Origin of the sequence: Chryseobacterium sp. ON_d1 (assembly GCF_006829085.1) — a bacterium.
In the GTDB taxonomy this organism is placed as follows: Bacteria; Bacteroidota; Bacteroidia; order Flavobacteriales; family Weeksellaceae; genus Chryseobacterium.
This window is the reverse complement of sequence record NZ_BJTC01000015.1, coordinates 1-57,671: the sequence shown is the minus strand read 5'-3', so window position 1 is coordinate 57,671 and position 57,671 is coordinate 1. Positions and strand designations below refer to the sequence as shown.

41 protein-coding genes (1 of these 41 running past the window's edge) are annotated in these 57,671 nt (G+C 37.8%); 27 read left to right on the top strand and 14 right to left on the bottom strand.

Translation table 11 applies throughout. The features are described 5' to 3' along the window. A protein-coding gene (locus CRS_RS20805; protein WP_142725870.1) for a glycosyltransferase family 2 protein crosses the window boundary here: on the top strand, positions 1 to 587 show its 3' portion. Its footprint begins 418 nt before the window's first position; the window shows 587 of its 1,005 coding nt (coding positions 419-1,005); its start codon lies beyond the left edge, outside the window; it ends in the stop codon at positions 585 to 587. A 190-nt stretch (positions 588 to 777) separates the two neighbouring features. On the opposite strand, the gene CRS_RS20800 is transcribed toward CRS_RS20805, so the two are convergent. Beyond that, complete coding sequence (locus CRS_RS20800) at positions 778 to 2,007, bottom strand: aminotransferase class I/II-fold pyridoxal phosphate-dependent enzyme (protein WP_142725869.1); 1,230 nt, start codon at positions 2,005 to 2,007, stop codon at positions 778 to 780. A gap of 157 nt (positions 2,008 to 2,164) precedes the next feature. On the opposite strand from CRS_RS20800, the gene CRS_RS20795 reads away from it, so the two are divergent. Further along, positions 2,165 to 2,623 (top strand): Lrp/AsnC family transcriptional regulator, encoded by a 459-nt coding sequence (locus CRS_RS20795; RefSeq protein WP_047432467.1) that lies wholly within the window; start codon positions 2,165 to 2,167, stop codon positions 2,621 to 2,623. Positions 2,624 to 2,652: 29 nt separating this feature from the next. Here the strand turns inward: CRS_RS20795 and CRS_RS20790 are convergent, their stop codons facing one another. The 4 genes from CRS_RS20790 to CRS_RS20775 form a co-directional block, all read right to left on the bottom strand. Further along, entirely contained in the window at positions 2,653 to 3,738 is a 1,086-nt protein-coding gene (locus tag CRS_RS20790) for a serine hydrolase (RefSeq protein ID WP_142725868.1), read from the bottom strand. A gap of 210 nt (positions 3,739 to 3,948) precedes the next feature. Then, positions 3,949 to 4,980: a bestrophin family protein gene (locus CRS_RS20785; RefSeq protein WP_142725867.1), complete on the bottom strand. Its 1,032-nt coding sequence runs from the start codon at positions 4,978 to 4,980 to the stop codon at positions 3,949 to 3,951. Positions 4,981 to 5,096: 116 nt separating this feature from the next. After that, positions 5,097 to 7,169, bottom strand: a complete 2,073-nt coding sequence (locus tag CRS_RS20780; RefSeq protein WP_142725866.1) for a thiamine pyrophosphate-dependent enzyme — start codon at positions 7,167 to 7,169, stop codon at positions 5,097 to 5,099. 75 nt (positions 7,170 to 7,244) lie between these two features. Further along, complete coding sequence (locus CRS_RS20775; protein WP_142725865.1) at positions 7,245 to 9,368, bottom strand: S8 family peptidase; 2,124 nt, start codon at positions 9,366 to 9,368, stop codon at positions 7,245 to 7,247. 262 nt (positions 9,369 to 9,630) lie between these two features. Between CRS_RS20775 and dnaE the strand changes: the two genes are divergently transcribed. From dnaE to CRS_RS20760, 3 genes are all read left to right on the top strand, one after another. After that, positions 9,631 to 14,298 carry a DNA polymerase III subunit alpha gene (gene dnaE, locus CRS_RS20770; protein ID WP_142725864.1) on the top strand — a complete coding sequence of 1,556 codons (4,668 nt, stop codon included), beginning with the start codon at positions 9,631 to 9,633 and terminating at the stop codon, positions 14,296 to 14,298. 348 nt (positions 14,299 to 14,646) lie between these two features. After that, positions 14,647 to 18,180 (top strand): T9SS type A sorting domain-containing protein, encoded by a 3,534-nt coding sequence (locus tag CRS_RS20765; protein ID WP_142725863.1) that lies wholly within the window; start codon positions 14,647 to 14,649, stop codon positions 18,178 to 18,180. A gap of 169 nt (positions 18,181 to 18,349) precedes the next feature. Beyond that, positions 18,350 to 20,674: a GEVED domain-containing protein gene (locus tag CRS_RS20760; protein WP_172617127.1), complete on the top strand. Its 2,325-nt coding sequence runs from the start codon at positions 18,350 to 18,352 to the stop codon at positions 20,672 to 20,674. A gap of 137 nt (positions 20,675 to 20,811) precedes the next feature. Here the strand turns inward: CRS_RS20760 and CRS_RS24530 are convergent, their stop codons facing one another. Both CRS_RS24530 and CRS_RS20755 read right to left on the bottom strand, forming a co-directional pair. After that, a complete protein-coding gene (locus CRS_RS24530) occupies positions 20,812 to 20,970 on the bottom strand; it encodes a hypothetical protein (RefSeq protein WP_172617126.1) in 159 nt (52 codons plus the stop codon). Positions 20,971 to 21,013: 43 nt separating this feature from the next. Then, entirely contained in the window at positions 21,014 to 21,841 is an 828-nt protein-coding gene (locus tag CRS_RS20755; RefSeq protein ID WP_142725861.1) for an ion transporter, read from the bottom strand. 250 nt (positions 21,842 to 22,091) lie between these two features. Here CRS_RS20755 and CRS_RS20750 point away from each other — a divergent pair, with 250 nt between their 5' ends. The 3 genes from CRS_RS20750 to CRS_RS20740 all read left to right on the top strand — a co-directional run bounded on the left by CRS_RS20750 (position 22,092) and on the right by CRS_RS20740 (position 24,943). Beyond that, a complete protein-coding gene (locus CRS_RS20750; RefSeq protein WP_228451314.1) occupies positions 22,092 to 22,940 on the top strand; it encodes a hypothetical protein in 849 nt (282 codons plus the stop codon). 126 nt (positions 22,941 to 23,066) lie between these two features. Next, positions 23,067 to 24,164, top strand: a complete 1,098-nt coding sequence (locus tag CRS_RS20745; protein ID WP_142725859.1) for a Nif3-like dinuclear metal center hexameric protein — start codon at positions 23,067 to 23,069, stop codon at positions 24,162 to 24,164. 2 nt (positions 24,165 to 24,166) lie between these two features. Further along, complete coding sequence (locus tag CRS_RS20740; protein WP_142725858.1) at positions 24,167 to 24,943, top strand: zinc ribbon domain-containing protein; 777 nt, start codon at positions 24,167 to 24,169, stop codon at positions 24,941 to 24,943. Positions 24,944 to 25,178: 235 nt separating this feature from the next. On the opposite strand, the gene CRS_RS20735 is transcribed toward CRS_RS20740, so the two are convergent. Beyond that, positions 25,179 to 26,957: a long-chain fatty acid--CoA ligase gene (locus CRS_RS20735; RefSeq protein ID WP_142725857.1), complete on the bottom strand. Its 1,779-nt coding sequence runs from the start codon at positions 26,955 to 26,957 to the stop codon at positions 25,179 to 25,181. Between the two features lie 367 nt (positions 26,958 to 27,324). On the opposite strand from CRS_RS20735, the gene CRS_RS20730 reads away from it, so the two are divergent. Further along, complete coding sequence (locus tag CRS_RS20730; protein WP_142725856.1) at positions 27,325 to 28,464, top strand: acyl-CoA dehydrogenase; 1,140 nt, start codon at positions 27,325 to 27,327, stop codon at positions 28,462 to 28,464. Positions 28,465 to 28,487: 23 nt separating this feature from the next. Further along, positions 28,488 to 28,853, top strand: a complete 366-nt coding sequence (locus tag CRS_RS20725; RefSeq protein ID WP_002980711.1) for a hypothetical protein — start codon at positions 28,488 to 28,490, stop codon at positions 28,851 to 28,853. A gap of 211 nt (positions 28,854 to 29,064) precedes the next feature. Here the strand turns inward: CRS_RS20725 and CRS_RS20720 are convergent, their stop codons facing one another. From CRS_RS20720 to CRS_RS20705, 4 genes are all read right to left on the bottom strand, one after another. Then, entirely contained in the window at positions 29,065 to 30,009 is a 945-nt protein-coding gene (locus CRS_RS20720) for a DUF4349 domain-containing protein (protein WP_142725855.1), read from the bottom strand. 455 nt (positions 30,010 to 30,464) lie between these two features. After that, positions 30,465 to 32,060, bottom strand: coding sequence for a peptide chain release factor 3 (locus tag CRS_RS20715; RefSeq protein WP_142725854.1), 1,596 nt, complete (start codon positions 32,058 to 32,060; stop codon positions 30,465 to 30,467). A 160-nt stretch (positions 32,061 to 32,220) separates the two neighbouring features. Further along, complete coding sequence (locus tag CRS_RS20710) at positions 32,221 to 32,931, bottom strand: hypothetical protein (protein ID WP_142725853.1); 711 nt, start codon at positions 32,929 to 32,931, stop codon at positions 32,221 to 32,223. Position 32,932: 1 nt separating this feature from the next. After that, positions 32,933 to 33,637 carry a hypothetical protein gene (locus tag CRS_RS20705; RefSeq protein WP_142725852.1) on the bottom strand — a complete coding sequence of 235 codons (705 nt, stop codon included), beginning with the start codon at positions 33,635 to 33,637 and terminating at the stop codon, positions 32,933 to 32,935. A gap of 108 nt (positions 33,638 to 33,745) precedes the next feature. Here CRS_RS20705 and CRS_RS20700 point away from each other — a divergent pair, with 108 nt between their 5' ends. From CRS_RS20700 to CRS_RS20665, 8 genes are all read left to right on the top strand, one after another. Next, positions 33,746 to 34,576, top strand: coding sequence for a CPBP family intramembrane glutamic endopeptidase (locus CRS_RS20700; protein ID WP_142725851.1), 831 nt, complete (start codon positions 33,746 to 33,748; stop codon positions 34,574 to 34,576). Between the two features lie 40 nt (positions 34,577 to 34,616). Next, positions 34,617 to 35,192: an RdgB/HAM1 family non-canonical purine NTP pyrophosphatase gene (rdgB, locus tag CRS_RS20695; protein WP_373995771.1), complete on the top strand. Its 576-nt coding sequence runs from the start codon at positions 34,617 to 34,619 to the stop codon at positions 35,190 to 35,192. Between the two features lie 68 nt (positions 35,193 to 35,260). Then, the gene (locus tag CRS_RS20690; RefSeq protein WP_142725850.1) at positions 35,261 to 36,175 is read left to right on the top strand and encodes a ribonuclease Z; all 915 of its coding nucleotides are present in this window, start codon (positions 35,261 to 35,263) and stop codon (positions 36,173 to 36,175) included. A 7-nt stretch (positions 36,176 to 36,182) separates the two neighbouring features. After that, the gene (locus tag CRS_RS20685) at positions 36,183 to 36,953 is read left to right on the top strand and encodes a TIGR02757 family protein (RefSeq protein ID WP_373995770.1); all 771 of its coding nucleotides are present in this window, start codon (positions 36,183 to 36,185) and stop codon (positions 36,951 to 36,953) included. A gap of 12 nt (positions 36,954 to 36,965) precedes the next feature. Further along, complete coding sequence (locus CRS_RS20680) at positions 36,966 to 37,523, top strand: DUF1003 domain-containing protein (protein WP_142725849.1); 558 nt, start codon at positions 36,966 to 36,968, stop codon at positions 37,521 to 37,523. A gap of 202 nt (positions 37,524 to 37,725) precedes the next feature. Next, entirely contained in the window at positions 37,726 to 40,086 is a 2,361-nt protein-coding gene (locus CRS_RS20675) for a choice-of-anchor L domain-containing protein (protein WP_142725848.1), read from the top strand. A gap of 167 nt (positions 40,087 to 40,253) precedes the next feature. Further along, on the top strand, positions 40,254 to 43,838 hold the full coding sequence (locus tag CRS_RS20670) for a choice-of-anchor L domain-containing protein (RefSeq protein ID WP_142725847.1): 3,585 nt from the start codon (positions 40,254 to 40,256) through the stop codon (positions 43,836 to 43,838). Between the two features lie 286 nt (positions 43,839 to 44,124). Next, on the top strand, positions 44,125 to 46,485 hold the full coding sequence (locus CRS_RS20665) for a choice-of-anchor L domain-containing protein (RefSeq protein ID WP_142725846.1): 2,361 nt from the start codon (positions 44,125 to 44,127) through the stop codon (positions 46,483 to 46,485). 127 nt (positions 46,486 to 46,612) lie between these two features. Here CRS_RS20665 and rsmA read toward each other — a convergent pair whose 3' ends face one another. Next, the gene (gene rsmA / locus CRS_RS20660; RefSeq protein ID WP_142725845.1) at positions 46,613 to 47,383 is read right to left on the bottom strand and encodes a 16S rRNA (adenine(1518)-N(6)/adenine(1519)-N(6))-dimethyltransferase RsmA; all 771 of its coding nucleotides are present in this window, start codon (positions 47,381 to 47,383) and stop codon (positions 46,613 to 46,615) included. 91 nt (positions 47,384 to 47,474) lie between these two features. On the opposite strand from rsmA, the gene CRS_RS20655 reads away from it, so the two are divergent. The 7 genes from CRS_RS20655 (at position 47,475) to CRS_RS20625 (ending at position 53,000) form a co-directional block, all read left to right on the top strand. After that, entirely contained in the window at positions 47,475 to 48,374 is a 900-nt protein-coding gene (locus CRS_RS20655; RefSeq protein WP_142725844.1) for an ABC transporter permease, read from the top strand. A gap of 2 nt (positions 48,375 to 48,376) precedes the next feature. Next, positions 48,377 to 48,673: a DUF3098 domain-containing protein gene (locus CRS_RS20650; RefSeq protein WP_172617125.1), complete on the top strand. Its 297-nt coding sequence runs from the start codon at positions 48,377 to 48,379 to the stop codon at positions 48,671 to 48,673. Positions 48,674 to 48,784: 111 nt separating this feature from the next. Next, entirely contained in the window at positions 48,785 to 49,603 is an 819-nt protein-coding gene (locus CRS_RS20645; protein ID WP_142725843.1) for an undecaprenyl-diphosphate phosphatase, read from the top strand. Between the two features lie 20 nt (positions 49,604 to 49,623). Next, positions 49,624 to 50,322 carry a tRNA pseudouridine(55) synthase TruB gene (gene truB, locus CRS_RS20640; protein WP_142725842.1) on the top strand — a complete coding sequence of 233 codons (699 nt, stop codon included), beginning with the start codon at positions 49,624 to 49,626 and terminating at the stop codon, positions 50,320 to 50,322. Next, on the top strand, positions 50,319 to 50,897 hold the full coding sequence (locus CRS_RS20635; RefSeq protein WP_142725841.1) for a hypothetical protein: 579 nt from the start codon (positions 50,319 to 50,321) through the stop codon (positions 50,895 to 50,897). The genes truB and CRS_RS20635 overlap by 4 nt, the downstream gene beginning before the upstream one ends. Then, on the top strand, positions 50,897 to 51,619 hold the full coding sequence (gene rluF, locus CRS_RS20630; RefSeq protein WP_142725840.1) for a 23S rRNA pseudouridine(2604) synthase RluF: 723 nt from the start codon (positions 50,897 to 50,899) through the stop codon (positions 51,617 to 51,619). Before CRS_RS20635 ends, rluF begins: the two co-directional genes overlap by 1 nt. A gap of 157 nt (positions 51,620 to 51,776) precedes the next feature. Continuing rightward, positions 51,777 to 53,000, top strand: coding sequence for a YncE family protein (locus CRS_RS20625; protein WP_142725839.1), 1,224 nt, complete (start codon positions 51,777 to 51,779; stop codon positions 52,998 to 53,000). Positions 53,001 to 53,076: 76 nt separating this feature from the next. Here CRS_RS20625 and CRS_RS20620 read toward each other — a convergent pair whose 3' ends face one another. Continuing rightward, the gene (locus CRS_RS20620; RefSeq protein WP_142725943.1) at positions 53,077 to 54,336 is read right to left on the bottom strand and encodes a helix-hairpin-helix domain-containing protein; all 1,260 of its coding nucleotides are present in this window, start codon (positions 54,334 to 54,336) and stop codon (positions 53,077 to 53,079) included. Positions 54,337 to 54,900: 564 nt separating this feature from the next. On the opposite strand from CRS_RS20620, the gene CRS_RS20615 reads away from it, so the two are divergent. Next, positions 54,901 to 56,511, top strand: a complete 1,611-nt coding sequence (locus CRS_RS20615) for a T9SS type A sorting domain-containing protein (RefSeq protein ID WP_142725838.1) — start codon at positions 54,901 to 54,903, stop codon at positions 56,509 to 56,511. 8 nt (positions 56,512 to 56,519) lie between these two features. Next, on the top strand, positions 56,520 to 57,671 hold a 1,152-nt coding region (locus CRS_RS20610; RefSeq protein ID WP_142725837.1), incomplete at its 3' end, for a hypothetical protein.

Sequence of the window (57,671 nt, the reverse complement as noted above, 5' to 3'; positions counted from 1 at the left end):
CAACAGGAGGAATCAGAGGCAGCAAGAAAGCGGTTTCAAAATTTCAGCCCCGAAGCTTTAATATGGGAGTGAAAAAAGCGGTTTTTGAAAAGGTGGGCGGATTTTCCGAAATGAGAATAGGTGAGGACCCGGATCTTTCGATGACACTTTGGGAAAATGGCTTTACCACTGCTTTTTTTGATGATATTGCTGTATATCATAAGCGTAGGGTTGATTTTGGAAAATTCTCCAAACAGGTTTACCAGTTTGGCTGTGCAAGGCCAATTCTTAATCAGAGACACCCGAACTATGTGAAAATTTCCTTTGCGTTTCCTACTTTATTTTTGTTAGGATATGTGATGGGTTTTCTGGAGTATTTTATTATGCATAGAGGGATTATTCTGGCTTTCTACGGTTTGTATACTTTCTTGGTGTTGTTTCACGCTTTAATATTGACTAAAAATATAAGTATAGCCGGCATGGCGGTCATTTCCACTTATATTCAGATGTTTTCTTATGGATATGGATTCCTGAAATCCTGGATACTGCTGAATGTTTTCAGAATGAAGCCTGAGGATGCTTTTCCGCATCATTATTATAAGAAATAACATAATTGTCTGCAAAAAATATCAATAGGAATGGGCTTTAGCCCATTTATCAAATAAATAAAATCTTCCAACGGCTTTAGCCAAAACCTATAAGAGATTATACTTAACGTTTGTTATTCCAAATCTAACAGGTGGATTGATAAATAAGAAAAAAGGCTGTTTCAATTGAAACAGCCTTTTTACAATAAATTTAGGATATGGAAATGTTTTCATGGTGATTGAGAACTCCTACTTTCAGCATACACTCCTTCATCTTTTGGTAAGTTCTTTTGATATCGTGGTCGAGACCGATTGAGAACCTGATCAATCCATCAGAAATACCTATGGAAGCTCTTTCTTCTTCAGGTATTTCAGATGAGGTAGATTTTCCTGAGCATGAGAATAAGGTTTTATAGAACCCTAAGCTTACGGCAAGATAACCCAGATTTTCTGTCTGCATCAGTTCCATCAGTTCATTGGCTTTTTCTGTAGTTCCGGCATCCAGAGTCAATAAACCTCCGTATCCGTATTCTTCATGAATCATGCTTTTCATTAATTCATGGTTTTTATGGGATGGCAGTCCTGGATAAGATATCTTTAAACCGTCTTTTTCGAATCTTTCAGCAAGATACATAGCATTGTGGCTATGCTGTTTGATTCTGATGTGTAATGTTCTCAGGTTTTTTAAGATGCTTGAGGATCTTAAGCTGTCCATAGTTGGCCCAAGAAGCATACATGCTCCGGAATTCACATTTTTTGTATCATCAATAAATGCCTGACTGGCACAGTATACACCACCTACCGTATCACTGCTTCCGTTGATAAACTTCGTTAAACTGTGAATCACAATATCAGCTCCGAATAAAGTCGGAGAGATGGAAAGGGGAGAGAAGGTATTGTCTACAATCAGTTTCAGATTATATTTTTTACAGATTTCCGAAAGTTTCCTAAGATCTGCCACTTCAAGAAGCGGATTGCTCACACTTTCACAATAGATAACTTTCGTATTGGGCGTAATTGCTTTTTCTATAGATTCAAAATTATTGATATCAACAAAAGTCGTTGAAACATTGAACTGGGGAAAGAAGTTTTTAAGAAAGGCATAAGTACCTCCGTAGATGGTTCTGCTTGAAATAATATGGTCTCCACTTTTACATACCTGCATCAGCACTGAAGTAATAGCTCCCATTCCGGATGCGGTAACGTTGGCAGATTCTGTGTTTTCCATCTTGGCAAGAGCCTGAGCCAGGTAAAGGTTCATTGGTGATGAATGTCTGGAATACAGATAGCATCCTTCAGCATTCCCCTCGAAAGTATCAAACATGGTCTTTGCAGAAAGGAATGTATAGGTAGAGCTGTCAGAAATAGAAGGATTGACTCCTCCGAATTCTCCAAAATACTGAAGATCCTGTATTTCATTAGCTGCGTTAAAGTTTTCCATAAATACTGTTTTTATTTTATGGTTCCAATTTGCATTAATTTCTTAATTATTACAATATAAATTTGAATTTGTAGAATATAAAACTGTAAAATATTGTTTATTTAGAAAAAATATTTAGTATCTTCGGAATTATTAAATTTTTACCAAAAAAACATCTATGGAACTTGACGAAACTGACAAGAAACTCCTGTTTTTTCTGCAGGAAGACTGTAAACAAACTACCAAAGAACTGTCCGGTAAGCTTGGATTGTCTGTTACAGCAATTTATGAGCGTGTAAAAAAGCTTGAAAATGCAGGCGTTATTTCAAAATATGTGGCCTTGCTGGACAAAAGTAAAGTTAAGAAAAATTTTATTGTGCTGTGCCATGTAAAATTAAGTCAGCATAAAAAAGAATTTGTATTACAGTTCGAAAAAGAGGTAATGGACCTTCAGGAAGTTACAGAATGCTTTCACGTAAGCGGAGATTACGATTATATTCTTAAAATAGGAGTGAAAGATATTGAAGACTACCGCAGCTTTATGCTGACGAAACTTACAACGCTTCAACATATCGCAAGTACACACAGTTCATTTATGATTTCCGAGGTTAAAAATACTACGGCAATCGTATTATAGATTAGTTACCTGTATTATCTGCAATAGTTTTATAAATCAGCTTTCGTTATTTTATCAATGAAGTAATGAAGTCTTTTAATATCAGTTCTTCCTTTGTTTTGATCGTTCAAAAAGCAGGTGGTCACAATAACCATTTTTAAATCGGGAATGATGCAGATGAGCTGTCCGCCATAACCTGTTGCCACGAAAGCCTGATGTCCGTTGGTTTTTCTTCGCCACCAGTAATAACCGTATCCATTGGCATCCGGCATGACATCCCATGAATCCAATTTTACCTGTTCAGCTGTAGATTCCTGAATCCATTTCTGGGAAACAACCTGTCTGCCACCAAGTTTTCCGTTGTTCAGAATCATCAGGCCAAACTTCATCATATCTTCCGGTTTCATAAACATTTCCGAACCTCCGATATTCCTGTTCATGGAATCGGTATCCCATCGGGGAATATTGATCTTTAGTGGCCTGAAAAGATTTTCTGCAGCGAATTGTTTCAGGTTGGTTTTTACAATTTTTGCCAGAGCAACTCCAAAAAGATGGGTTTCGCCACTATTATAATTGAATACAGTTCCGGGATATTCTTCAAAAGGAAGATCCAGCACAAACTTTACAGGATCACCGGAAAAAGACATCGCTGTTGAGATTTTTGAGTTTTCAACCCAGTCAAAGCCTCCCTGCATCGTCATGAGATTTTTTAATGTTAATGTATTTCTTATTGAATCGTGAAGTACTTTTCCTTCAATATTGGAAATATTTTTAAAATTACTTCTTGAAATATTGTATTCAGGAAGGATTTTTAATACCGGAGTGTTGAGGTTGGGAAGCAGGTTTTTGTCTTTTGCAATTCCCGCAAGAATGGAGACAATACTTTTGGTAACAGATTTTATACTGAAAATGGTTTCTTTATGGGCTGTATGAAAATACTTCTCATAAACAACCTTATCATTTTGGGAAACAATGAAAGATCCAAGAGAAGGAATGCTGTCGTTGATTTCTTTGGTGAATTGGTCTGTGAATTCTTTTGGTAATTCTTTATTGAAGGCTGCCTGTGACTTCATGTCACAACAGAACAGGGTAAGACACAGCGTTGTCAAAATCTGCAGTACGTGCTTGGATCTCATTATTTACAAAAAAGAAGGAATACATTGTTAGTGGATGAAAAAGGAAAAGTTAAAATCTGTCTGAAACCGAACATAAGCTCAATTTTGGACAGATTTTAGCTGATGTTTTCAATTCCCTAAATTATGAAATAACAATGAAATTTGAAATATATTTTAACGTTTTTTTGTCGATTTTCGATTCTGTAATTTTTTCAAGAAAGAAAGGAAAAATTAAACTAAAACTCCGTTTTTGGAAGAAATAGGATCGGGAAGTTCTGTTTCGCCGCCCATCTGAAGAAGGTCTATCTCAATCGTTCTGCAGATGGAAAGCATAGGGACGTCAAACATTAGTCCTGCAAAAGGATTCTCAGAATAATCTCCTACCAGCTCCATAATGATATAAATCCATCCGATGATGATACAAAAAGGGATGGAGGTCCAAATTCCCCAATCACCCAATTTTGCAAACTCGTTCACTAATCCGAGTGGAAGAAGCATGATAAACAGGATATTAAAAACAAAAGCTGTACTGGCAAACTGTCTTGGAGAAGGAAATTTTTTGATTCTTTCTGCCTGTCCCTGGAAATTATAAAATTCATTCAAACTGTTTTGTAACTGAGTCTGGTTGAAATCTGTGATGGCATTCATGTTTTTCAGTTCATTGATATCTTTTGCCTGTTGGGCGATGAGATAGGTCGCAAAATTTTTATAATCATTTTTCAGATCATATTCTTCCTCCGAAAGATACTTATGCAGGAAAATAGGAGCTCTTCCATAATCGGGAAAGCCAGCTTTAATCAGTCTGTTTCGTCTCAGGTTGATATTCCCGAATTTATTGTTTTCTGTGCTGATATGCTCCCATTCCGTAGGAACCAGAAGCTGTTCACGGAAAGTATATAACCATGCAATATGGCGGTAAACAATTTTTCTTTTACGGTCTTCAAGATCAAAAACACCAATTTCTTCATTTTTGGTATCGAAAGCATACACCATAGAGGCAAAGGAACGGCTGGAATTCACAATTCCGCCCCAGATTTTTCTGGCTTCCCAAAGTCTGTCATAGGCCTGGTTGTTTTTGAAACCGACAAGAAATGCTTCAGCAGTACCAATCAGGGCTACAGGTACCCAGGGAATTGTCATCCATTCCCAGTTGAAGAAATAGAAAAGAACAGCGATTAAGGTACACCAGATCGAAATAAGAATAAGATGGAACCCTGATAAATTGAGAACCTGTTTATAATTGACGTATTTGGTTGTGATCATAAAGATGTATGAAATTATTGGTGTGCATATAAACAAAATGGATACCAAAATAAGGGATCTATTCTGTTTATTAAAATTAATAAAAAAACCTCTGATTTTTCAGAGGTTTCAATTATTTAATATTTCAGCATTTCTTCAATTTTGAGACTCAGCTTTTCGGCGTTCGGAAGCATTTCTTTTTCCAGTACAAGATTGATAGGTACCGCAGGAACATCCAGAGAACCCATTGTTTCTACAGGAGCATCAAGATACTTGAAGCAGTTTTTAGAAATACGGTGTGCAAATGCTTCTGCAAAAGAGTTGTTAAGTTGCTCTTCCGTGAGAACGATACATTTTCCGTGAGCTTTTACTCTTTCAAAAACAAGTTCTTCATCAAGAGGGATTAATGTTCTTAAGTCGATTACTTCCACTCTTCCGTTAAAATTCTTAGCAGCTTCTTTAGCCCAGTAAACTCCCATACCATAAGTTACTACTAATAAAGTTCTGCCTTTTTCAGTTTCATCTTTATCAGCTTCAATGATGATTTTACCTTTTCCGAACGGAAGAACATAGTCTTCAGCCGGTTCTATTGTTTTAGCATCTTCAGTTCCAGGAACTTTGCTCCAGTATAATCCTTTGTGCTCAAGCATTACTACAGGGTTGGGATCATAGTAAGCAGCTTTTAATAAACCTTTAAAATCAGCAGCATTACTTGGATAGGCTATTTTGATTCCTTTGATATTGGAAAGGATACTTTCAACACTTCCACTGTGGTAAGGTCCACCTCCTCCATAGGCTCCGATAGGAACACGGATGATATTGCTTACGGGAAATTTTCCGCCACTTAAATAGCTGGATTTTGAGATCTCGGTGATTAATTGGTTGATCCCCGGATAAATATAGTCTGCAAACTGAACCTCAACGATTGGTTTCAATCCAACAGCGCTCATACCAGCAGTAGATCCAATGATATAAGCTTCCTGGATGGCTGTATTGAATACTCGCTTGCTTCCAAATTTTTTACCTAATGTAACAGTTTCACGGAAAACTCCACCGATTCTTTCTCCTACATCCTGTCCGTAAAGAAGAGCTTCAGGGTGTTTCCACATCAGTTCCTGTATGGCGTGAATGGCAGCATCTACCATTACAATTTTTTCTCCGTTGGCAGGTTCACGAGTACCTGTTTCCTCTGTGATAGGAGTAGGAGTAAAAACATGCTGCATTACAGTTTCCGGCTTCGGGTCTTCAGCATTTTTAGCTCTTTCAAAAGCTTCTTCAGCTTCAAGACGTGCCTTTTTAGTGATTTGTTTTAAAAGATCTTCGTCAACCCCGGTTTCCAGTAAATGTTTTCTAAGGATTTCTCCCGGATCTTTGGCTCTGTGTTTTGTTAAATCTTCTTCGTCTCTATAGAATTCTCTTCTTACACCTGAAGTATGGTGTCCTATCAGTACTGTTTTTGCACAGACCACCAAAGGTTTTCTTTCTGTTCTTACAAAGTCGACAGCTTTTTTCATAGCTTCGAAACTTTCCACGAAATCAGTTCCGTCTACCCTCATTCTGCTTAGTCCTGTAAATCCTGCTACAAAATCATAGGCATCACAGGTTCTTGCTTCATCTTTCGTTACTGAAATTCCCCATTCGTTATCCTGAACCAGAAAAATAATGGGAAGCTGATGTAATGCTGCAAACTGTAAAGCTTCACTCACTTCACCTTCTGTAACAGAATTGTCTCCAAGGCTGCATATTACAACAGGATTATTCTCAAAATTCTGAAGATTGAAATCCTGGATATACTTAATTCCCTGTGCTACCCCTGTAGTAGGAATGGTCTGCATTCCGGTAGCGGAACTCTGATGAATGATCTTGGGTTTGTTTTCATCTCTGCTTGACGGATGAGAGTAATAAGATCTTCCTCCCGAAAAAGGATCATCAGCTTTAGCCAATAATTGAAGCATTAATTGGTAAGGTTCAAAACCAATTCCTAAAAGAATGCTTTCGTCTCTGTAATAAGGAGAAACCCAGTCTTCTTTTTTGAGCTGATAAGCGGTTGCAAGCTGGATGGCTTCATGCCCTCTTGAGGTGCTATGAACGTATTTACAGACATTTCTGTTTTCTTCGTAAATATCGGCCATTGCTTTGGCCAGCATCATATGATTATATGCTTTAAGTAATATATCCTGAGAAACTTTTTCGTGAAGTGCATTTTCCATAGGAAGCAAATATACATAAAAAAACAAAATACTAACAACTGTTAGTATTTTGTATAAAATCTTTGTAGATATAGGTTATTCCTTGATCACTTTTTTAGAAATAACATCTTTGCCTGTTTTTATTTCAATGATGTAAATTCCTTTTGTGTAAGCTGATAAATCTATAGGTTCTTTATCATTGTTAATGATTCCGCTTTGTAATTTTTTGCCGGTAAGATCATACACATTGAAAGTAGACTTTTTAGGCGCTTTCAATACATTGGTGATGTCTTTTACAACCGTTGGAGCTATTGATATTCCATCTGATGACAGTCCGGCTTCTTTAGTGCCCAGTAATTCTGTAAATCCGGTTACAATAACAGAATAGTTTTGAGGAGAGGTAACACTTGGGGAAGCATTATTTTTTAATGTTCCTTTATGGGAAATTTCAATTTTATAGACAGCTCCCGGTGTAGGATTATCAACAATTACCTGTTCTACATTATCTACAGTATTGTCTCCTTTTGTGGCGGGTAGCATAGGGTTATTTGCATCCAGCTTCCATGGGAGATAAACTGTATTGTTTGCTGTATTAGTAATCTTTACATCTAAATCATTGATTAATCTTGAAATTCTGTTATTATATAGATTATCCCATTGGTTGGTAATATTTGTATATTCCGGATCAATCCAAGAAATAGTCACTTTTAAAGGTTCTGATCCTGATGCTTTAACTGTTTTAGTATTGATGGCACCATTATTTAATGTTTCATTATTGAATATTACTGTATTGTTAGATTTTCCTACAAGAAGCTCAGCTCCTTTTTTTGCATTGATGTATCCCCATCCATACCATGGATCTGGTCCTATTTCTCCAGCTTCAAGAGCTGAATGTACCATAAGGGTTTTTGAAGCAGCAGCATTGAGTTCTGCATTGTTGAATAAAGATTTGTAGATCTGCATCCAAAGTCCAATAATTCCGGCTACCTGAGGAGCAGCCATTGAAGTTCCACTGTTAATCTGCCATGTGATACTTCCCGTTGTGTTTTCTGCAGTTGATGCCATCCATACATTAGTTCCCGGAGCAGAAATGTCTGGTTTAATGCCTCCGTCATCTCTTGGTCCTGCACTACTGTAGTCTGATTTTAGAACATCAGTTGCATTTGTATATCTTTGATTATTTGTTGTAATTGGATCTGTTGCTCCAACTACAATAATATTTTTTGCTAATGAACCGTAACCAATACAGTCGAAACCTTGTGCGCAGTTAGCAGGTGGCTCAGTGCCTAATGTATAGGTTGAATATCCTGATCCGTTATAATAATATGCTGTTGTTGTACTGCCTGCGTACCCAGGCCCAAATCCGAAATAGTTTCCGGCAGATTTTACAATGGTATAAGTGGGATTATTATATACAATAGCATCGTAAGATTGATCATTTGTGTAATAAGTTCCCATCATGTCGTAATTAGTCCCGGAAATATAATTTCCTCCCCAATACCATCCGTTAGCAGGATATCCATTAGCTGTAGTTTTATAATCCCAGGCAGCATTTATACCATAAGAGTGATTTGAAATTTTGGGTTGAGCAAGTAATATTTTATTAAATACAGTGCTTGTGGTTGAGTTACCAGGAAGTGTTGTTGTTGCAAATCTATAAGAATCCATAGTTGAATTCAAAGCTATACCCATTGCATTTCCAGTTATTGTTACTCCATTACTTGTAGATGATAGTGGAGATGATTTAGCACCAATAATACTTGCGACACCTGTTGAGTGAGCGCTGTAAGCATTGGTAGCCGCTTCTTTGTTAGAAATTCTACCAGTTGCATTATTGAAAGCGGTATGATTTTCATAAATTCTGCCTCCGTCAAAAATAGTATAAACAATTCCTTCTCCTTTAAACGATCCTGAAAGTCCATTTACACCTCCTGCCGTTGTTAAAGCGTCTACGTTATTATTTAAAATTTGACTTTGGTCTTCTGTCTGGTAAAAGTTTGGGACATTTCCACTAAATCCAGCTAAATTTTCTCTCATTTCCTGAATCATTTTTTGTGTTTCAGGACTTTTATCATTACCAAATCTTTTAGAAACATAAGAGTCGAACTTTTCATTGTTCTCTTTGTTTTGTCTTTCAAATTCTCTCTTTAAAGCATCATTGTTTTGAGCACTTACTAACACTATAGCTAATGTGCTAATAAGAAGTAAATGTTTCTTCATTTTAGTTGTTGAAATATTAAAATTATAATTCTTCAAATATAGGGTAAATAGTTAATAATTAGTTTGTTTTTATAGATAATTCTAATTTTTTAATTGTATTTTAATATTTTATTTTATGATAGTTTGAAGTTGTTTGATTTTTTTATAAAATATTATTGTTGTATTGTTTTGAATTTTTGTTTTGGCGAGTTGATGGAAATTATATTTGGAAAAAATGGAGTAACTTTACATTCTCTTTTTTATAAAAAAGTTAGAAAATTATATGTATTTAATTTTTGACACAGAAACAACCGGTTTACCAAAAAATTTCAATGCTCCGCTTTCAGATTCTGATAACTGGCCGAGAATGGTCCAGATTGCATGGCAGCTGCATGATGATGATGGGAATTTAATTGAAAATCAGGATTATATAATAAAGCCTGAAGGGTATGATATTCCCTTCAATGCAGCAAGAATTCACGGAATTACAACAAAGATTGCCAATGAAGAAGGTCGTGATCTTCAGGAGATTTTAGAAGAATTTTCTAAAGTTCTGGAAAGAGTAAGGGTTGTTTCAGGACATAATGTGGAATTCGACTACAATATTGTAGGAGCGGAATTTTACAGGAAGAACCTTAAAGATAATCTGCAGGAGAAACCGAAAGCAGATACCATGATATTGGGAACCGACTTCTGTCAGCTTGGTGGAGGTCGCGGAGGAAGATTTAAACCCCCGAAACTTGAAGAGCTTTATGAAAAGCTTTACGGGAACAAATTTGATGAAGCCCACAATGCTGCTGCCGACGTAAATGCAACAGCGCGTGCTTTCTTTGAAATGGTGAGAATTGGGGTAGTTCCCGCAGAAACCTTAAAGATCTCTGAGGATCAGCTTGCTTATTTCAAAAGTCTTTATCCGGATCCGATCAAACCTTTTAATATTGTTATCAGAAGGCAGGTTGCTGATTTTCATAATAAGAAAAAGCAACAGGATTTTGGAAGCATTGACGAAATTGATTTAGGTAAATATTTCAATTTTGATAACCACAGTGTTTTTTCCACTCTAACGGCTACTTCCAGTATCAATGATCTGATTAGAAAAGCTTCTGATGAAAATTTTCCTGCCGTAGGAATGGTGGATCTTGGAAATATGATGGGGGCTTTTAAGTTTGTTTCAGCGGTAGAAGGAGCTAACGGTGACAGAGCTAAAAAACATAAAGAATACCTGGCTAAAAAACTGGAGGCAGAAGAAAACGGAACAGAATTTAATGAAGAGGAACCTGCTTCTGAACCGCTTATTCCTGTAGTGGGCTGTGAATTTTATATTTCAGACCGTTATGAACAAAAGCAGTTTACCAAGGATGATCCCGACAGGAGAACACAGGTAGTCCTTTTGGCAAAAGACTTTAACGGGTATAAAAACCTGGCAAAGCTTTCCAGTATTGGTTTCCTTAAAGGTTTCTATTTTGGAGTTCCAAGGGTGAGCCGTGAGCTGATTGCCCAATATAAAGAAGGGGTGATTGCTCTGACTTCGGGGATTATGGGAGATATTCCTGATGCAATCTTAAATACCGGTGAACAGAAAGGAGAGGAGCTTTTTAAATGGTGGAAAGACACTTTTGAAGATGATTTTTATGTACAGATTCAGAATCACAAACTGCCTGAAGAAGAGCATTTGAATGAGGTACTGTTATATCTGGCAGATAAATATAATGTTAAAATCTTAGCGCAGAACGAGACTTTTTATACCAATAAAGATGACGCTAATATTCAGGATATCGTCAGCTGTATCAAAGATGGAGAAAAGCTGACAACACCTATAGGGAAGGGATTTGGTAAAAGAAGAGGTCTTGCGACAGGTGAGTATTACATTAAAAATTCTGATGAAATAAAAGAGGCTTTTTTAGCATATCCTGATGCTTTTGATGCCTATGAGGAGTTTACAGCGAAATTTAAACCCTATACCTTAAAAAGAGACGTACTCCTTCCTAAATTTGATATTCCCGAAGAATTTATCCATGCAGAAGATGAGGTAGATGGAGGGAAAAGAGGGGAGATGGCTTATTTGACCCATCTTACCTATGAAGGAGCAAAAAACAGATATGGAGCAGATGGGATTACCGATGAAATTAAAGAACGTCTTGACTTTGAGCTTGAAGTAATTGCCAATACCGGTTATCCAGGATACTTCCTTATTGTACAGGATTTCTGTAACGAAGCCCGTAAAATGGGCGTCTGGGTGGGACCCGGAAGAGGTTCTGCTGCAGGATCTGCTGTGGCTTACTGTATTGGAATTACCAATGTAGACCCTATTAAATATGATCTCCTTTTTGAGAGATTCCTGAATCCGGAAAGGGTATCCATGCCCGATATTGATATTGACTTTGATGATGAAGGAAGGGACAGGGTTATCAAATGGGTAATAGAAAAATACGGACAAAGTCAGGTAGCACAGATTATTACTTATTCTGTACTCGGAGGGAAGTCTGCCATTAAAGATGCCGGTAGGGTATTGGATGTTCCAATTCCCGATACTAATAATATTGCCAAGCTGATTCCTTCCACACCAGGGATGAACATAGCAAAAGCTCTGGCGAAATATGATAAATTAAAACCGGAAGAACAGATGCTTGTTGATGAAATGAGATACGTTCTGGACAGTCCGGATGATTCAAGACACGGGGTTTTGGCCAGTGCTAAAAAGATGGAAGGCTGTATCAGGAATACAGGAATTCATGCCTGTGGAGTAATCATTACACCGGAAGATGTAAGTAATCTGGTTCCGGTGACCATTGCCGCAAAAGATGCTGACATCCTCGTATCTCAGTTTGATAACTCAGTGGCAGAAAGTGCAGGTCTTCTGAAGATGGACTTTTTGGGACTAAGGACACTGACCATCATCAAAGATGCTTTAAAACTGGTGAAGGCAAGGCATGGGGTCGATATTGATCCGGATCTTATTCCTCTTGACGATACCAAAACATATCAGCTATTTAAAGAAGGAAGAACAGTCGGGATTTTCCAGTATGAAAGTCCGGGGATGCAAAAATATATGAGGGAACTTAAACCAACGGTTTTTGCTGACCTTATTGCCATGAATGCCTTATACCGCCCAGGACCAATTAAATATATTCCAAACTTTATCAACAGAAAGCATGGAATCGAAGAAATCGTTTATGACTTACCGGAAACAGAAGAATATTTAAAAGAAACATACGGGATTACTGTTTATCAGGAGCAGGTAATGCTTTTGTCACAGAAGTTGGCCAATTTTACCAAAGGTGAAGCCGATACGCTTAGAAAGGCAATGGGTAAAAAGCAGATCGATGTTCTTAATAAAATGTACCCGAAATTCATTGAAGGAGGTCGGAAAAACAATCTGAATGAAGAGAGGCTGGAGAAGATCTGGAACGACTGGAAAGCTTTTGCCGAATATGCCTTCAACAAATCTCACTCAACATGTTATGCCTTTATTGCATACCAGACTGCATTTTTAAAAGCAAATTATCCTGCAGAATATATGGCGAGTGTAATGAGTAATAACATTAACAATACAGATTCAATTACCATGTTCATGGAGGATTGTAAAAGTATGGGTGTGGATGTATTAGGTCCTGATGTGAATGAATCTCAATATAAATTCTCAGTAAACGAAAAAGGACAGATCCGCTTTGGGCTGGGAGCGATTAAGGGAATCGGGGAAGGACCGAGTGAAGCGATTACAAGGGAAAGAGAAAACGGAAGGTTTAAGAATATCTATGATTTCTTTGAGAGAATATTACCTTCCCAGATGAATAAAAGGGTAGCGGAGAGTTTGGTACTAGCCGGTGCTTTTGATGAATTGGATTCTTTCCACAGAGGTCAGTATTTTGATATTGATATGGCCGGAAAGACAAACCTTGAAAGACTGATCAGGTATGGACAGAGTTTCCAGGAAAGTAAAAACGAGATGGAACACTCTTTATTTGCAGACTTTGCAGAAGAAGTTCAGATTGAGCAGCCTAAACTTGCACCATGTCCGGAATGGCCAAACATGCATAAGCTCAATAAAGAAAAAGAGATTATCGGTTTCTATCTTTCTGCACATCCGCTGGATGAATTTAAATATCAGTTTCAGTTTATGCAGGGGCAGCTTTCGAAGAAAGCAGTTCTGGAGAAAGATGTGGAAGAGAAGATCGTGACAGATGAAGCTCCGGTTCTTGAGCAGGACTCACAGGATGAAACTGTTGATTTAAGTGAGATTGTTTCTGATGATATGTCAGTGGGAGAGGAGGAAGTCATTGAAGAAGTGACCAAAAAAGCAGAACCAAAAGGAAACTTTCTGTTCCTGAATCTCGATGAGGTAGATGCTTACAAAGAGCAGGCTTTTGCCAACAAACAGGAGGAATTGTTTGAGGAAAAAAAGAAAGACTGGAAAACCCTGCAGAAAGAAAGAGAAAACGGAGGTGGAGGAAAAGAATATACAGTGGCTGGCCTGATTACAGAATACAGGGTTCAGGATGGTTTCAGAAGTGGCGAAAAAGTAGCTTTTGTTACGCTTGAAGATTATTCCGGATCATATTCATTCAGGTTGGGAGACCGGGATTATATGAGGTTGAAGGAAAAGCTTGAGGTTCAGAGATTTGTTATTTTTAAGATAAAATTTGCTCAGGTAAAGGACGGAAGAGTATTTGTCAATGTTGTTGACGTTATAGAGCTCCAGGAGGCATTTGAGAGATTTGCAAAAAGCATATCGCTTGTTATGGATGTTATGGATGTAAGACCGGAAGATCTTGATTTTTTCAGAACAGTTCTGGATCGGAATAAAGGAAATCAAAAGCTGAAGTTCTTTATTAAAAACCTTGAAGATGATTCTCACATTGAAGTACAGTCTATGAAACATTCGGTAGATCTGAATGGAGATCTGATTAAAGAAATTCAGTTATTAAATAAATATGAGTTCTATTTGAATTAGAATATAAAAATACTGATTAAAAAAGAGTGGCTTAGGTCGCTCTTTTTTTTGTTTACATATTAAGAATATTGATGAAAAATTTTAAATATGTTTTTATGTTAAATAGAAAAATTTTCTGAAGTCTATTTTAATTATATACTATATTAAATATCTGATTATCATTATTTTAATATTTTTCAATAGATTGCGAATTATCTGTTAATTTTAAATAAACGTTTGATTTTATCTCATTTTTAGTTTGTTTTTATTTGTTTTTATTTAATATTTTATGATAATTTTTAATATTATGGTTAAACTATCAATTAATATTTATACATTTACCGCCCTAACTTTTATTATTTACTATTTATGAAGAAAATTTTACTCACGTGCCTGACAGCATTCTACTACTGCGTGTCTGCACAGGTTGGTCCGCCTCAGCTCACCACTCCCAATACGAATAACGGATATGGCTTTACCCAGTCTACCGGAACGTATACACCATTGTCTGCAAACAGAACAATATGGCAGTCCGGAGCTACAATAGGAACTGATCTGGTATCGGGAGCTATTCCCTTGCCAGGCCCTTTTACTTACAATAATCAGAAGTATACTTCTGTTTATATCAGTAATAATGGTTTTATTACATTTGGAATTCCTGCATCCAGCACAACTTACACGGGATTATCCTCCGATATTTCACCGACTACTTATGATGGTGCTTTTGCAGGTTTTGCAGCCAATCTTCGCCATGCTAATACCGCTACATCTGAAATTGCCTATGAAACAGTCGGTTCAAAATTTATTGTACAGTTTACAGATGTACAAGGTAATTCGGCTTCTTCAGCACAGCTTCTTAATTTCCAGATTCAATTAGATCTTAATGCCAAAACAATTGCTATTGTTTATGGAAACTGTGTTTCAGGAACTTCAACCCTTACTGGACAGGTAGGGATCAGAGGATCAGAGAGTTCTGATGTAAATAACTTAACAGGAACAAACTGGACTTCTCTTGCGGTAGGAAGTTCAAACAGCTCTACAGCGACTTTAGGAACTACAAACGGAACAACGGTTCCTGCCTCCGGATTGACATTTACTTATACTCCGGGAACATGGCAGACGCCGCCTGCAACCTATGCAGCATTACCTTTCATGGAAAGTTTCAGTACGTGGGCAGACGGTAACTCCACTTTAGACCTGCCGAATGCCAGTTATTGGAGAACATGGCCGGCGAGAGGAGACAATTCCTGGAGACAAAGTGATATTGCGACAACAGGATTTACTTCTGCTTCAGGTTGGTCTGGTTCCAGTGGATCTTCTACTGTTTCTGCCCCTGCAGTAACTCCTGCAGCCCGTTTCCACTCTTACAACTGTCAGTATGCTTCCGGATATATGGACTTGTATGTCAATCTATCTTCGGGTTCAGGTACCAGATATTTAAGTTTTGATTATATCAACCCTTCAGGAACTGATGTCTTGAAAATTCAGCTTTCCACTGACGGCGGAAATACATTTGTAGATGTAGGTTCTGCATTAGGCGTTGCTGCATCATGGACATCTAATTTTATAGACTTAGGGTCATCCAGTCCGACTGCAATCGTAAGATTCTTAGCCAAAGGGGATAACGGAAGTGATGATATCTATGTGGATAATGTTAAAATCTCAGCCATTACAATTCCTGAGTGTACGGTAATTACTACACCTGCCAATGCGGCTACAGGAGTTGCTGTAACACCAAATATCAAATGGAATCCTACAGCTGGAGCAACTTCTTATAAGTTAAGTCTGGGAACTACTCCGGGAGGAACAAATGTGATGAACGCAGTAGATGTAGGAAATGTGGTTACTTACACGCTTCCGGCTGCAAATCAATTATTATATAATACTACCTATTATGCAACTGTACAGCCTTCCAACAGTAACGGAACTGCCAGCGCATGTAACCCGGTATCATTTACCACTAAAAATATTGGCTGTCCTTCCGTTACTGCACCTGCATCAGCGGCATCAGGAGTTTCTGTAACTCCTACAATCACTTGGGGAGCTGTAACAGATGCAACCGGGTATAAACTGTCTATCGGTACTACGACTGGCGGAACTGATATCATGAATAATGTTGATCTAGGAAACGTGACAATCTATACACTTTCTAACCCATTAGCCTATTCAACAAAATACTATTATACAGTTAACGCTTATACACCAACAAGTAATTCTGCTTCTTGTACAGAGCGCAATTTTACAACAGTTTGTACTTCAGAAAATGCGCCGACGGCATTGCAAGGCTTTACTGCATTCACTCCAATGTGCTGGTCAGTGGCTAAAGGAGATGTTACCGCATCATCTACTCTGACTTATGGGTCGAGCAAATGGGCTGCCGAGGCAGGATTTGCAAATGCAGGATCTAATGCGGCTGTAAGAATCAATCTGTATGGAACCAATACCGGAGACTGGTTGATTTCTCAGCCCATTAACCTTGGTTCTACTCCAGGAATGTTTAGAATGAAATATAAAATGGCTGTTACCAGTTATTTAGGAACTGCTTCTCAAACAACTCTGGGAACCCATCAGGTGAGAATTATTGTCTCTACAGATGGTGGTACTACATGGAGTAATACGAATGTAATAAAAACATATACAGGAGCAGGAACATATTCTAATACGAGTCAAACAGAAGTAATCAACCTTACAGGATATTCAGGAAATGTTAAAATTGCTTTTGTTGCAACTACAAGTTCCAATACCCCGGACATTGATTTCCACGTTGATGACTTTGTGGTAGAGGCTATACCAACATGTCAGGAACCCGCTTCTCCTGTTGTAGCCAATCCTACAGTTTCCACTGCAGATCTATCCTGGACGGCACCATCTACTACACCGGCCAACGGATACGAATATTATTACAGTACAAGCAGTACACCACCTGCTGTTAATGCCCAGGCTAGTGGATCAAGCAGCACAACTTCAGCTCCTTTATCAGGACTGGCTTCAAGCAGTACATATTATGTTTGGGTAAGATCAGTTTGTAGTGTAGGAGATAAGAGTCCTTGGGTAGGGCCAGCTGTTTTCAATACAGTTTGTGGTACTGTATCAGCTCCGTTCTCTCAAAACTTTGATGCAGGGATTTCTCCTAATTGCTGGAGTAATGTAAATCCTACGGCAACGACAACGGATGCCAATCTTTTCTGGAAGTTCACAGGATCAGCAGACTATGGGGCAAATACCGCTAACAATGGAAAAGCAGCGGGTACTTATGCTTGGGTAGATGCAAGTTCACCATACAGTGGAGCAGGTGTCAATACGGTACAGTTAGTTACTCCTTCTATCAATCTGACAGGGTTGACAGCTCCTTTCGTTTCTTTTGACTGGTTTAAAAATCATTCTACTTCTACTAGTACTACAGTTTCTCCGTCTACTTATGACAACAATAAACTTACTGTAGAAGTGAATAATGGAAATGGATGGGTAACTATCTTTAGTGATAATTCGAACTTAAACCAATGGAGAACTGTTGGTGTTCCTTTGGCAGCTTCTTATATCGGCGCCACTATTCAGGTTAGATTTACTGTTGATAAAAATGTGAGTGGTAACGGATATTTCTATGATGATGTCCTTTTAGATAATGTGGAAGTAAAACAGAACCCTAATCTGGCAACTTCTGAAACTTCTGTAAAAGATAATACAATCAAGGTATACCCGAATCCGTTTACTGATTCTTTAACAATCTCTGATATATCTAAAGTACAGTCTGTTTCTGTTGTTGATGTTGCAGGAAGACTTGTGAAAACTATAGAAGCTCCTGCTTCAGTACTTCAGTTAAGAGATCTGAAAGAAGGGATATATCTTGTGGTTCTGAATATGAAAGATGGATCTAAACAAACCGTTAAAGCCATTAAAAGATAAATAATTTCTAAATAAAATATCATAAGGAGACTGCTCAGTGGAGCAGTCTCTTTTTATATTCCTTATTTTTTATTTTTTAAGATAAAGTTTGATTCGTTATGATATAATTAAAAAAATATTTTTTTTATTGTTGATTTTCACTAGATTTGAATAACTAATAATGTGTTTTATGAAAAATATTTTACTCGTTGGTTTTTTAATGACCGGCCTTTTATCCTCCGCGCAAACTTACTGTACGCCTGCGTTTGCGAGTGGATGTAATGGAGGTGATATGATCGACACCTTTATGATTCCGACAGCCGGATTTGGACATCAGAATACAGGCTGTTCTGCTAATGCATATGGAGATTATACATCTATGACCATTAACATGAGCGCAGGACTGAGCTATGACTTTAGTGTAAAGCATGACTACAGCAATCAGAATGTGCGTATCTGGATAGATTTTAATAATGATGGTACTTTTGATGATGCGGCTCCTGAGCTGGTGGCTTCTGCAAGTAGCGCCTCTGTAGGAGGTGTCAGTATGACTTCCGGACAGATAATCATTCCATCAACAGTAACTCCGGGTACTTACAGAATGAGAGTGGGAGACAGGTATTCCAGTCAACCTGTTCCCTGCAATACAGATGGCTATGGCGAAGCTCATGATTATACCGTGGTCATTGGATCGGCTCCAACCTGTTTGGCTCCTTCTGCTTTAACGGTATCTGCTGTTACAGCTAATTCAGCGCAGATAGCATGGACAGCACCATCTTCAGCACCAGGAGTTGGCTATGAATATTATTATTCAATTTCCAGTACCTATCCTACTGCTGCTACAGTCGCTTCAGGGTCAAGTACTGGATTAAGTACCAACTTGCCTTCACTTACACCGGCAACTACGTATTATGTATGGGTACGCTCTGTATGTAGTGCATCTGATAAGAGTGCATGGTCTCAGATGGCTACATTTATGACATCCTGTGTTGCTGTAGGAGTACCATATACATTGGATTTTGAAAGCATTACGGCACCTGACCTTCCTAATTGTACCTCAGTAGTCAATGATGGGGCAGGAAATATGTGGGAGACCGGGAATCTTGATGCTCAGGGATTTACAGGGAATGTTCTTGAATATTCTTATAATTATGCCAATAACGCCGATACCTGGTTTTTCACCAATGGTATTAATCTTACTGCCGGGGTTACGTACAGAATCAAATATAAATATGCCAATGCAGAAGGATTTGTATATGCTGAAAAGCTAAAAGTGGCCTACGGAACCTCTGCTACAGGAGCAGGTATGACCAATACATTAGCGGATCATCCGAATGTTGTCATCAGCTCGGCAACCAGTAATTTTGTGAATTTTACACCAACTGCCACAGGCGTATATTATTTTGGGTTCCAGGCATACTCTGATGCTAATATGAACAAACTTTATGTAGATGATATTAATATCGATGTAGCACCTTCTTGTAGTGAACCTACTGCGGTAACAGCTTCGAACGTTGCAGCAAATGGAGCTACGGTTTCCTGGACTGCGGCGACTCCTGTGCCGGCAAATGGTTATGATATTTATTACAGTACAGCCAATACAGCACCTACAGCAACAACTACCCCTAACGTTACGGGAATTACAGCAACTACCTATAATATTCCTAGTTTAACTCCTGCTACTGTATATTACGTATGGGTAAGATCTGCTTGTAGTGCTGCCAGTAAAAGTGCATGGAGTACTATGGCAACATTTACCACTCTTTGTACAAGCATTGGATTACCTTATACTCTTGATTTTGAAAATGTTTCTGTTCCGGCTCTTCCTGGCTGTACAGCAGCAGTAAATGCAGGATCAGGGAATAATTGGGAAACAGTGGATCCTCCAACAGATAGTCAGGGATTCACAACCAATGTATTAAGATATCATTATAATTCTGCAAATCCTGCTAATGCATGGTTCTTTACTCAGGGATTGAATTTAACAGCAGGAGTACAGTATACAATTACTTATAAGTATGGTAACAATTCATCAACTTATGTGGAAAAATTAAAAGTAGCATATGGAACTTCCCCTACTGTAGCAGCTATGACGGGGTCTATCGCTGATTATCCTTCGATCAATGATGAAACAGCTCATACAGAATCTGTAACATTTACTGTTCCTGCAACTGGTGTATACTTCTTTGGATTTAATGCATATTCAGATGCTGACCAGTATAATCTGTATGTAGATGATATAAGTGTTACAAATGCAAACCTGGCAACAGCTGAAGTGGCAGTAAATAAAAATGGAATTAAAGTATATCCAAATCCGTTTACGGATGTATTGAATATCTCAGATGTTAAAAATGTGAAAACAGTATCTGTGACAGATGCAACAGGAAGACTGGTGAAAACTATTTCCAATCCTGAATCTGTAATCCATTTAAGAGATTTGATGCAGGGGGTTTATTTGGTAACTCTTGAAATGAAGGATGGAACTAAACAGACCATTAAGGCTATTAAAAAGTAATTTATCATTTAAATAAAAAGAGAAAGACGGTTCAGTGATGATCCGTCTTTTTTAATACAGCTATTGATTTCAAAATAAATACAATAAAAAAGATGGGGAAAAATATGTACTCATCTTTTTATTGTATCCTACGATTATCATTTATTGGGTACCGGCTGTATATCGCCTTTGTTCATAAGATCAAAAACAGTAGGGAAGAACATGACTAATATAAAGTAGATGATGATCATCAGTGCTACGAGGGCAAAAAGGATAATCACTAAACTATTCGGTTTGTTTTTCTTTTTAGGTTCCATGATTTTGTGGTATTTGGTGAATAAATTTTACTTATATCAAGTATTAAGCTAATTTCTTGCCACATTTCTTGCAATACCTTGCATCATCATCAATGTCGTCATTACCACAGCGTTCACATACCAGTTCCAGGTTTTGTCTTTTGTTCCTCATTTCTGCTGTCACAATACCGGTGGGAACAGCAATAATGGAATAACCGGCCAGCATCAGAACAACCGCAAAAAACTTTCCTAAAGGGGTGATAGGAGAGACGTCACCATATCCTACAGTGGTTACAGTAACAACTGCCCAGTAGATAGATTGGGGGATCGTTTCAAACCCTTGTCTGCCTCCTTCTACCATAAACATAAGCGAGCCTACAATGACAGAGAAAATAATCAGGAACAAAAGGAATATGTAGATTTTTCTTGAACTGTTTTTTAAAGCTCTTACAATCAGGTAACCATCATTCATAAAATCCAGCAGATTGAAGATTCTGAATATTCTCAGCATTCTCAGCATTCTGAAAATCAGGAAATACTTAGTGACAGGAAAGAAAAAGCTGAGATAAAAAGGAACAAGCGCCAGAAAATCTATAATCCCGAAAAAACTGAAAATATAACTGCGTTTATTTTTTACCACAGCAATCCGCATAGAGTATTCCAGGGTGAAGAAAATCGAGATCACCCATTCAAGGATCAGAAAAGTATAATGGAATCTTTTATCGAGCTTAGGCACACTTTCCATCATGATAATAGCTGTACTTATAAGAATTAAGGACAATAATATGATATCGAAGAGTTTTCCAAGCTTTGTATCGGAGCGATAAATTATCCGGTAAAGGTATCTTTTCCAAAGTTTGTCCTCAGGAATAAGATTATGTTCTCTTTCCATTTCTATAGGGTTATTTCACGGCGAAGTTAATAATTTCTATGATGTATAGAGTAAATATATGACTGTTAAAAGATTCCTGCAAATGTTAAAGGAAAATCTGTCATCAAAAAGTGAATTATTATCAATTAATATACTGGTTTTCAATGCGTTGTATTTATCAAAATACGAATAAAAAATGACATATAAAAATTTATTTTTTAACATTTTTTTATTCCAAGTTTGTAATTTTATTCTACAAAAGCTTTATATCATGAGAAAAATTTTAACCTTGTCTATACTGTTTTTAATAAGCAGTTTTATGTATGCTCAGGTTGGGATTAATACTTCAACACCTAATGGTGCTGCAGTACTGGATATAGTTTCCAACCAGAAAGGGATTCTTATCCCACGTCTCACCGATACAGACAGGAATACGTACCTGGCTGATAATGATGCTTCCACAGTACCGCCTGCAGGTGTTGCGAATGCTAACCTTACTGCAGGAACTCTTATTTTTAATACGACAACGAATAACTTCCAGTATTGGGACGGTACCCTCTGGAGACAGCTTTTTGTTCCCACATCTTCTCAGGCCGGTAACGACGGTGTCGTTAAAATAAATTCTGGAAACGCAAATGTAAAACCCTCATTCAGTTTAAGTGCAGCAGGAAGCGGCTATGGTGCAAGACAGCAGGTGCTGTATGCCACACCGCTGGTCTTTGCTCCAAGTCCTACAACAAGCTGGCCGGAAACCACAGTTCCATTTCCGGGAGTAACAAGCAACATCTACATTTCTGCTACCGGTAAATGGAGGGAAAATGAAATTAACGGGCAGGTTCATGTCTGGAGGGTAATCGCTACTATTACTCCGGGATCCAACTCTTCAGGATCAATAAAAGCTACGTTTAAAAATCCCGACTCTGGTTTTGAAATTAACTCGATCCAGTTGGTTCCAAGCGGTTCAAGTGGAACGGGTAATATTCTTACTTTTTATTTCTATACCATTGCAGACCCTGCGAGTCTTGACCCGGGAAAAGGATATCAACTTTTTATGGAATCAGATATAAACTGCAATGTGGTAGTAGAATCCTTTACCAGAGTATCTCTTTTCAAAGATTAACAGCCTTTTTTATTCTTTTTAATATCATGAAACCGGTTGATGAAACCGGTTTTTTTATTGCATCAGAAATTTTTCCGGATCTTTATTAAAATTAATATCTTCGCTGTAACTGTAAAATATAAACCAATGAAGCTAAAAACTGTAATTGCAAAGATTGAAGAAGAAATAAGTATCAGACAGGCCGAAGATTTTGATAATGTAGGATTGCTATGTGGTGTTTATGACCGTGATGTATCAGGAATTCTGGTATGTCATGATGCACTGGAAAATGTAGTGGATGAGGCAGTGACGAGAAACTGTAATCTGATCGTATGTTTCCACCCTATTATATTTTCCGGGCTAAAATCCCTTACGGGAAAAAATTATGTGGAAAGAGCTGTTTTAAAGGCTATTGAAAATAAAGTGGCTATCTATGCTATACATACCGCGTTCGATAATGACTTCTTTGGGGTAAATTACGGGATATGCAGACAGTTGGGACTCAAGAACATGAAAATTCTTCAGCCGAAGGAAAATAACTTGAAGCAGCTGACAGTTTTTGTTCCAAAAGAATATTCAGAAAAGGTAAAAGAGGCTATGTTTTCAGCTGGAGCAGGAAACATCGGATTCTATGATGAATGCAGTTTTACAGTGAACGGAAACGGAACATTCAGACCTGTAGAAGGTTCAAACCCGTTTTCCGGGCAGCAGGGAATCCGTGAAAATGCAGATGAAGATATGATCTCTGTAATTTTTGAAGGCTTTAAACAGGGGCAGATTGTAGGAGCAATGAAAGCAGCTCATCCTTACGAAGAAGTAGCGCACCAGGTATACAGTCTGGATAATAAAAACCATTATGCCGGACTGGGAATGTATGGAGACCTGGAAGAAGAAATGGACGAAAAAGATTTTCTTGGTTTTGTAAAAGAAAAGTTTGGCCTTGAAGTCATAAAACATTCGGCTTTCAATAATAAAAAAATCAAAAGAGTAGGGGTTCTGGGAGGCTCAGGGGCCAGCGGAATACGATCTGCAGCGGCTAAGAAATGTGATGCTTATCTTACAGGAGATCTTAAATACCACGACTATTTTTTAGCAGAGTCTAAAATGCTGATCTGTGATATAGGACATTATGAATCAGAACAATTTGTTACTCAACAATTATTTGAAATTTTATCACAAAAATTTAGTACATTTGCAATTTCAAAATCTATTGAAAAAACAAACCCAGTAAATTATTTCATTTAAATATGGCAAAAACCAACGATATTTCAGTTGAAGAAAAATTAAGAGCTTTATACGATTTACAGATCATTGATTCAAGATTGGATGAAATCCGAAATACTAGAGGAGAATTGCCAATTGAAGTTGAAGATCTTGAAATCGAGATTGAAGGTCTTGAAAAAAGAGCTGAAAAATTTCATGCTGATATCAAAGATCAGGACGATCAGATCAAAACGAAGCATGAAGTGATTAACCATGCTAAAACTTTAATTGAGAAATACAAATCTCAACAGGATAATGTAAGAAACAATAAGGAGTTTGAAGCGCTAGGAAAGGAAATAGAATTCCAGGATCTGGAAATTCAGCTTGCTGAAAAAAGAATTAAAGAATTCGGAGCTAAAATTGCTCACAAAAACGAAACTTTAGCTGAACTGAACGCAAAGATCGACGATTTGAAAAGCCACCTGAAATTCAAGAAAGAAGAATTGGATGGTCTGATCTCTGAAACGCAGAAAGAAGAAGAATATCTTCTGGAGCAGTCTAAAGAATTCGCAGGTAAAATCGACGAAAGATTACTGGCTTCTTACAACAGAATCAGAACTAACTCTATCAACGGTCTTGCTGTAGTAGGATTGGAAAGAGGAGCTCCGAAAGGATCTTTCTTTACTATCCCTCCTCAGAAACAAATGGAAATTGCTCAGAGAAAGAAAATCATCATTGATGAGCACTCTGGAAAAATCCTTGTTGATGATGAATTGGTAATGGAAGAAAACGAAAAAATGAAATCTGTAATTAAATTCTAATTATTGATTTTAAAGCATATAAAAGCTGTTTCAGAAATGAAACAGCTTTTTTTATCTGGATTGATCTGAAGATAGCAGTACAATTTAAACAAAGTAGTGTTGCAATTGATTCAAAACCTGAATGGTGGGAGTCAATAGGAACGGGCTTTAGCCCGTTTTTATCAAAATAAGCTTTAATATTGGCTTAGCCAGAACCTATAAAAAAACCGCCTCAAATGAAGCGGTAGATAAATATTTAATCCTGATGATCATACATTTTATTATACATAGCAATAAATTTCTCTTTTACCGCTTTTCTTTTCAGTTTTAAGGTTGGGGTAAGCAGCCCGCTTTCAATACTCCATACTTCAGGGGTAAGCTCAATTTTTTTGATTTTCTCCCAGTTTCCAAGGTGCTCATTGATGCCTTCAATTTCTTTTTCAATCCTTTGCTTCAGTTCAGGACTTTTTGCAATCTCTTCCGGTGTGGATCCGATATTCAGATTATTTCTCATTGCCCAGCTTTTTGCAAATTCAAAATCAGGCTGCACCAGAGCACACGGCATTTTTTCACCATCACCTACCACCATGATCTGCTCAATGAATTTAGATGCTTTTGCTAAGTTTTCAATGGTCTGCGGTGCAATATATTTCCCACCCGATGTCTTGAACATTTCTTTCTTACGGTCAGTGATCTGTAAAAATCCGTCACTGTCGATATGCCCAATATCTCCGGTTTTGAAGAAACCATCTTCTGTGAAGGCTTCTTTGGTCATTTCCTCATTCTGGAAATATCCTTTGAATACAGATGGACCTTTTACGGTAATTTCCCCGTCTTCCTGTATTTTTACCTTTAAATTATCCAATGGAATCCCTACGGTTCCCACTTTCATTTTTTCAAAGCTGTTTACAGAAATTACTGGTGAGGTTTCCGTTAAGCCATAACCTTCCAAAATAGGGATTCCTGCATTCTGGAACATTAAGTTAAGCCTAGTAGACAACGCTGCAGATCCTGAAACCAAAGTCACGATTTCACCACCTAAACCTTCTCTCCATTTGGAGAATACCAATTTATCTGCAATAATTTCCTGAAGTCCGGATGGCTTGGAAATGGTTTTCTTTTTACTGATTAGGTTCAGTGCCCAGAAGAAGATCTTTGATTTCAATCCTCCGGCAGAAGATCCTGTGTTGTAAATTTTATCATACACTTTTTCTACCAGCCTTGGTACTACAGTCATATAATGAGGCTTCACTTCTTTTACGTTTTCGCCCATTTTCTCGATACTTTCCGCGAAGTAGAGAGAAAAACCGTTGTACTGATAAAGGTAGAACAGCATTCTTTCAAAAATATGACAGATAGGAAGGAAACTTAAAGCTCTGGCTTCCTTGTAATCAAAACTTCTCTTCTTCGGAATTCTTGGAATGGCCCCCAATATGTTTGAAACAATATTATTATGGGTAAGCATTACTCCTTTAGGTCTTCCGGTAGTTCCGGAAGTATAAATGATCGTCGCCAGATCCTCCGTATTGATCGCGTTGGAAAGGTCATCCACTTCAATTTGGGTAGATTCATCCTTACCCAGATCCAGGATCTCTCTCCAGTTGGCTGCGCCACTGATGTTATCAAAAGTAAAGATCCCCTGTAAGCTCGGTATGTTGTGCTTTACTTTCATTACTTTATTCAACAATTCCTTATCAGAAACAAAACAGTACTGAATTTCGGCATTGTTGAAGATAAATTCATAATCTTCCGGAGAAATACTTGGATACACCGGTACTGAAACGACCCCGATCTGTGAAAGCCCAAAGTCCATAATCGCCCACTCTGTGCGGGAATTGGTAGTGATCAAAGCGATCTTGTCTCCCGGTTTTATGCCCAGCTTCAATAATCCTCTGGATATCTTATTTCCCTCATTAATAAACTCCTGTGTAGAAGTTTTTTTCCATTCACCATGATATTTCGTTACAAACATATCCGTTTTAGGATATTTTTCTAAAGCGTAGTGCGGAATATCGAATAATCTCTTGATCGTCATGATTTTTTACGTAATTTATAAAGAAATTTAAATATAAGCATTTTTTTTAATTGAAAACATCTGAATGAAATAATTAGGAATTAGTTAAATGCTTACCATAATACTTGACATCAAAAAGCCGTCTGGAGTGCGTAAAATGGCGATTGAAATATCATATCATGGATGAATGGTATATGCATCAGGCCGTTTTATTTATTTTCTTCTATCTGAAGAGATTCCCGCTGGGAAACAGAGATAAAGGGATTCCTGTTTTTAATTCTCAAAACACCTCTTAAACTCCCTTTTCTGTGCCCTTTTCCTGCTTTTAATTTAATTTTTTCAGATTTGCTTAAAAAGTGTAAATTTACGGCTATCTAATTATTTTTTTATGGACTTTAATTTATCGGAAGAACAGCTGATGATTCAGCAGGCAGCAAGAGACTTTGCACAGAACGAACTTTTACCTGGAGTGATTGAAAGAGACCGTGACCAGAAATTCCCTGCTGAACAGGTGAAGAAAATGGGAGAAATGGGACTTTTAGGAATGATGGTAGATCCAAAATACGGCGGTGCAGGTATGGACAGTGTTTCTTACGTGCTTGCCATGGAGGAAATTGCAAAAGTGGATGCTTCTGCAGCTGTTGTAATGTCTGTAAACAACTCATTGGTTTGTGCCGGTCTTGAAAAATTTGCATCTGAAGAACAAAAAGTAAAATATCTTACTCCTCTGGCTAGCGGACAGGTAATCGGAGCATTTGCCTTATCTGAGCCTGAAGCAGGTTCTGACGCGACGTCTCAGAAAACTACTGCTGAGGATAAAGGAGATTACTATCTTTTAAACGGGATCAAAAACTGGATTACCAATGGAGGTACAGCTACTTATTATATCGTAATTGCACAGACAGATCCTGAGAAAAAACATAAAGGAATCAATGCTTTCATCGTAGAAAGAGGATGGGAAGGCTTTGAAGTGGGATTAAAAGAAGACAAATTGGGAATCAGAGGAAGTGATACCCACTCTCTGATCTTCAATAATGTAAAAGTTCCGAAAGAAAACAGAATCGGTGCTGACGGATTTGGATTCAACTTTGCAATGGCGGTACTGAACGGAGGAAGAATCGGTATTGCTTCCCAGGCTTTGGGTATTGCTTCAGGAGCTTATGAACTGGCATTGAAATATGCTAAAACAAGAAAAGCTTTCAAAACTGAAATTATCAACCACCAGGCGATAGCATTCAAACTGGCTGATATGGCAACTCAAATCACTGCGGCAAGAATGCTTTGCTTTAAAGCAGCTTGTGAAAAAGATGCAGGAAAAGATATTTCTGAAAGCGGGGCTATGGCAAAATTATATGCTTCTCAGGTAGCAATGGATACGACAATTGAAGCAGTACAGATCCACGGTGGATATGGATATGTAAAAGAATACCACGTAGAAAGATTAATGAGAGATGCGAAAATCACTCAGATCTATGAAGGAACTTCTGAAATCCAGAAAATCGTGATCTCAAGAAGCATCGCAAAATAACATTTATAAATAAACACACTACTATGAAAAAATCTTTGTGGATCACCCTCGGTGTCGTACTGCTGTTACTGGGAGTATTTGTATGGTATAAGTATTACTTCGTTTTCGGAGAAGGAGTAAAATCCGGATACCTGAATTATGCCATGAAAAAAGGATATATTTTCAAAACCTATGAAGGAAAACTGATTCAGGAAGGTTTTGGAAGAGGAAAAACAGGAACAATTACAAGCTATGAGTTTGAATTTTCTGTAGATGACCCTGAAGTTTTCAAACAGCTGGAAACCAACAGCGGTAAAACCTTCGACCTGCATTATAAGGAGTACAACGGTGCCCTTCCGTGGAGAGGAAACACAAAGTTTATCGTGGATAAAGTAGTGAATATGAAATAAAAATAAATAAGGCTCTCAATCTGAGGGCCTTATTTTTACACCAAATCACAAAATATTAATATATGAAATAAAAATTTCCGTTTTCAATTTTGAACTTCGTCTGATTGCGACTGTTCAATTTTTTTATAAAGATAAATATAAGAACTGATTTGAAATTCTAAATGCGATTAAAAAAATATTAAAAATTCTGTCACAAGTATAGACTTAAAATCTAGTGAGAGTCGTTATTTGGAATGTTTTTGTTTCTCTTTTTGAAAAAGTAATATCCAATACCTGCAATCAGGAATATTGGCCATAAGGGAAGGATAAACAGGAAAATAGCAGTAATCACATCCCAGCCTGATTCAATAGCAGCCAGTGATTTTCCGCCGAAAGTAGTAGGTTCTTTTTCTACCCTGGCTTTATCGATGATGCTGACATTGATCGTACAGATTGTATTATCTGTGTAGCTGTGCCCGGAAACCTGAATATCTTTAGTGTCAATATCCCCTGCATTGTTGCTGATGGCATTCATTAATCCGTCGAAGTACTGAATAGGAACTCTGATATCAAGACTATATACTTTTTGATCTTCTCCATGCAGACTTGCAGATTCCACATAAGAAAGATTTTCACTTTTGATGTAGCCATTATTTTTATTGGCTTCGTCTCTGATGATTTCCTTCACCGTTTCTGCATTCTCCGCTTTTATAGACAGATAGCCTGATTTCACCATTTTATCTTTGGAAATATTCAGCTCATAGCTGTTGTTTGTAGGCTTTTCTTTATAAATGATTTTGGTTTCTTTAATAACTTTTGGTGCCGGAGTTTTTACTGTTATTTTTTCAGATTTCCTTTCTGCAGAATCCTTTTTTTCTATTTTTGATTCCAGTTTTGTGGTGGCAATTTTATCAGATAAGGAATCTACCATTTTGGAGGTGTTGTCTATCTTTTGCTGGATGTCATTTTTAGTATTCTCAAAATCTTTTATTTTAATACTGGCAGAATCCATGATCTGGTCTGCTGTTTTACTGGCGTTATCAATAGTTTCCGTGGCAACAGTCGCGGCACTGTCTGCAGAATGGATGGCTTCGTTTATTTTATCCTGTGTAGTATCTGCTTTTTTACACATAATGGAAGTGCTTGCTACAGCAGCCAGTAATATGAACTTTTTCATAAGATTAATTTTTTTGATGAAGTAAAATTAGAAGGGAAGTTCTTGTAAAGATTGTAAATGAAATGTATTATGCCGGTAAAGTAGTAACTCTTATATTTTCAGGGTTTTGTATCTGTTTTACAAAAGATTTACAAAGCGTTTTTCTGAGTTTTAATGGGTGATAAAAGGATTTATACTTCGTAAAGAAGCATTTGGTAACAGGATTTTATTACTTATGGATTTGGACCCTACGGAATGACAAACAGAACGCTGAATTTATCCATACATTTTTGTTTTCTCGCCAAATATTAGTTGAAATCTAAAAATTCCCATCCTTCGGAAGGGGGCGAAAATTCAGAGAATTTTTGACGGGGTGGTTTTGAAAAATACGTTATAAAAAAATCCGCAGAAAATTCCTGCGGATCTGTATCTTAAAGCAAATTCTCCTTTTCGCGATTCTGTCTTTTTATTTCAGCTTAGTTTTCTCTGAACTCACTGATGAAGTGTAATTTCACATTCGGGAATTTTTCCTGCGTCATATGGATCGTGAAAGAAGAATCAGCAAGGAATACCAGTTGGTTGTATTTATCTCTTGCCAGGAATCTTTGTTTCAGTCTTGCAAATTCTTTAAACTCTTCAGATTTCTCATCAGCTTCTACCCAGCATGCTTTATGCATGGATAGGGGTTCATAAGTACATTTTGCACCGTATTCATGTTCCAAACGGTACTGAATAACCTCGTACTGAAGTGCTCCCACTGTTCCGATGATCTTTCTGCCGTTCATTTCAAGGGTAAACAGCTGGGCAACACCTTCGTCCATCAGCTGATCAATACCTTTTGCCAATTGCTTGGCTTTTAACGGATCGCTGTTGTTGATATAACGGAAATGCTCAGGTGAGAAGCTTGGAATGCCTTTGAAATTTAATTTTTCTCCACCAGTCAGTGTATCTCCGATTCTGAAACTTCCCGTATCATGTAAACCTACAATATCACCAGGAAAACTTTCTTCCACCACTTCTTTTTTGTCTGCAAAGAATGCGTTAGGAGAGGAAAATTTCATTTTTTTACCTTCTCTTACCAGCAGATAGTTCTCGTTTCTTTTGAAAGTCCCGGAAACAATCTTTACAAAGGCAAGTCTGTCTCTGTGTTTAGGATCCATATTTGCGTGGATTTTGAAAACGAATCCGGTGAAGGTATTTTCCTCAGGTTTTACCAGGCGGGTATCACTTTCTTTTGGCTGCGGCATCGGAGCGATGTCAATGAAGGCATCCAATAATTCGCGTACACCAAAGTTATTTAAAGCTGAACCGAAGAATACGGGCTGAAGATCCCCCCTCATATAATCCTCACGGTTGAACTCCGGATATACTGATTGGATAAGGTCAAGCTCTTCTCTTAAGGTATTTGCTGCTTTTTCACCAATTACTTCATCAATGGATGAATCATGAATATCATCAAACTTAATAGAATCTCCAACCTTCTGTTTTTTCTCTTCCAGGAATAACTGAATGTTATTTTCCCAGATGTTGTAAATTCCCTGGAAGTCACTTCCCATACCGATTGGCAGTGAAAGTGGACAAACCGTCAATCCCAGTTTTTGTTCTACTTCGTCTAACAGATCGAAGGCATCTTTACCTTCGCGGTCCAGTTTATTGATGAAAACCAGCATTGGAATGTTTCTCATCCTACAAACCTGCACCAGTTTTTCAGTTTGTTCCTCAACCCCTTTTGCAACGTCAATCACAACGATTACGGAATCTACAGCAGTTAATGTTCTGTAGGTATCCTCAGCAAAGTCTTTGTGACCCGGGGTATCAAGAATATTGATTTTGTGGTCTCTATATTCAAAAGCCAGTACGGAAGTTGCCACGGAGATCCCTCTCTGTCTTTCGATTTCCATAAAGTCGGAGGTAGCTCCTTTTTTTATTTTGTTGGATTTTACCGCACCTGCTTCCTGAATAGCACCCCCGAAAAGAAGTAACTTTTCTGTAAGGGTTGTTTTTCCGGCATCCGGGTGGGAAATGATCCCGAAGGTCTTTCTTTTTTGTATTTCTTTGATTAAGTCTGACATATCGTATTTTGAAGTTGCAAAAATCGTGATTTTTTACGAGGTTTTCAAATTTAAATTAAGACAATATTCATTAGGCAGAAGAATAGAAAGATAGCTGCGCTTGAGAATAAAAAATATAACTCTGAACTATCTGTGATTGGCTTTGCTTCAATTTTATTAATCAAACAAACATTTTCATTAGCAGTATAACAACATAAACCAATCCGGCTGCAGCCAATATAAAAACTGCAGCCATGATGTATTCAAAGATTCCAAATTCAGTTTTCTGAGGTTCTGAAGTAAGATTGTACTGTTCAATTGTCTGTGGAGTTATTCTCAGATCAGGACGAAAGTGTTGAATACCCAGCAGAAACTGCCGATACAGATCATATTGATTACTTAGAATCACCAGCTCAAAATTGAAATCTACAGTTGCTGGTAAAATTTTTCCTGCTTTATTTTTCAGATAGATTCGTAATGTTGTCTTGCCATATTTTATAGTCTGCGTGTTACAGACCTGTACATCACCGGATGAATTTTGAGCAGACTGAAGGTCTTTATATAAAATAGTTTCAATGATGGTATTCCGGTTATTATAGAATGTTACTCCTTTTTCATCCACCATGGCTTTTCGGATCTTTTGCTTTTTTCTGTGGGTTAAAGCCATTATCAAAACTATGCAGCAAAACATAAGGAGAAGCTGGGCAATAAAAAGCGTGAAAAAAATACCGGGATCATTTTCTAAGTATTGTCTGAAATTATTGCAAAAAAAACTGAAAACGGTCCCGGTTACTATAATAATCAGAATAACAGCTATCCAGATAAGCCCCATTAAAAAATAAGTAACGGGCTTATTGATTTTGGATTCTATAGCGTGGAATTTTTCTGTCATATCAGTGTGGATTTTCAGATAATAAAAAAACAAACCCGAGTATAAGCACTGTAACCATAAGAGCTGCTAGAATTAAAAGCCAGCGTCCCAAAGAAACCCCTTTGCTGTTTACCTTCCATGTTTCCGTATTTATAGAATAGGTACGGAAAACAAGAGGATCCACCTTTAGGTCAGGCCGAAAAGTAACAATTCCATGAAGGAAATGAGTGTACAGAGCAGATTTATTTTTGACCACCTTCAGGGGAAGATTCATATCAATGCGTCTTGCAGCCACTTCTTTGTGCTCTGATAGTGCTGTAATTTCCAGTAAAGGAGCCATACCTGATCCCACCGGGCTGACTGTGTAAATATCAAAATTCTGTTTTGAAGGCCGCAGATCTGTATAGAGTATCTGATCTGTAATTTCATTTTTTGTGTTATAAAATAAAAGCCCGGTTCCGTCAACGACAATTTTATGCACTTGTTTTTCTCTTTTGATAATATAATAGCGAATAACAGGAATCAGAATCAGCAATGAAAACCCCCAGCCAAAGAGTACCGGATAAATCATTGTTTCAAATCCTCTTTTATAAATTCCATAAGCAGGTCCTACCAGGAAAAGAATTGTGAAAGGAATCAATATGACAGAGAAAAGTATATACAGAATAATGGTCATCAATCTGTTTGTTGTAGATTCAATCTTCTGGAACGGATTTTCTGTATTCATTTTGTGATGTTGATGGATAAAGGGACGAAAATAAGAAAATCCTTTTTTAGTTGCCTGTAGCAGTCAAAAAAATTATCTTTGTTTCTGATAAACTTTTACAGAGAAAGGATGGAAAATAGCAAATACCCAAAGTTTACCTTCACATGGATTGGCGGTGTGGTTTTGGTCGTTGGATTAGTCGTGGGAACAATGGCTGTTTCTTTATTCAGTACTTTTTGGAAAGTTGTTTTCAGGGAAAATATTGAACTGAAAGACTGGTTTATGATGGTAGCGAATTCTGTAGGATTTCTTACAGCAATTGCCTTTTTTGATTTTTTCATTGTAAGGCGTACTACACAAAAGAAGCTTAATTTCAATTTGTCATCAGTTAATTTTTCTACCTATCTCCTGATTTTTCCAATGATGGCAGGGATGATGTTTATTTCTGAGTTTGTTGCGGCCCAGATCCCTACTTCAGGACCTTTTTTCGGAGATTTTTATGAGTATTTTACTCAGTTGATGAGCCAGCTGACCGACAATCCGGTTGTTATGATCATGATGACAGTCATTATGGCTCCGGTTTTTGAGGAGATTATCTTCAGAGGTATTATTCAGAAAGGATTGATGAATAAAGGAGTGAAACCCTGGAAAGCGATCTTATATGCCTCCATTATTTTTGGAGTCGTTCACGGGAACCCCTGGCAGTTCATCAGTGCAGTAATGCTGGGCTGTGTGCTGGGATTGGTATATTATAAAACAAAATCTTTACTGATACCGATGCTTTTGCATGCTTTTAACAACTTAACCCTGTCACTATTGGTGCTGTACGGTAAAGATGAAAGTTTTGCAAAAGTTCTTCATATTTCGGAATGGCTGGTTCTGGCCGTAGGAATCGTACTTTTCTCTTTATTTTATTATTTATTTATGAAAAAATATAAAGTACATTATGCTGAAATGTAATACACCGGGCTAAAAAGTAAAATTGAAAATGAAAATAGAAATGGAATTATTAGTAGCAACGCACAACGAACATAAAAAAGAAGAAATCCAGCAGATCCTTGGAAAGGACTGTGTGGTAAAAAGTCTTACGGACTATAATATTCACGAAGAAATTGTGGAAGATGGAGACTCTTTCCATGCCAATGCACTTATCAAAGCAAAATACTGTTTTGAAAAGACAGGGATTCCAAGTTTAGGAGATGACAGCGGTCTGGTCGTAGAATCTTTGGATGGCAGACCTGGAATTTTTTCTGCCCGTTATGCCGGAGATCATGACTTTGCCAAAAACATTGAAAAAGTATTGGAGGAAATGCAGGGGATTGAAAACAGAAAGGCTTATTTTATAACAGTTTTGTGTTATTATGATGAAAACGGTGCCCAATATTTTGAAGGCAGAGTGCACGGAAATTTACTGACAGAAAATAAGGGCTTTAAAGGATTCGGGTATGATCCTATTTTTGTTCCTGAAGGATATGAAAGAACCTTTGCAGAAATGGACCCTGCAGACAAAAATAAAATCAGTCACCGTAAACAGGCGTTAGACTTATTGATGGATTTTTTAAAAGTGACTGATTAAGTTTAAGTATCAGCGTTCAATACCCATTTAGTTTTTCTGTTGTACATTTGCTGTAATAAATTATTGATTTGAGTACTTATTTAACAATATTAGGCTTTAATTCAGCTATTCCAACGATCAATACATCACCCACGGCCCAGCTGCTGGAAATGGAGGAGAGACTCTTCCTGATTGATTGTGGAGAAGGTACACAGGTGCAGCTGAGAAAAGCAAAAGCAAGATTTTCAAAAATCAATCATATTTTTATTTCCCATCTTCATGGGGATCACTGTTTTGGTCTGCCGGGGCTTATTGCTTCTTTCCGCCTTTTAGGAAGAGAAAATCCGTTGCATGTGTATGGGCCCAAAGGAATTAAGAAGATGCTGGAAACCATTTTTCAGATTACAGAAACCCATCGTGGTTTTGAAGTGGTTTATCATGAACTGGATAAAGATTATTCTGAAAAAATATATGAGGACAACAGGATAGAAGTGTATACCATTCCTTTGGATCACAGGATTTACTGTAATGGTTACCTTTTTAAAGAAAAGCCGAAAGACAGACATCTTAATATGAAGGAGATCGCCAAGTACAGTGAAATTGAAACCTGTGATTATCACAATATCAAGGCAGGGAAGGATTTTGTACTGAGCGACGGGTATGTTCTTAAAAATGAAATTCTGACTGTTGATCCGGCTCCGTCGGTATCTTATGCATTTTGCAGTGATACCCGTTACCTTGAAAGTGTCATTCCGATCATAAAAAATGCAACGGTTCTGTATCATGAATCTACATTTTTACACGATCTGAAAGAAATGGCTGATTATACGGGGCATACGACAGCATTGGAAGCGGCTACTATTGCTCAGAAAGCACAGGTGGGAAAACTTATTCTAGGGCACTTTTCCAATAGATATGGGGATCTGACAGTGTTTACCGATGAAGCCAGAGAAATTTTCCCCAATACATTTTTACCGAAAGCGTTGGAAAGTGTTAAGATTTAAAATGAGTATGCTGAAATTTGAAGAATTAAGAGATTTTCTTAACGAAAAAGCAGATCAGTACAATGCTCCTGATTTTATTGAAAATGACCCGATACAGATTCCGCATCGTTTTTCTTTAAAACAGGACATTGAGATAGCAGGGTTTCTGGCCGCTACAATTTCCTGGGGAAATAGAAAATCAATCATTAATTCTGCTGATAAGATGCTTGATATCATGGGGAACTCTCCGTATGATTTTGTAATGAATTATTCGGAAAAAAATCTGGAAGATATTCAGGATAAAAGCATTCACAGGACTTTTAACGGACAGGATTTCTCCTATTTTATCAGACAGTTCAACAGAGTTTATAGAGAAAATGAAAGTCTTGAAAATCTCTTTGAAGTAAAAAAATCAGAGAATAATTTTCTCCATGCCATCGAAAGATTCAGAAGTGAGTTTCTGGAAACAGAAAAGCACAGAAGTCATAAACATATCAGTTCACCTTACAAAAATTCTTCTGCTAAAAGGATTATTATGTTTTTAAGGTGGATGGTGCGCAAAGATAAACGCGGAGTAGACTTTGGAATCTGGGAAAATACAGATCAGAAAAACCTTTCTATTCCTTTGGATGTGCATACCGGAAATATCTCCAGAAAATTAGGATTGGTTTCCCGTACTCAGAATGATTGGAAAACCGTGGAGGAACTGGATATTGCCATCAGAAAATTTGATGGAAAAGACCCTGCAAAATATGATTTTGCCCTGTTTGGATTGGGAGTAACCAAAGAACTGTTGTAAAAAATATAAAGGATGAAAAAATATAACGAAAAAACAGAAGTTCTTGAAAAAATAGCGGACAGTATTACCTCATGGATAGGATCTATCCAGTCTTTGGTTGTACATACTCTGCTTTTTCTTACTTCGTTTTTACTTCCGATGCTGAATATTGTTGATTTTGATAAGATGCTTCTGATTCTTACTACAGTACTTTCTCTGGAAGCTATTTATCTGGCTATCTTTATCCAGATGTCTGTGAATAAAAGCCACGAAAAAATTGAAGATATTCAGGAGGATATTGAGGATATTCAGGAAGATATAGAGGAAATCAGTGAGGATATTGAAGAGATCAGCGAAGACATTGAGGAGATCAATGAAGATATTGAGGATATCCAGGAAGATATAGAGGAAATCAGTGAGGATATTGAAGAGATCAATGAAGAAGAGGAAGAGGAAGATCATAATGAGAGAGCAAAAAATGTAATGCTGAAAAGTAATGTGAGCTCTAACAAAAATGAAATAAAAGCCTTAAAAGATATTATTTCCCAGCTTCAGAATGAGATTGATCAACTGAAAAAAGACAATGAATAAATAAAAATACTAACAATACAATAGAACAGGTCAATATGATTGATCTGTTTTTTTATGCATGAATTTTTCAGTTAAATAATTTGCGGAAAATGTAACAATAAGAAAAAAATGTTATAAATCTGAAGGGTTATTTATAAAATAGTAGCGTTAAAGGCTGATCTGATAATATTATTTTTGCTACATTTGAACAAATGAAAACAAAATGTTAATTTATAGACTAAAAAACTATTTTTTCCTTTTTTCTTTTTTATTGATTTCTGTTTCTGTATTTTCTCAAACGAGACCTGTCAGAAAATCTGAAAGAATAAAACCTTCTGCTGCCAGTCTTAGGGCAGGGGCATTCATAGATGTGAATGTACCCCCTTACACCCCTTCAAACTACACTCCGGAGCAGTTGGTAAAGAATATTCTGATCAACGGAGGAACCAACTGTACAACCGCTAATGTGACCAATGTTACGGTTTCTCCCAATCATGATGTGACCAACAGTAACCGATTCTGGGGATACTTTCATAAAGGAACAACCAATTTTCCTTTTACGGATGGGATTGTCCTGACTACAGGATATGCTTCTGAAGCAGGTAATAGCTATGTGTCTGCTGTTGGACAATCAGTAGGAACAGGAAGTGATGCAGATCTTGTAGCAGCTACAGGAGCCAATGTTAGCTTAACAGATGCAGTTGCTCTTGAATTTGATTTTGTACCTAACTCTAACCAGGTAAAATTTAATTATATATTCGCTTCCGATGAATATACTTCAAATTATCCATGTCTCGGTTATTCTGATGCTTTCGCACTGTTGCTGAAGAAAGTGGGAGATCCCACTTATACCAACCTTGCGGTATTACCTGGAACTGCGGGGCCTGTAAGTGCAACCAACATTGTTCCTGCGGGAAACGGATTCAGTTGCGGACCTATCAATGCAGCTTATTTTGGAGGATTAGCAAACCCGCATGTGCTTATTAATTATTTCGGAAGAACAACCCCATTAACGGCTGTGGCAGATGTAATTCCGGGACAGACTTATCATTTTAAAATGGTATTGGCTGATGCAAAGGATTCTACCCATGACTCGGCAGTCTTCCTGGAAGGAGGTTCTTTTGATGTAGGAATTAAAATTGTAGATGATGCCGGAGTGGTACTGCCTGGTACGATCAATATGTGTGACAATACACCCAAACAGCTTAAAGCTCAGGTAGCCCCGATTCCTGGAATGACCTATCAGTGGTATAAGGACGGCGTAGCAATCTCGGGGGCAACCAATGCTGTTTATGTAGCAACCCAGCCAGGAGTATATACTGTAAAAGTAATGGTTCCGGGGAACCAGTGTCCTAGTGAAGCAACCATTACAATTATCGGAGGAACAAGCCCTACCGTACAGAATGCTGAACTCAAACTCTGTACAACACCTACATTGACTACCTTTAACCTGGAAACCGCAAAACCGCTCATCAGTACAACGCAGGGAGCTGTATTCCGTTTCTATGCGAATCAGGCTGATGCGCAGGCACAAAACAATAGTTATATCACCAATTTGACCAGCTATACAGGGACTGATGGACAAATATTATATGTATTGGTTTCCAACGGGGCATTCTGCAGTAGAATTGCAACGTTAACTTTAAGAAAGGAAGAAACTCCAACCGCTTTACTGACAGCACCAAGATTAAAAATCTGTGCCGGTGAATCTGTATTGTTAACTGCATCTGGCGGAGTAACCTACCAATGGAGTGATTCTGCAGCTGCTACAGGAGGAATAAGAACAGTAAGCCCTACTCAGACAACAACCTATACTGTGTATGCAATCGGGGCACAGGGATGTAAATCTCTTCAACCGGCACGTATTACCATCGAAGTAGTACCGGCCATTGTTTCAAACCTGAAAGGCGGCCATATCTGCCAGGGAGATAAAATTATTCTGGATGCAGGTTCAGGACCCGGATATACCTATCAGTGGAGTACCGGTGAAACAAGTCAAAGTATTACAGTAGGTACTCCGGGAGAGTATTCGGTAATGATCAGTAACGGTGTCTGTTCAAAAGAGTTTAAGACCCAGGTTATTAAAGCTGTAATTCCGGAAGTGACAAAAGTGGATTATAACGAGTCGGGAACAATGATCCTTACAGCAAGTAATCCGAGTAACGGTATTCTGGAATATTCCGTAGATAATGGGGTTACATGGCAGGCATCCAATATATTCAATAATGTTCCTAAAAATAAAGTCATCTCAATCCGGGTAAGAGTTAAATTTACAAGCTGTGTAGGCTTTCTTGAATTCTTTACGTTTGTTATGAAAAACGTGATTACTCCAAATGGAGATAACATCAATGATGTTATTGACTTTAGCGGAGTTGTTAACTATAAAGACTTCAGCGGACAGGTTTTCGACAGATACGGAAGAGAAGTCTTCAAAGCCGAGAAGATAAGACCATATTGGGACGGATATTTCCAGGGCAAGAAGCTTCCTACTTCAACGTATTGGTATCAGGTAACCTTTGAAGATCCTGCGAGTAAAGAACTTACTGTGAAAACAGGATGGATATTGCTTAAAAATATAGAATAATTAAACGATAACTGAAAGACTGGCTATTTTGTCAGTCTTTTTTTATTATTTTAAAATAAACAGAGTTGATATTCTAACATAAATAAATTTGCGTTAGTAATAATGTAAATTGTGTTAACTTGAATTTCAATCAAAAAAAATAGTATTTTTGTTTAAAATAATATAAAATGTTAAATAGGAGGAGAGGAAATTTATTTTTAGCACTATTTTTAACTTGTATCGTAAACTTTGTTTTGGCTCAAAATAAAGGCAGGGTGGAAATTGCTGCAAAACCTAAAGCAGCTTCTTTGAGAGCCGGTGTTTTTATCGATGTAAATGCACCCAGTTATCCGGAATCCGGATATCCTATAGCTCAGCTGGTAAAAGATGTTCTTATATCAGGAGGAACCTGTACCAACTCAAGTGTAAGTAATGTGACCGTTTCTCCGAATCTGCCTGCTACCAATCAGAACCGTAGCTGGGGATATTTTAATAAAGCCAACACCAACTTCCCCTTCAGTAAAGGAATTATTCTGTCTACAGGATATGCTGCTAAAGCAGGAAATGTTTTCCAGGGAACTTTAAGTGATGATCTGGGAACAGGTGGAGATGTAGATCTGGCAAATGCCTTGGGAATCGGAAACAACAACCTCACCAATGCTACCTCTATAGAGTTTGACTTTGTAGCAGCCTCCACTGAAATTACATTCAGATATCTGTTTGCCTCAAAAGAATATCAGCAAAATTTCCCGTGTACCATCACGGATGGCTTTGCTTTACTGTTAAAAAAAGCAACTGACCCTACTTATACCAACCTTGCAGTGCTTCCGGCAGGAGCAGGTCCCGTAAGTGTTACCAATATTCACCCGCAATATCAAAACTGCGGACCTAAGAATGAAGCGTATTACGGAGGAACCAATACAGCTCAGATCGAAACCAATTTTAATGGCCGGACTATTCCTCTGACTGCACATGCAACGGTAATTCCCGGGGAAACGTATCATTTTAAAATTGTACTTGCAGACTACCAGGATCCTAATTTTGATTCTGCTGTATTTCTGGAAGCAGGATCGTTTGACATAGGAGTAAAAATTCTTGATCCGGCAGGAGTACAGCTTCCTGCATCTGTGAATATGTGTGACAATACACCACAGACTTTTACTGCTTCTGTTCAGGGACCTAATATAACATATCAGTGGTATTCAGGAACCAATCCGATTCCCGGGGCTACCAGTGCAAGTTACACAGCAACCGCGCCGGGTGTATATACTGTTAAGGTTTTTATCCAGGGAAACAGCTGTCCCGGTGAAGCTACGATTACAGTTGTTGGCGGAACGTCTCCCACAGTACAGAATGCTACTTTAACGGCCTGTTATACTGCAGGAAATGCAACCTTTAATTTAACTTCAGCACAGGCCTCAATAAGTACGACTCCCGGTGCTGTATTTTCATACTATGCTATACTGGCAGATGCGAATGCTGGAAATGCAAATACAATTCCTAATCCGACAGCCTATCCAAGCGCAGGTGGAACGGTATATGTAAGAGTAGCCAACGGTTTCTGTGCAAAGGTAGCAGAGCTTCAACTGATAAAAGCTCCACAAATGGTACCTACTATTGCTCCTCCAGCAGTTTTGACCTGTGCCAATTCCCAGACTACCCTGGATGCATCAGCTTCAGTGTATCCTGTGGGAGCTACTTTCAACTGGACCACCACAGGAGGAAATATTGTCTCGGGAGGAACTACCTTAAATCCTGTTATCAATGCTCCAGGAACCTATACTTTAACTATAACAAAAGTGTATCAGCCAGGTAATATTAGCTGTACAGCTGTGGGTACTGTCACCGTTACCGGGAACAGTGCTCCGCCGGTTACCGGGCTTACATCAAATAAAATAAAAATCTGTAAAGGTGATTCTGTAACCCTTACCGCTTCAGGAGGAGTTACCTATAACTGGGGGAATGGCCTTACCGGAAACGGGAACACACAGGTGGTTTCACCTACCGTTACAACCACTTATACGGTAACAGCAGTGGGGGCTAATGGCTGTGTATCTCAAAATCCTGCCAGTATAACAATCGAAGTGTCTGAACCTTTTACAGCGCAGAATGCAACATTACATAAATGTTATCAACCAGGGCTGACTTATAATCTTACAGAAGCGCAGCCTCAGATCACAACCACAGCAGGAGTTACTTTTACCTATTATATCAACCAGACTGATGCTAATGCTGCTAACGGAAACTTTATTGTAACACCTACGGCATATACGCCGCCGGGAGGAAGCCAGACGATTTATGTACTGGTAAGCAATGGAGGCTGCAGCTATGTTGTATCTCTGCAATTATTAAGTACAGCTCAGACTACACTTACAATTGCTGCACCACAAACAGTTACCTGTGCAGCTCCTCAGATTACAATTAATGCTTCGGCATCTGTAGTGCCTGCAGGTTCTATTATTGCCTGGACAACAACCGGGGGAACCATCGTTTCGGGAGGTAATACGCTTACCCCTGTTGTAAGTGCCGGAGGGACATATACGCTGACAGTTACCAATGTATCACAGCCCGGAAACTTAAGCTGTACATTTACCTCAACTGTAACGGTACAGGAAGATAAAGTTCAGCCAGTTGCTGCACTTGTTTCTTCACAACCCCGTATCTGCGTAGGGGAATCCGTAACATTAACAGCATCCGGAGGGGTAACCTATAATTGGGGCAATGGTCTTACCGGAAACGGAAGTACGCAGGTTGTTTCACCTACAACAACTACAGTATATACGGTTTTTGCTGTGGGGGCTAACGGATGTGTTTCTGCAACGCCGGCAAGTGTTACTGTACAGGTTGGCCCGCCAATAGCAGGGCTTACTGCCTCCAAGTTTAAAATCTGTGAAGGGGAATCTGTAACATTAACAGCTTCCGGAGGGATAACGTATAGCTGGGGGAATGGTCTTACCGGAAACGGGAATACCCAGGTGGTTACTCCTACAGTAACTACAGAGTATTCAGTATATGCTTTGGGAGGAAACGGATGTAGTTCTGTAAACCCTGCCAAAGTTACTGTTGAAGTAGTTCCTGCCATTGTTTCTACATTAAAAGATGTATTTGTATGTTCCGGAGATAAAGGAACGCTGGATGCAGGTGCAGGACCTAATTACACTTATTTGTGGAGTACAGGAGCAACGACTCAGACAATAACGACTAACCTTCCCGGGACTTATTCGGTGACCATAAGTAACGGAGTCTGTTCCAAAACGTTCACAGCTCAACTGATCAATCCTGATTTACCGCAGTTTACGAATATTGTTTATGATAATCATATTCTTACCCTTACAGCAAGTAATCCTACAGGAGGTGTTTTGGAATACTCAATAGACGGCGGACTGACATGGCAGACATCCAATATATTTACAGGTGTTCTGAATAATACCATGTATTCTGTGATGGTAAGGGTGCAGGGAGCTAAATGCGGTACTTCACTGGACTATTTTACATTCGTCATCAGCAATGCTATTACCCCTAATATGGATGGTATCAATGATACGATTGACTTCACAGGAATCAGCGGATACAAAGATTTTGCAGCTTCTATCTTTGACAGGTACGGGGCAGAAGTATTCAAAGCCGGAAAGGGTGATGTAATATGGAGAGGCTCTTTAAAAGGAATCAATCTTCCTACAGGAACTTATTGGTACAGGGTACAGTGGGAAAATCCGGCCAGTAAAAAAATGGAACAGCGTTCCGGATGGATTCTTCTGAAAAACAGAAATTAAAATATTCTTAAAATTAAATAAACAACGAAATCTTTCAGTACTGAAAGATTTCGTTGTTTATGATCATAGATGTTATCGCATTTTGTGAATTATCTGAAAAAGGTGAAGAATATGTTAAAACAATTTGTAACAGGATGCTACCACATCATTTAAGGGCTGTATGGATAGGGATTGATTAATGAAAATTTACGCTAAGAGGTTCTTATTTTGTTTTTTTGCTGTAAAAAATACAAATATGTGTATGAGATATTTAAAAAAAAATTAAATTTGTTGAAACAAAAATATTATGAGAAGATATCTACCGCTTTGTTTATTTTTTTTGGTCATCTCGACTTTTTTATTTTCCCAGACCCCGTTACCCAGAAAGAGTGTAAAGGAAGCCAGTACGGCACTGTCAAGAAGAGCAGGCGCTTTTATTGATGTAAATGCCCCGCAATATATTGAAAGTACTTACACTATTGATAAAATAGTAAAAGATGTACTGATTTCATCCGGGACCAATACGTGTCTGACACCTAATGTAACCAATGTGAAGATTACCCCGAACCATGCCGCAAGTAATGCAGACAGAGCATGGGGATATTTTCATAAAGCAACAACCAATTTCCCTTTTAAGGATGGTCTTATTCTTTCCACGGGATATGCAAGAAAGGCAGGGAACGGTCTTGAAGCCAATACTCTTAGTGATGTTAATGGTGGAGGTTCTGATCCCGATCTTGCACAGGTTATCGGAGTAGTGGAGAACAGACTGAATGATGCTGTTCTTCTGGAATTTGATTTCGTGCCTACGACAAGTCAGATTAAATTTAATTATCTGATCGCGTCTGAAGAATACACCGGTTCATTCCCTTGTACATTTGCTGATGCTTTTGCTATATTATTGAGACCTACTTCCGGTGGGCCTTATGTGAATATGGCTGTACTTCCCGGCGGTGCAGGACCGGTAAGTATTACGAATATTCACCCCGCAATCGGATCCAGCTGTGGTGCCGTAAACGAACAGTATTTTGGTGGTTACAATACTGCCAATATTGAAACGAATTTTAACGGGAGAACAATTCCATTGACAGCTACAGCCACGGTAGTAGCAGGACAGGAGTATCACTTCAAAATGGTTATTGCCGATTACAGTGACCACAGCTATGACTCTGCTGTATTCCTTGAAGGGGGATCTTTCAATATCGGGGTAGATCTTTTAGATTCTTCCGGGACAAAATTACCTTCAGATATCAATGTCTGTGATAATGTACCGCAGGTAATCACCGCTTCTGTAAGTGATCCTAACCTTGTTTATCAGTGGTATTATAACGGAGCACCTGTTCCTAATGCCACTACCAATACGATTACGGCAGTGCAGCCAGGTACCTATACGATTGAAGTAAGTGTTCCGGGGAACCCGTGTCCGGGAAAAGCTACCATTCAGATTCATGGTGGGACAACACCTCAGGCTCAGGATGCCACTTTGTTGTTGTGTAGCACGCCGGATATTACCACTTTTGATTTAAGCACCATTACATCTACTATTAGCCCGACGCCGGGAGCTATTTTTAAATTCTATGAAAATCAGGCGGATGCAATTGCACAAAATGGAAACTATATTCAGACTCCGTTAAACTATAATGGTAATGACGGCCAAATCCTGTATGTACTTGTTTCCAATGGAGCATTTTGTAGTAAGATTGTAGAGTTGAAATTACTGAAAGAGGTAACACCGACGGCCGCAGTAAAATCTTCCAGAATAAAAATATGTCCGGGAGAATCTGTAACTCTTACCGCTGACGGAGGAGCTACCTATCTGTGGAGTAATTTTATGGGAACTGGTGATACGCAGACGGTTACTTTATATCAGACCACCACATTTACAGTATACGCCATTGGACCGAAAGGTTGTAAATCTCTGAATCCGGCAACTATAAGAATCGAAGTTACTCCGGAAATCACTTCGCCGTTAAAAGATGTTGAAATGTGTGTAGGTGACATCGTAACTCTTGATGCAGGAGCAGGACAAGGATTTAAATACCTTTGGAGTACAGGGGCAACGACTCAGAAAATTGATGTAGACCAATGGGGGATCTATTCTGTAGAAGTTGACAATGGTATCTGTAAGAAAGTTTTTGAGGCTAAAGTGATGGGGGCTGCAACTCCTTTTGTTACCGCTTTGAACTATGAAAGTATCAAAAAAACAGTAACAATCACTGCAGAGAATCCTCCGATGAACAATACACCAAGTACTTTGGAATATTCTCTGGATAACGGAATAACCTGGCAGTCTTCAAACGTATTTACCAATCTTTTAGATAATACAAACTATACTGTTTTAGTAAGAAGAGTAGGTACGCACTGTGTGGGATCTCTTGAATTCTTTACATTGCAGATCAACAACATCATTACACCAAATCAGGACGGAGTTAACGATGTATTAGACCTTAAAGCTCTTGGAGACTTTAAAAACTTTACGGGTTCTGTGTATGACAGATACGGAGTGGAGATGTTCAGATTCTCAAAAGAAAATCCTGTGTGGGACGGAACAGTAGGGGGTAAGAGACTTCCTACAGCAACATACTGGTATAAGTTCAATTTTGAATATCCAAAATCAAAAGCTCAGATGAACTGGTCAGGATGGATCATGTTGAAAAACAGAAATTAAAATTGATAATGTAATATAAAAGAAAGCCTTTCGAATTTATTTGAAAGGCTTTCTGTTTTTAACGAGTAATTATTGCATTCAATCCAATAAAAAAGTTCCTTTATCAGGAACTTTTATCATAATTGTTTTATTGATTTTCTTTCCAGAGATTTGCGAAGTGTATAAAATCTGTAACACTAAGTTCTTCCGCTCTCTTATCTAAAAATTCATGCCCTTTTAAAGCTTCAGGAATGTTCAATACTTTCAAGGCATTGGAAAGCTTTTTTCTCCTTTGATTGAACCCTGCTTTTACAATCTGCTTAAAAAGGACTTCATTACCTGCTAGACCTTCCTTAGGGTTTCTTGTAAGGCGGATGACTCCGGATTTTACTTTTGGCGGCGGGTTGAAAACATTCTCATGTACCGTGAACATATAGGATACATCATAATAGGCCTGTATCAGAACAGAAAGAATTCCATAATCTTTAGTTCTCGGCACAGCAGCTGTTCTTTCCGCCACTTCTTTCTGGAACATTCCTACCATTTCTGGGATCAGTTCATAATGATCTACAATCTGAAACAGAATCTGAGATGAAATATTATAGGGGAAATTACCAATGATGGCGATCTGATCGTCTTTGATAAAGTTAAAATCCTGCTTCAGGAAATCTCCCACAAAAGTTTCTTCAGTAACCTTTGTATAATTATTTTTCAGGTATTCGATAGATTCCGTATCGATTTCTGCAAGATAAATGTTCTGATCTTTTTCAAGAAGATATTTGGTAAGAACTCCCATTCCCGGGCCAACTTCCATAATATTATTATAGTTCTCAAAACTAAGGCCTTCTACAATTTTCCTTGCGATATTTTCATCTGTCAGGAAGTGCTGTCCCAGATGTTTTTTTGCTTTTACACTCAAAGTTTTTTATGATTTTATTAACAATGATTTTCTTTATTTCGTCCCAAATTTCGGAAGTTTTTTTCTATTTTAGCCAAAAATTTTAATATTAATGGCTAAATCTGTAGATGAATTTAATAAGAAAAGGCTTCGGTCCAGCAATATTACAGTAGTGATAAGTATTGCCTTAGTGTTATTTTTGTTAGGATTAATGGGGCTTATTCTGATTAATGCCCAGAAGTATTCTGACTATATCAAAGAACAGCTGGTGGTGAACGCCTATTTTGATGAAAACTATGACGCTAAAGATTCTGTAAAAATTGCAAAACTTGAGGAAGAAACTTTTAAAAAGGTACAGTTATTAGCTCCTGTAAAAAAAGCAACCTATATTTCAAGAGACATGGCTGCAAAAGAAGCCAAGAAGAGCATGGGGATTGACAGTGATGCCCTGTTTGAAGAAAATATATTCCCTTCCTCCATTGAAGTTGCTTTAAAACCGGAATTCGTAGATCCTGCTAAAATTGATGAAGCCATTAAAGAGATCAAATCTGTTCCGGGAATTATCGATGTGAAAAATGACAGCACTTTAATGGTAGATGTTTATAATAACCTGAGCAGAATCTTAAAATGGATCTTTGGATTTTCAATTCTGTTCCTGGTATTAGCGGTTGTATTGATCAACAATTCTATCCGTCTGAAGATATTTTCAAAGAGATTTATTATTAAAACCATGCAGTTGGTGGGAGCGAAAAGAAGATTTATCCTTAAACCTTTCATTATAGAAGCTATTATTTTAGGAGCTATCGGTTCTGTAATTGGCCTTCTTGCTTTAGGAGGGATATGGTATTACTTTACAAACCAGATCGGTTCTGCTTTTGTGCAGGATACCAACCAGTATTTCTGGCTGGTGATTCTGGTACTGGGAGTAGGGATTTTTATTTCTGTCTTAAGTACAATTTTCGCTACATGGAGATTCTTAAAATCAAACGTTGACGATTTATATTACTCTTAATCATGAGCAAAAAAACAAATAAATTTTCCGCTTCAGACTTTGGACGTGAAGCAGAAGTGCCGCAGGAAAACACTTTCTATTTCGGGCAGCAGAATTTCAAATGGATGCTGATAGGTTTGGCATTTATTGTAGTAGGATTTCTACTGATGATGGGGCCTGATGCCAATACGGTAGATGGAAAATTTGATCCTAACTCATGGAATGACGGTATCTTTTCTATCAGAAGAATCAGAATAGCACCTCTGTTTGTTGTTATTGGCTTTGTCATAGAAGTATATGCCATCTTAAAAAGAAAATAAACAAAATAATTTTATTTAAGGATTAAAAAATTTAAGAATTGAAACAGGTGAGCCTATGTGCTGATTTTTTTAATTCTTAAATCTTTTAATCTTTTTAATTTTTAAAAGAATATGGATTTAATCAAAGCAATTATTATTGCCATTGTAGAAGGACTGACAGAATATCTTCCGATTTCTTCTACAGCACATATGGGATTCACAGCGAATCTTATGGGGTTGGAAGAAACAGAATTTTTAAAAATGTTTCAGGTGTCTATTCAGTTTGGGGCCATTTTATCTGTGGTCGTGGCATACTGGAAAAAGTTTTTTGACCTGAACAATATCCAGTTCTATTTCAAACTTGCTTTTGCTGTGGTTCCGGCTTTGGTATTGGGGTATTTATTTGATGATAAAATTGAAGCCGTTCTTGGAAATCAGATTGCTATCTCTTCGGTATTGGTCCTAGGGGGTGTCGTTTTGCTGTTTGCAGATCAATGGTTCAAGAATCCTAAAATTGATGACGAAAAAGGAATTACCATAAAAAAAGCCATTACTATTGGTTTCTGGCAGTGCCTTGCAATGATGCCGGGAACGAGCCGTAGTGCCGCATCTATTATTGGTGGGATGACACAGGGACTTACCAGAAAAGCTGCTGCAGAATTTTCTTTCTTTCTTGCAGTCCCTACAATGCTGGCGGTAACGGTATACTCAGTTTTTGTTAAAACATGGGGGAAAGAAACTCCAAATCCACAGAAAGGCTATGAAATGATCATGGCTTCACAGGATCATATTATGATTTTTGTAATCGGAAATATAGTAGCATTTATAGTAGCTCTTATTGCGATCAAGGCATTTATCGGAGTACTGAACAAATATGGATTTAAACCTTGGGGCTGGTACCGTATTTTTGTAGGAGTTGCCCTGTTAATTTATTTTTATTTCTTTAAATAAGAAATTATACTATACTATTCATGACTGCTGAAGAACTGAAATCAGGATACATTTTTTTATTGGATAAGCCTTTGGACTGGACTTCCTTCCAGGCTGTCAATAAAATGAAATATAAGCTTAAAAGAGAATTTGATCTTCCTAAAAAATTTAAAATAGGACACGCAGGAACCTTGGATCCCAGAGCAACCGGCCTTTTGATTGTCTGCTGCGGTAAATTTACAAAGAAAATTCCTGAGATCCAGGACGCTCCCAAGGAATACTGGACTGAAATCAAGCTTGGTGTACAAACGGAATCCTACGATACAGAAAAACCTGAAATTCTTCAGCAGGATATTTCTCATATTACGGAAGAACAGGTAAAAGACGTTCTGGGAAAATTTGTAGGAGAAATCGAACAGAAGCCCCCCGTATATTCAGCCATTAAAATTGATGGTGAAAGAGCATACAATCTTGCAAGAGCAGGGGAAGAAGTGGAAATGAAGGCAAGAAAAACCACCATTCATTATATGAAAGATATTAGAATAGATTTTCCTCTTGTAAGTTTTATCGTAGGCTGTTCAAAAGGAACGTATATCAGAAGTCTGGCTCATGATATCGGGCAGGAACTGGGAGTGGGCGCTTATCTGACACAGTTAAGGCGTACCAAGATTGGTGATTATGCGGTTGAAGATGCTACAGATCAGTTCCTGAATAACGATTACAGATTCGAAAGCCTATGAAAATAAAATTATCCTTTTTCTTATTGATCGCGTTTTTTATCAACACCTTTTCTCAGGAAACAGAAACAGGAAAATCAAAAATGGATTTTTATTTTAATCCTTCGCTTAATGTAGGGTTTAATATCAATAAGAAGAATCAGACCAGCAATTCGCAGTATATTGAGAAAAGATCATTACTGGGAAATCTGACTTATGGGATCACTGCTATAGGAGGATATAATTTTCTTCCTAACTTTGCACTGGGAACAGGATTGAAGTATAGCTTTATTCAGGATAATTACCATCTGATCTATTGGGTTATCCAGCCAAAGATTATTTTTTCTCCCGGAGACCGGCCATTTTATATTGATATTAACTATGGAAAGCAGCTTAATCATTCTGCAATTTCAGATACAGAATTCTGGGGAGCCAGACTGGGAATGCAGGTTTCCTATTCAAAAAGGTTAAGTCAGGAAGGAGGAATTGTTTTTGAATCACATAAACTTAAAGAAGGAGCTGATGGTTTTTTTATAGGCTTAAGCTATGGAATTACTATTTTCAGCAATAAAAATTATACCGGTTACGGAATAGACTAATGGAAAAGACGCGTATCAATAAATATTTATCAGAAGTAGGGTACTGCTCAAGAAGGGCGGCAGATAAGCTTCTGGAAGAAGGAAGAATCAAAATAAACGGTAAAATTCCTGAATTGGGTACAAAAGTTTCAGATGAAGATCTTGTAGAAGTAGACGGAAAGCCAATCAGAGAACCTCAGGAAAAACCTGTATACATTGTTTTTAATAAACCCGTAGGAATTGTCTGTACTACGGATACAAAGCGTGAAAGAAATAATATTGTAGACTACATCAACCACCCGAAAAGAATTTTTCCTATCGGCAGACTGGATAAACCCAGTGAAGGACTTATCCTTCTGACGAGCGATGGTGATATAGTCAATAAGATTCTGAGAGCCCGTAATAACCACGAAAAGGAATATCTTGTCCGCGTAGATAAACCGATTACTCCAAAGTTCCTGGAAAAAATGAGAAACGGGGTTCCAATTCTTGATACGGTGACCAGAAAATGTGAAGTTGAGAAGATTGACGAAATGAATTTCAGAATTATTCTTACCCAGGGGCTCAACAGACAGATCCGAAGAATGTGTGAATATCTCGGATATGAAGTCAAAAAACTGAAACGGATCCGTATCATGAATATTAAGCTCGATCTCCCGATCGGAAAATGGAGAGATCTGACCGATGAGGAGCTTCATACCTTAAATTCTTTGCTCGCTGATTCCAGCAAAACCTTTGACTAAAATTTTTTAATTTTTTAATTTCATCTTTTCAGGTAATAGGACCTGAAACTTATTTCTATATCTATTATTAATGATTTTTCACATATTGGTGTAATATATTTTATTTTTCATTGAAAATATTTTATATTTATGATACTAACAACCATAATCAGAAATCATGAAATTAAAATTTAATTCAGTTCCCTTTCTTGCTATTTTGGCACTTTTTACAAGTTGCCTAAATGAGAACCATAATCCCGACCATCCCCATGATACGTCGTTTTACATTGATTACAGAAGTTTAAAAGGAGCATCAGACGGAATGGCCGTTATTGAACTGGATCCCGAAGCCCCGAATTTCGGAAATATCAGCAGCAGACTTGAATTGGGTATTGGTGTATTGCCCCATCATATCTATTACAATCAGAATGCAAAAAAGATGTTCACCACCGCTTTGGGAGGCAGCTATCTTTATGAAATAAAAACAGGAAAAGATCAAAACGGACAACCTCAATTAATAAGTGCAACTCCCATTGATACGGGAGAGAATACGGTAGGTGAAAATTTATTTTTTACGAATGACGGAAGATACTTCATGACCTTTATGGGTGGGGCAGGCGGTCCGAAAGACGGCAGTGTAGGGGTTTTTAATGCGAATAATAATCAGCTTGTCAAAACGATTAAATCTCCCATTCAGGCCAATCCCAACAAGTTTATCATGTATCCGCATGGTATTTCAGTGAACGAGGAAAAAGGATTGGTGATGGTAACCTCCACCATCCACCCGGATCTTACCACCGGGATGGGTAATACCTGTACATTATTAGACCTTAATACCTATGAAATAAAGGAAACCTATCAGGTAGCAGATTCACCAACGGATTTATCTGCTCCCGTCGAAGTTTTACTGCTGCGTGGGAAATTTCCGCAGTATGCACTTGCTACAACAATGCTTGGTGGTGATATCTGGATGGCTCCATACAATACTACGACCAAAAAATACGATGCTTTTACCAAAATCTTTGACGGAAGTACAAAAGGATTAGGCTGGGCCCTTGAAATGTATATTGACGATTCCAACAAGCTCTATGTAAGTTTTGCAGACCCTGGAAAAGTACTTGTTTTTGACATCAGCAATCTTCCCCAGTTAAAGCTTTTGAAGACTTTTGAAGCTGATAGAGGCGCACACCATATGGTCTTCTTTAAAACGAAATCAGGAAAAGAGGTGGTTGCTGTACAGAACAACTTATTGGATCTTCCCAATCTAAACTCGGGAACCATCAGCGTCATTGATATTAATACAGGAAAAAAGCTGGGGACAGTGGATTTACGCAATCAATACGGAATCCTGCCGGAATCAATTGAAGGCACCAATGGTCCCAGCAGTTATATGCATCACTAAAATTTAAAATAGAGTTTTAAATGATCAAGAGACATTCTCAAACGCCGAATTATTTGACTTTTGAGAATGTTTCTTTTTATTTTATGTACAATCTCATTTTTTCTTCGTACTCGGGTTTCAACTTTAAAAATTTCCATATTTTTTTATCATCAGGATAACTGATTCTGTAGAAAATAATTTTGTCCGCAGAATATTTAAAGTAGGGATGGTTTTTAAGCCATTCCTCGGGAGCATCCACTAATGAATACCTGGGAACATCTGAGGCGTTCAGAGGGGCTATTGAAATCAGTTTTTGAACAAGATCCTGATCAATATGATAAGTCGTTAAGATTTGCTGTTTGTTGACAAAACCTCCCAGCTTCTTTCTGAAACCAATGATTGAACCGGCACTTCTTTCATCCAGTCCGAATTCTGTAAGCTGTTTGAACGTAATGACATTAAGATCTGTTTTTGAAAAATCCGTTTTTTCCTGCTGCCGTTCCTGAAGTTTAATATAAGGCTTCATTTCCTGGAATTTTTCAGCAGAAATCACAAAACATTTCTGAAGATCATCTATGCTTTTAAAACTTCCCCGTAAATTCCGGTCCCGGTAATTGATGATGATAACAGCCTGTTTTTCTGAGAATCCAAGTGCTTTCCAGCCTTCTGTATCCAACTGATTGGGATCAAAATAATGATATTGAATCGTTGTTTTAGGAGTGTTCTTTGCTGAATTTCTAAAATTTTCGGGGGTCTTTGCAGGCAATAAAAGATAAGGTTCAATTTTGCTGTAATTTTCCGGTGAAATAATAAAACATTCTTTAAATTTTTCTTTACTGATGAAACTTCCGCCCAGGTAATTTTTATATTTTAAAATAGCCGCTGCCTGTTTTTCACTGAAACCCATTTTGATCCAGTCGCTTACAGAAAACTGATCAGGATTGAAAGCTCCTGAAATCGTAATTTTTTTCTTTTTAAAAAGATCAGTCTCCTTTGGATGATCTCCTCCCGTTCTTTCAGGAAGTAGAATGAAAGAGGCCAGTTCACTGAATTTCTCCTGGGAAATGGCATAACATTTTTTAAGCTGCTCTTTTGAAGTGAATTTCCCACCTACAATATCCTTATACTTAAGAATGGTGATGCTTTGTTTCTCTGAAAATCCGAGTTTCTGCCATTGCTCCTTACTCAGTACATTGGGATCAAAATCTGAAAGGCTGACAGGTACTGAAGCATCTGCAATGAATGTAACTTCAGGGAAAGGTTCTTTTTCCCTGCTCGTATATTTCTGATAGGCAAGCAAAACAGTCAGCAATGTGACTATAAATGCCAATTTCCGGTAATAGTTTTTTCTCATCATCCAGTAAACATATTCATAAAAACAAAGCATTGCAATAGTTAGGCATGAAATGGTTAAATATTGAATAGGGAAAGTGCTTTATTGTTTAAAAGATCATGAAAATAGCGAACTTTTGTGTGATAATTTCATATTTGAAGTTGAATTTTCTGGTTGAATTTTATTGAAATGCGTCACATTCTGTCGCGTCAGGGAGTTACTTTTGCATTAAATCAAAGTCATATTTATCAAAATATGTTAAAAAACGTTAAATTTGCAAAGTTTTATAACGTAGTCAAATTATGGCTAAAAAAACAATAACTATGAAATTTTTATTCAATTATATTCATTCGGAGGATATTCTTCAGTTACTTTTAAAATATTCAAAATCAATTTAATATGTACAAATAGGAGTTTCAATGTGTACACATTGAAATACAATATTTTTTGCCTTAAAAGAATATTATTTTGAATAGTTTTGAAATATTTTTACACTATAAAGATCTCTGATTCTTAGCATATTATAAGAGAATTGGATTTTAACCATGATCTGTCACTATAAACAATGTTAACTTAAAAAACACGGGAATGAAAAAAATCTATCTCGGAGCGCTCACCTTATGCGCTTATCTGGGCACATCAGCCCAGGAAGTGATATGGCAGAAAGACATCAGATCCTCTACCCAGGATTTCCTGAGCCAGATCACCACAACCATCGATCAGCAATATTTAATTACAGGAAGTTCGATACAGTCAGGAAGCGGAAAGCTGGAGACTGGAAGTAAGCAGAACAACGGTTATGATTTTCATCTGGTCAAGCTGAATCAGCAGGGTGAACAAGTCTGGGAAAAATACTTCTCAGGACAAAATCATGATTATCTGTCAGCCACTGTTACCACACAGGACGGAGGATTTCTTCTGGCAGGAACTTCTTATTCAGGGAAAGGGCTGGATAAAAAAGAAGATTCCAAAGGAGGATCTGATATCTGGCTGATCAGGATCAATGAATTTGGGGACGAATTATGGCAGAAGACCTTAGGCAGTTCTTCAGATGAAGAAGCCAGAGCGGTTATTCAGACTACAGATCAAGGATTCTTTGTTGCAGGTAACGTACAAAATGCTGCAAAAGGCTACGGCTCCAAGGATGTCTTGATTACAAAACTGGACAAAGACGGAAAAGAACTTTCACAGCTTATTTTAGGAGGAAAAGGTTTAGATGAGATGGAGAAGATGATTCCAACGAAAGACGGCGGAGCCTTACTCGGAATGTATTCAAGAAGTTCAGCTGTACAAAGTAAAATGCATAATGTACAAAGTCCTCAAAATACATCCGATACCCGGCATCTGACAACGGTACAAAAACAAAGCGACAACTTTGGCGAAGGCGACTACTGGATCGTAAAGCTGGATAAAAACGGAAAAGTGGAATGGGAAAAGAACTTCGGAGGCAAAGGTGATGATCATATCAGAACCCTTGCATTAACGTCAACCGGATTCATTATCGGTGGAGAATCCAGATCAGAAAGATCAGGGAATAAAACGGTAGGATTAGAAGAAGGAACAGACCTATGGTTAATTTCTTTAAATGACAGAGGCGATGAACAGTGGCAGAAATCCTACAATTTCAAAAATAGAGATATTCTTATTGGAATGAGTGTTCTTCATTCAGCAGATGATCAATCTTCCAAAGGAATTCTATTAGGCGGTTATACCCAGGCAGAAGGAAGAATAGAAAATGATGATGAAACCTTCTGGATGATGTATCTGAATCAGAATGGAAATGAGCAGTGGAGAAAACATGTGAAAGGAGAATCCAGAAAGAAGGAAGAGAGACTTTCTGATTTAAAGCTGAACAAAGACGGCTCTATTATTCTGGCAGGAACCAGCGCAGAAGAATTGGGTAAAGAAAACTGGAAGATTGTAAAGCTGGGAGATAAACAGGTTGACCAATTGATTGAAAAATATAATATTAAGATCTATCCGAATCCAGTATCTGATTATGCTTACGTAGAAGTTGGATTTAACTTTAAGGATGCAGAAATTCTCCTCTACGACATGAGCGGAAGACAGCTTCAAAATCTTACTACGAAAAACAAAGTCACCAAAATCAATACCCAGGCGCTTATTCAGGGAGCTTATCTGGTGACGGTAAAAACGGATACAGGTAAAACGGCAAATGCTAAACTGATAAAGAAATAACACAGATAATGAAAAGATCATACTTATTACTGCCTTTACTGGCAGCACAACTTTTTCAATCCCAAACAACTCCTGCTCCTGGTTCAGTAAGCAGTCCTATGGATAATATAAAACAAATCTATCCGGCTGCTCCCACTGCAAATAATTTAATGAAATTTGAGGAAGTTCCTGTAAGCTATTATACAGGAATCCCGGATATTAAAGTTCCACTTGCGGGGATCCCAACCCATGATGCTGAAATTTCTATGAATGTTTCCTTAAATTATCATCCTTCAAATGCCAGGCCTGATGATAAGTCCGGGGAAGTCGGTTTGGGATGGAGTCTGTTTGCCGGGGGAAGTATTACCAGAACGGTAAGAGGTACTCCTGATGATCAGGCTGTATTGGCTTCTTACGGAGGACAGGCAACTATAGGTATTTTGTTTGATGAGTTTACTTCAAACTTTACAGATAAGAACTACAGCCGGAAATATCTGGATGCTCAGGAAACAGGAGTCGGCATAGATCCGGGTAATGTTCAATTTAGAAAACTGTTTTATGAGGGTTTATTTTTAAACAGATTTGATACAGAATATGATCTGTATCAATATAACTTCATGGGATACACCGGGAGGTTTATTGTTAAAAAAGACTCCAACAATCAGTTGTATGCTGAGAAACTGGATAAAAATAATTTGAAAATTACCATTAGTGCCACCAGTCCTTCAAACAGCCTTGAGGCCGTAGCATTTCTGATCATTGATGAGCAGGGCAATAAATATTCTTTTGATGTTCCTGAAAAATCCGTACGAACAACGCTTTCCAATAAAACAGGATTTTCCGGAAATATTAATACCAATGTATCTAATTTAGGAGATATTAATTCGGCCTTTCACTTAAGCAAAATACGCAGTTCATCAGATGCTGACCTTGTTACATTCAGCTATTACCCTTCCCAACAGGTATTTTATACGGAGTATTCCCAAATTGACAGAAGTAAAAAGTTTCCGGATGATGATATTGTCAGTGAACCTGTGAGAATACAGTTTGACGCAGAGATTCCTGCTATGCAGGAAATAAATACAGCGTCAACGAATACAGCTGTTCGCTCTTTAAAGGATATTGAAATCGTAGGCAAAGGGAAAATCAGCTTTATATATGTACAGGGCCGGGGAGATACC

Excerpts from the sequence above, each read along its gene's own strand:
- CRS_RS20685 (WP_373995770.1), top strand. The coding sequence starts at position 36,183 with ATGCTGAAATTTGAAGAATTAAGAGATTTTCTTAACGAAAAAGCAGAT.
- rdgB (WP_373995771.1), top strand. The coding sequence starts at position 34,617 with ATGGAATTATTAGTAGCAACGCACAACGAACATAAAAAAGAAGAAATC.
- CRS_RS20740 (WP_142725858.1), top strand. The coding sequence starts at position 24,167 with ATGGCAAAAACCAACGATATTTCAGTTGAAGAAAAATTAAGAGCTTTA.
- CRS_RS20615 (WP_142725838.1), top strand. The coding sequence starts at position 54,901 with ATGAAAAAAATCTATCTCGGAGCGCTCACCTTATGCGCTTATCTGGGC.
- CRS_RS20715 (WP_142725854.1), bottom strand. The coding sequence starts at position 32,060 with ATGTCAGACTTAATCAAAGAAATACAAAAAAGAAAGACCTTCGGGATC.
- CRS_RS20775 (WP_142725865.1), bottom strand. The coding sequence starts at position 9,368 with ATGAAGAAACATTTACTTCTTATTAGCACATTAGCTATAGTGTTAGTA.
- CRS_RS20705 (WP_142725852.1), bottom strand. The coding sequence starts at position 33,637 with ATGAATACAGAAAATCCGTTCCAGAAGATTGAATCTACAACAAACAGA.
- CRS_RS20645 (WP_142725843.1), top strand. The coding sequence starts at position 48,785 with ATGGATTTAATCAAAGCAATTATTATTGCCATTGTAGAAGGACTGACA.
- CRS_RS20700 (WP_142725851.1), top strand. The coding sequence starts at position 33,746 with ATGGAAAATAGCAAATACCCAAAGTTTACCTTCACATGGATTGGCGGT.
- CRS_RS20680 (WP_142725849.1), top strand. The coding sequence starts at position 36,966 with ATGAAAAAATATAACGAAAAAACAGAAGTTCTTGAAAAAATAGCGGAC.
- CRS_RS20730 (WP_142725856.1), top strand. The coding sequence starts at position 27,325 with ATGGACTTTAATTTATCGGAAGAACAGCTGATGATTCAGCAGGCAGCA.
- CRS_RS20780 (WP_142725866.1), bottom strand. The coding sequence starts at position 7,169 with ATGGAAAATGCACTTCACGAAAAAGTTTCTCAGGATATATTACTTAAA.
- CRS_RS20655 (WP_142725844.1), top strand. The coding sequence starts at position 47,475 with ATGGCTAAATCTGTAGATGAATTTAATAAGAAAAGGCTTCGGTCCAGC.
- CRS_RS20795 (WP_047432467.1), top strand. The coding sequence starts at position 2,165 with ATGGAACTTGACGAAACTGACAAGAAACTCCTGTTTTTTCTGCAGGAA.
- CRS_RS20710 (WP_142725853.1), bottom strand. The coding sequence starts at position 32,931 with ATGACAGAAAAATTCCACGCTATAGAATCCAAAATCAATAAGCCCGTT.
- CRS_RS20785 (WP_142725867.1), bottom strand. The coding sequence starts at position 4,980 with ATGATCACAACCAAATACGTCAATTATAAACAGGTTCTCAATTTATCA.
- CRS_RS20650 (WP_172617125.1), top strand. The coding sequence starts at position 48,377 with ATGAGCAAAAAAACAAATAAATTTTCCGCTTCAGACTTTGGACGTGAA.
- CRS_RS20675 (WP_142725848.1), top strand. The coding sequence starts at position 37,726 with ATGTTAATTTATAGACTAAAAAACTATTTTTTCCTTTTTTCTTTTTTA.
- CRS_RS24530 (WP_172617126.1), bottom strand. The coding sequence starts at position 20,970 with ATGGAACCTAAAAAGAAAAACAAACCGAATAGTTTAGTGATTATCCTT.
- CRS_RS20625 (WP_142725839.1), top strand. The coding sequence starts at position 51,777 with ATGAAATTAAAATTTAATTCAGTTCCCTTTCTTGCTATTTTGGCACTT.
- CRS_RS20735 (WP_142725857.1), bottom strand. The coding sequence starts at position 26,957 with ATGACGATCAAGAGATTATTCGATATTCCGCACTACGCTTTAGAAAAA.
- CRS_RS20620 (WP_142725943.1), bottom strand. The coding sequence starts at position 54,336 with ATGATGAGAAAAAACTATTACCGGAAATTGGCATTTATAGTCACATTG.
- CRS_RS20755 (WP_142725861.1), bottom strand. The coding sequence starts at position 21,841 with ATGGAAAGAGAACATAATCTTATTCCTGAGGACAAACTTTGGAAAAGA.
- CRS_RS20750 (WP_228451314.1), top strand. The coding sequence starts at position 22,092 with ATGAGAAAAATTTTAACCTTGTCTATACTGTTTTTAATAAGCAGTTTT.
- CRS_RS20725 (WP_002980711.1), top strand. The coding sequence starts at position 28,488 with ATGAAAAAATCTTTGTGGATCACCCTCGGTGTCGTACTGCTGTTACTG.
- CRS_RS20790 (WP_142725868.1), bottom strand. The coding sequence starts at position 3,738 with ATGAGATCCAAGCACGTACTGCAGATTTTGACAACGCTGTGTCTTACC.
- rluF (WP_142725840.1), top strand. The coding sequence starts at position 50,897 with ATGGAAAAGACGCGTATCAATAAATATTTATCAGAAGTAGGGTACTGC.
- CRS_RS20665 (WP_142725846.1), top strand. The coding sequence starts at position 44,125 with ATGAGAAGATATCTACCGCTTTGTTTATTTTTTTTGGTCATCTCGACT.
- CRS_RS20745 (WP_142725859.1), top strand. The coding sequence starts at position 23,067 with ATGAAGCTAAAAACTGTAATTGCAAAGATTGAAGAAGAAATAAGTATC.
- truB (WP_142725842.1), top strand. The coding sequence starts at position 49,624 with ATGACTGCTGAAGAACTGAAATCAGGATACATTTTTTTATTGGATAAG.
- CRS_RS20720 (WP_142725855.1), bottom strand. The coding sequence starts at position 30,009 with ATGAAAAAGTTCATATTACTGGCTGCTGTAGCAAGCACTTCCATTATG.
- CRS_RS20800 (WP_142725869.1), bottom strand. The coding sequence starts at position 2,007 with ATGGAAAACTTTAACGCAGCTAATGAAATACAGGATCTTCAGTATTTT.
- dnaE (WP_142725864.1), top strand. The coding sequence starts at position 9,631 with ATGTATTTAATTTTTGACACAGAAACAACCGGTTTACCAAAAAATTTC.
- CRS_RS20635 (WP_142725841.1), top strand. The coding sequence starts at position 50,319 with ATGAAAATAAAATTATCCTTTTTCTTATTGATCGCGTTTTTTATCAAC.
- CRS_RS20670 (WP_142725847.1), top strand. The coding sequence starts at position 40,254 with ATGTTAAATAGGAGGAGAGGAAATTTATTTTTAGCACTATTTTTAACT.
- CRS_RS20765 (WP_142725863.1), top strand. The coding sequence starts at position 14,647 with ATGAAGAAAATTTTACTCACGTGCCTGACAGCATTCTACTACTGCGTG.
- CRS_RS20760 (WP_172617127.1), top strand. The coding sequence starts at position 18,350 with ATGAAAAATATTTTACTCGTTGGTTTTTTAATGACCGGCCTTTTATCC.